This window comes from Arthrobacter cavernae (assembly GCF_017368795.1).
GTDB classification, from domain to species: Bacteria; Actinomycetota; Actinomycetes; order Actinomycetales; family Micrococcaceae; genus Arthrobacter; species Arthrobacter cavernae.
Window position 1 is genome coordinate 1 of record NZ_JAFNLL010000021.1, and the last position, 57,159, is coordinate 57,159.

At 66.2% G+C, this 57,159-nt stretch carries 53 protein-coding genes (1 of these 53 only partly in view); 36 read left to right on the forward strand and 17 right to left on the reverse strand.

Annotated elements, in window-relative coordinates:
- Positions 1–17: 17 nt before the first annotated feature.
- Positions 18–1,448, reverse strand: a complete 1,431-nt coding sequence (locus J1902_RS09840; RefSeq protein ID WP_307794418.1) for an MFS transporter — start codon at positions 1,446–1,448, stop codon at positions 18–20.
- 93 nt (positions 1,449–1,541) lie between these two features.
- Between J1902_RS09840 and J1902_RS09845 the strand changes: the two genes are divergently transcribed.
- From J1902_RS09845 to dmpG, 7 genes are all read left to right on the forward strand, one after another.
- Positions 1,542–2,240, forward strand: coding sequence for an IclR family transcriptional regulator (locus J1902_RS09845; protein WP_207616079.1), 699 nt, complete (start codon positions 1,542–1,544; stop codon positions 2,238–2,240).
- Positions 2,241–2,370: 130 nt separating this feature from the next.
- Entirely contained in the window at positions 2,371–3,240 is an 870-nt protein-coding gene (locus J1902_RS09850) for an alpha/beta fold hydrolase (protein WP_207616080.1), read from the forward strand.
- Positions 3,241–3,270: 30 nt separating this feature from the next.
- Positions 3,271–5,001: a bifunctional 3-(3-hydroxy-phenyl)propionate/3-hydroxycinnamic acid hydroxylase gene (locus J1902_RS09855; RefSeq protein WP_207616081.1), complete on the forward strand. Its 1,731-nt coding sequence runs from the start codon at positions 3,271–3,273 to the stop codon at positions 4,999–5,001.
- Positions 4,970–5,908, forward strand: a complete 939-nt coding sequence (locus tag J1902_RS09860; RefSeq protein WP_207616082.1) for a 3-carboxyethylcatechol 2,3-dioxygenase — start codon at positions 4,970–4,972, stop codon at positions 5,906–5,908. The genes J1902_RS09855 and J1902_RS09860 overlap by 32 nt, the downstream gene beginning before the upstream one ends.
- Entirely contained in the window at positions 5,908–6,711 is an 804-nt protein-coding gene (locus J1902_RS09865) for a 2-keto-4-pentenoate hydratase (RefSeq protein ID WP_242701835.1), read from the forward strand. Before J1902_RS09860 ends, J1902_RS09865 begins: the two co-directional genes overlap by 1 nt.
- A 34-nt stretch (positions 6,712–6,745) precedes the next feature.
- Complete coding sequence (locus J1902_RS09870) at positions 6,746–7,681, forward strand: acetaldehyde dehydrogenase (acetylating) (RefSeq protein ID WP_207616083.1); 936 nt, start codon at positions 6,746–6,748, stop codon at positions 7,679–7,681.
- A 2-nt stretch (positions 7,682–7,683) separates the two neighbouring features.
- Positions 7,684–8,715, forward strand: coding sequence for a 4-hydroxy-2-oxovalerate aldolase (gene dmpG / locus J1902_RS09875; protein WP_242701836.1), 1,032 nt, complete (start codon positions 7,684–7,686; stop codon positions 8,713–8,715).
- 172 nt (positions 8,716–8,887) lie between these two features.
- Here the strand turns inward: dmpG and J1902_RS09880 are convergent, their stop codons facing one another.
- Genes J1902_RS09880 through J1902_RS09890 form a run of 3 tightly spaced genes read right to left on the reverse strand, consistent with a single transcriptional unit; the run spans position 8,888 to position 14,765 of the window.
- Positions 8,888–12,358 carry an ATP-binding protein gene (locus J1902_RS09880; protein ID WP_207616085.1) on the reverse strand — a complete coding sequence of 1,157 codons (3,471 nt, stop codon included), beginning with the start codon at positions 12,356–12,358 and terminating at the stop codon, positions 8,888–8,890.
- The gene (locus tag J1902_RS09885) at positions 12,355–13,290 is read right to left on the reverse strand and encodes a DUF4194 domain-containing protein (protein WP_242701837.1); all 936 of its coding nucleotides are present in this window, start codon (positions 13,288–13,290) and stop codon (positions 12,355–12,357) included. The genes J1902_RS09880 and J1902_RS09885 overlap by 4 nt, the downstream gene beginning before the upstream one ends.
- Positions 13,291–13,292: 2 nt before the next feature.
- Positions 13,293–14,765 (reverse strand): DUF3375 family protein, encoded by a 1,473-nt coding sequence (locus tag J1902_RS09890; protein ID WP_207616086.1) that lies wholly within the window; start codon positions 14,763–14,765, stop codon positions 13,293–13,295.
- A 234-nt stretch (positions 14,766–14,999) separates the two neighbouring features.
- Here J1902_RS09890 and J1902_RS09895 point away from each other — a divergent pair, with 234 nt between their 5' ends.
- The 12 genes from J1902_RS09895 to J1902_RS09950 all read left to right on the forward strand — a co-directional run bounded on the left by J1902_RS09895 (position 15,000) and on the right by J1902_RS09950 (position 27,148).
- A complete protein-coding gene (locus J1902_RS09895; RefSeq protein ID WP_207616087.1) occupies positions 15,000–15,302 on the forward strand; it encodes a hypothetical protein in 303 nt (100 codons plus the stop codon).
- Positions 15,303–15,565: 263 nt separating this feature from the next.
- Positions 15,566–16,156 carry a TerD family protein gene (locus tag J1902_RS09900; protein ID WP_207616088.1) on the forward strand — a complete coding sequence of 197 codons (591 nt, stop codon included), beginning with the start codon at positions 15,566–15,568 and terminating at the stop codon, positions 16,154–16,156.
- 34 nt (positions 16,157–16,190) lie between these two features.
- Positions 16,191–16,772 (forward strand): TerD family protein, encoded by a 582-nt coding sequence (locus tag J1902_RS09905; protein ID WP_207616089.1) that lies wholly within the window; start codon positions 16,191–16,193, stop codon positions 16,770–16,772.
- A gap of 30 nt (positions 16,773–16,802) precedes the next feature.
- Positions 16,803–17,999: a toxic anion resistance protein gene (locus J1902_RS09910; protein WP_207616090.1), complete on the forward strand. Its 1,197-nt coding sequence runs from the start codon at positions 16,803–16,805 to the stop codon at positions 17,997–17,999.
- Between the two features lie 34 nt (positions 18,000–18,033).
- Positions 18,034–18,543, forward strand: a complete 510-nt coding sequence (locus J1902_RS09915; RefSeq protein WP_207616091.1) for a hypothetical protein — start codon at positions 18,034–18,036, stop codon at positions 18,541–18,543.
- The gene (locus J1902_RS09920; RefSeq protein WP_207616092.1) at positions 18,544–19,095 is read left to right on the forward strand and encodes a TerD family protein; all 552 of its coding nucleotides are present in this window, start codon (positions 18,544–18,546) and stop codon (positions 19,093–19,095) included. It abuts the gene before it with no gap.
- A gap of 1 nt (position 19,096) precedes the next feature.
- The gene (locus J1902_RS09925) at positions 19,097–19,867 is read left to right on the forward strand and encodes a hypothetical protein (protein ID WP_207616093.1); all 771 of its coding nucleotides are present in this window, start codon (positions 19,097–19,099) and stop codon (positions 19,865–19,867) included.
- A gap of 32 nt (positions 19,868–19,899) precedes the next feature.
- Positions 19,900–21,081 (forward strand): HpcH/HpaI aldolase/citrate lyase family protein, encoded by a 1,182-nt coding sequence (locus tag J1902_RS09930; protein ID WP_207616094.1) that lies wholly within the window; start codon positions 19,900–19,902, stop codon positions 21,079–21,081.
- Entirely contained in the window at positions 21,078–23,705 is a 2,628-nt protein-coding gene (locus J1902_RS09935) for a phosphoribosyltransferase domain-containing protein (RefSeq protein WP_207616095.1), read from the forward strand. Before J1902_RS09930 ends, J1902_RS09935 begins: the two co-directional genes overlap by 4 nt.
- The gene (locus J1902_RS09940; RefSeq protein WP_207616096.1) at positions 23,702–24,562 is read left to right on the forward strand and encodes an HAD family hydrolase; all 861 of its coding nucleotides are present in this window, start codon (positions 23,702–23,704) and stop codon (positions 24,560–24,562) included. The genes J1902_RS09935 and J1902_RS09940 overlap by 4 nt, the downstream gene beginning before the upstream one ends.
- 80 nt (positions 24,563–24,642) lie before the next feature.
- Positions 24,643–26,616, forward strand: coding sequence for an acyl-CoA dehydrogenase family protein (locus J1902_RS09945; protein ID WP_207616097.1), 1,974 nt, complete (start codon positions 24,643–24,645; stop codon positions 26,614–26,616).
- A 100-nt stretch (positions 26,617–26,716) separates the two neighbouring features.
- Positions 26,717–27,148: an ester cyclase gene (locus J1902_RS09950; RefSeq protein WP_207616098.1), complete on the forward strand. Its 432-nt coding sequence runs from the start codon at positions 26,717–26,719 to the stop codon at positions 27,146–27,148.
- Positions 27,149–27,200: 52 nt separating this feature from the next.
- Here J1902_RS09950 and J1902_RS09955 read toward each other — a convergent pair whose 3' ends face one another.
- Entirely contained in the window at positions 27,201–27,605 is a 405-nt protein-coding gene (locus J1902_RS09955) for a YchJ family protein (protein ID WP_207616099.1), read from the reverse strand.
- A 173-nt stretch (positions 27,606–27,778) separates the two neighbouring features.
- On the opposite strand from J1902_RS09955, the gene J1902_RS09960 reads away from it, so the two are divergent.
- On the forward strand, positions 27,779–28,438 hold the full coding sequence (locus J1902_RS09960; protein WP_207616100.1) for a hypothetical protein: 660 nt from the start codon (positions 27,779–27,781) through the stop codon (positions 28,436–28,438).
- 33 nt (positions 28,439–28,471) lie between these two features.
- Here J1902_RS09960 and J1902_RS09965 read toward each other — a convergent pair whose 3' ends face one another.
- Positions 28,472–28,963, reverse strand: a complete 492-nt coding sequence (locus J1902_RS09965; protein WP_207616101.1) for a flavin reductase family protein — start codon at positions 28,961–28,963, stop codon at positions 28,472–28,474.
- A 277-nt stretch (positions 28,964–29,240) separates the two neighbouring features.
- On the opposite strand from J1902_RS09965, the gene J1902_RS09970 reads away from it, so the two are divergent.
- From J1902_RS09970 to J1902_RS09980, 3 genes are all read left to right on the forward strand, one after another.
- The gene (locus J1902_RS09970) at positions 29,241–30,278 is read left to right on the forward strand and encodes an aldo/keto reductase (RefSeq protein WP_207616102.1); all 1,038 of its coding nucleotides are present in this window, start codon (positions 29,241–29,243) and stop codon (positions 30,276–30,278) included.
- 172 nt (positions 30,279–30,450) lie between these two features.
- Positions 30,451–31,572 (forward strand): sulfite oxidase, encoded by a 1,122-nt coding sequence (locus J1902_RS09975; protein WP_207616103.1) that lies wholly within the window; start codon positions 30,451–30,453, stop codon positions 31,570–31,572.
- 51 nt (positions 31,573–31,623) lie between these two features.
- Positions 31,624–32,004, forward strand: a complete 381-nt coding sequence (locus J1902_RS09980; protein WP_207616104.1) for an RNA-binding S4 domain-containing protein — start codon at positions 31,624–31,626, stop codon at positions 32,002–32,004.
- A gap of 3 nt (positions 32,005–32,007) precedes the next feature.
- On the opposite strand, the gene J1902_RS09985 is transcribed toward J1902_RS09980, so the two are convergent.
- Complete coding sequence (locus J1902_RS09985; protein ID WP_207616105.1) at positions 32,008–32,643, reverse strand: dihydrofolate reductase family protein; 636 nt, start codon at positions 32,641–32,643, stop codon at positions 32,008–32,010.
- Between the two features lie 201 nt (positions 32,644–32,844).
- Between J1902_RS09985 and J1902_RS09990 the strand changes: the two genes are divergently transcribed.
- The 3 genes from J1902_RS09990 to J1902_RS10000 all read left to right on the forward strand — a co-directional run bounded on the left by J1902_RS09990 (position 32,845) and on the right by J1902_RS10000 (position 35,177).
- Complete coding sequence (locus J1902_RS09990; RefSeq protein ID WP_207616106.1) at positions 32,845–33,501, forward strand: DUF6318 family protein; 657 nt, start codon at positions 32,845–32,847, stop codon at positions 33,499–33,501.
- Positions 33,502–33,575: 74 nt separating this feature from the next.
- Positions 33,576–34,448: a PKD domain-containing protein gene (locus J1902_RS09995; protein WP_207616107.1), complete on the forward strand. Its 873-nt coding sequence runs from the start codon at positions 33,576–33,578 to the stop codon at positions 34,446–34,448.
- Between the two features lie 111 nt (positions 34,449–34,559).
- Positions 34,560–35,177 carry a uracil-DNA glycosylase family protein gene (locus J1902_RS10000; protein ID WP_207616108.1) on the forward strand — a complete coding sequence of 206 codons (618 nt, stop codon included), beginning with the start codon at positions 34,560–34,562 and terminating at the stop codon, positions 35,175–35,177.
- A 45-nt stretch (positions 35,178–35,222) separates the two neighbouring features.
- Here the strand turns inward: J1902_RS10000 and J1902_RS10005 are convergent, their stop codons facing one another.
- Positions 35,223–35,684, reverse strand: coding sequence for a DUF3817 domain-containing protein (locus J1902_RS10005; RefSeq protein ID WP_207616109.1), 462 nt, complete (start codon positions 35,682–35,684; stop codon positions 35,223–35,225).
- A gap of 95 nt (positions 35,685–35,779) precedes the next feature.
- On the opposite strand from J1902_RS10005, the gene J1902_RS10010 reads away from it, so the two are divergent.
- The 4 genes from J1902_RS10010 to J1902_RS10025 all read left to right on the forward strand — a co-directional run bounded on the left by J1902_RS10010 (position 35,780) and on the right by J1902_RS10025 (position 39,949).
- On the forward strand, positions 35,780–36,004 hold the full coding sequence (locus J1902_RS10010; protein ID WP_207616110.1) for a helix-turn-helix domain-containing protein: 225 nt from the start codon (positions 35,780–35,782) through the stop codon (positions 36,002–36,004).
- Positions 36,005–36,363: 359 nt separating this feature from the next.
- Positions 36,364–37,860 carry a type I restriction-modification system subunit M gene (locus J1902_RS10015; protein WP_207616111.1) on the forward strand — a complete coding sequence of 499 codons (1,497 nt, stop codon included), beginning with the start codon at positions 36,364–36,366 and terminating at the stop codon, positions 37,858–37,860.
- Positions 37,857–39,014, forward strand: coding sequence for a restriction endonuclease subunit S (locus J1902_RS10020; protein WP_207616112.1), 1,158 nt, complete (start codon positions 37,857–37,859; stop codon positions 39,012–39,014). Before J1902_RS10015 ends, J1902_RS10020 begins: the two co-directional genes overlap by 4 nt.
- Complete coding sequence (locus J1902_RS10025) at positions 39,011–39,949, forward strand: restriction endonuclease (protein WP_307794419.1); 939 nt, start codon at positions 39,011–39,013, stop codon at positions 39,947–39,949. The genes J1902_RS10020 and J1902_RS10025 overlap by 4 nt, the downstream gene beginning before the upstream one ends.
- Before the next feature lie 676 nt (positions 39,950–40,625).
- On the opposite strand, the gene J1902_RS10030 is transcribed toward J1902_RS10025, so the two are convergent.
- From J1902_RS10030 to J1902_RS10050, 5 genes are all read right to left on the reverse strand, one after another.
- On the reverse strand, positions 40,626–41,906 hold the full coding sequence (locus J1902_RS10030; RefSeq protein ID WP_207616113.1) for an MFS transporter: 1,281 nt from the start codon (positions 41,904–41,906) through the stop codon (positions 40,626–40,628).
- A 40-nt stretch (positions 41,907–41,946) separates the two neighbouring features.
- A complete protein-coding gene (locus J1902_RS10035; protein WP_207616114.1) occupies positions 41,947–42,294 on the reverse strand; it encodes a hypothetical protein in 348 nt (115 codons plus the stop codon).
- Entirely contained in the window at positions 42,291–43,925 is a 1,635-nt protein-coding gene (locus tag J1902_RS10040) for a radical SAM protein (RefSeq protein ID WP_207616115.1), read from the reverse strand. Before J1902_RS10040 ends, J1902_RS10035 begins: the two co-directional genes overlap by 4 nt.
- A 1-nt stretch (position 43,926) precedes the next feature.
- Positions 43,927–44,145 carry a hypothetical protein gene (locus J1902_RS10045; RefSeq protein WP_242701839.1) on the reverse strand — a complete coding sequence of 73 codons (219 nt, stop codon included), beginning with the start codon at positions 44,143–44,145 and terminating at the stop codon, positions 43,927–43,929.
- 107 nt (positions 44,146–44,252) lie between these two features.
- Positions 44,253–45,011, reverse strand: coding sequence for a prolipoprotein diacylglyceryl transferase (locus tag J1902_RS10050; RefSeq protein WP_207616117.1), 759 nt, complete (start codon positions 45,009–45,011; stop codon positions 44,253–44,255).
- 188 nt (positions 45,012–45,199) lie between these two features.
- Between J1902_RS10050 and J1902_RS10055 the strand changes: the two genes are divergently transcribed.
- Positions 45,200–48,616 carry a DEAD/DEAH box helicase family protein gene (locus tag J1902_RS10055; RefSeq protein WP_307794420.1) on the forward strand — a complete coding sequence of 1,139 codons (3,417 nt, stop codon included), beginning with the start codon at positions 45,200–45,202 and terminating at the stop codon, positions 48,614–48,616.
- A gap of 64 nt (positions 48,617–48,680) precedes the next feature.
- Here J1902_RS10055 and J1902_RS10060 read toward each other — a convergent pair whose 3' ends face one another.
- Together J1902_RS10060 and J1902_RS10065 are read right to left on the reverse strand one after the other, a co-directional pair.
- Positions 48,681–49,187, reverse strand: coding sequence for a hypothetical protein (locus J1902_RS10060; RefSeq protein ID WP_207616118.1), 507 nt, complete (start codon positions 49,185–49,187; stop codon positions 48,681–48,683).
- A gap of 177 nt (positions 49,188–49,364) precedes the next feature.
- Entirely contained in the window at positions 49,365–49,952 is a 588-nt protein-coding gene (locus J1902_RS10065) for a hypothetical protein (protein WP_207616119.1), read from the reverse strand.
- A 246-nt stretch (positions 49,953–50,198) separates the two neighbouring features.
- On the opposite strand from J1902_RS10065, the gene J1902_RS10070 reads away from it, so the two are divergent.
- The 5 genes from J1902_RS10070 to J1902_RS10090 all read left to right on the forward strand — a co-directional run bounded on the left by J1902_RS10070 (position 50,199) and on the right by J1902_RS10090 (position 56,010).
- Positions 50,199–51,041, forward strand: a complete 843-nt coding sequence (locus tag J1902_RS10070; protein WP_307794421.1) for a FadR/GntR family transcriptional regulator — start codon at positions 50,199–50,201, stop codon at positions 51,039–51,041.
- On the forward strand, positions 51,038–52,111 hold the full coding sequence (locus J1902_RS10075; protein WP_207616120.1) for an asparaginase: 1,074 nt from the start codon (positions 51,038–51,040) through the stop codon (positions 52,109–52,111). The genes J1902_RS10070 and J1902_RS10075 overlap by 4 nt, the downstream gene beginning before the upstream one ends.
- A gap of 29 nt (positions 52,112–52,140) precedes the next feature.
- A complete protein-coding gene (gene aspA, locus J1902_RS10080; RefSeq protein ID WP_242701840.1) occupies positions 52,141–53,607 on the forward strand; it encodes an aspartate ammonia-lyase in 1,467 nt (488 codons plus the stop codon).
- A gap of 100 nt (positions 53,608–53,707) precedes the next feature.
- Positions 53,708–55,225, forward strand: a complete 1,518-nt coding sequence (locus J1902_RS10085; protein ID WP_207616121.1) for an amino acid permease — start codon at positions 53,708–53,710, stop codon at positions 55,223–55,225.
- A gap of 113 nt (positions 55,226–55,338) precedes the next feature.
- Complete coding sequence (locus J1902_RS10090; RefSeq protein WP_207616122.1) at positions 55,339–56,010, forward strand: FadR/GntR family transcriptional regulator; 672 nt, start codon at positions 55,339–55,341, stop codon at positions 56,008–56,010.
- A gap of 121 nt (positions 56,011–56,131) precedes the next feature.
- On the opposite strand, the gene J1902_RS10095 is transcribed toward J1902_RS10090, so the two are convergent.
- Positions 56,132–56,986 carry an amidohydrolase family protein gene (locus tag J1902_RS10095; RefSeq protein WP_207616123.1) on the reverse strand — a complete coding sequence of 285 codons (855 nt, stop codon included), beginning with the start codon at positions 56,984–56,986 and terminating at the stop codon, positions 56,132–56,134.
- Positions 56,979–57,159 carry the final stretch of an aldo/keto reductase gene (locus J1902_RS10100; protein WP_207616124.1) on the reverse strand. Its footprint extends 791 nt past the window's final position, so 181 of the gene's 972 nt are visible here — the last part of the coding sequence; its start codon lies off the right edge, out of view; the stop codon is at positions 56,979–56,981. The genes J1902_RS10095 and J1902_RS10100 overlap by 8 nt, the downstream gene beginning before the upstream one ends.

The following is a 57,159-nucleotide window of genomic DNA, read 5'->3' on the forward strand; positions in this document are numbered from 1 at the left end:
AGTTCCGCGCCCCGGGGTTACTGTATGTGGGCCGCGGCCCGCGCAGGGACGGTCGGCTCCTTGCCGAGTTCGCTTCGGAACGATTCTCGGGTCAGGTAGATGGCCACCGCGCTGATGACGCAGACGGCGCTGACCATGAGGGAGACGAATACCGGGTCTTTGCCGCCACCGAGAGCCAGAAGGCCGGCGGCGCTGAGCGGGGCCAGCCCGGCACCCAGCGTGGCGGCAAGCTGGTACCCGAGGGATGCACCGGTGTATCGGGCGCCGGTGCCGAACATTTCGCTGATGAAGGCCGACATCGGACCGTACATCGATGCCTGGATCAAGGGGTTGCCGATGAGGAACGCGAGCAGCACGAGAATCAAGTTGCCGGAGCCCAGCATCTGGAATATCGGATAGGCCAGCAAGGCACCGGCGATTGCGCCCCCGATCATAACGGGCCTGCGCCCGATCCGGTCGGAAAGAATGGCGAAGGCGGGAATTGTCACGATGTGCAGGCCCGTGGCACAGGCATGCACCAGCAACACGGCGGTCCTGTCCGCGCCGGACTGTACAGCCAGAGTGATCGCGAACGTAGCCAGGAGCCCTTGGAGCAGGAAGGCAGCCGAGCCTCCCAGCGTCGCCAGGGCAACGTTCTTGGGATAACGGCGGAGCACCACTACCAGAGGCGACCCGGTCTTCTCTTTCGATGCTGCCGATGCTTTCTCCGCCGCAAAGAGCGGGCTTTCGGAGACGCGGAGGCGAACGAACAAACCGACCAGCAAGAGGACCGCGCTGAACAGGAAGGGAACGCGCCATCCCCAGTTGAGGAAATCTTCCTTGGGCAACGTGGAAAACGCGGTCATGCTCAAGGTGGCCAGCAAGGCTCCGGACGGTCCGCCCATGTTTGCCACGCTGGCGGCAAGACCACGGTTCTTGGCCGAAGCGTGCTCCAGAGACATCAGGGCTGCACCGCCCCATTCACCGCCTACCGCAACGCCCTGGATGAGCCTGAGCACCACCAGCAGGATCGGGGCCATGCTGCCGATCTGGTCATAGGTGGGAAGCAGGCCGATGAGGGTGCTTGCCCCGCCCATGAGTGTCATGGTGATGACCAGCATCGATTTCCGACCCAGCTTGTCACCAAAATGGCCGAAAATGATGCCGCCCAGGGGTCTGGAGAAGTAACCGGCTGCAAGCGTTCCGAACGAGGCGATGGTGCCGACGACGGGGTCCATGTTGGCGAAGAAGATATGGGCAAACACGAGACTCGCCGCGATGCCATAGAGCAGGAAATCGTAGAACTCGACAACGCTGCCCAGGTAGCTGGAAAACAGTACGCGCCGCATGTGCGATTTGTCGGCAGCCGCTGGCTGCATTGAGGTAGTGGTCATTGGGATCCGCTCTCGATTCTGACTGACGGGCACATCATTGCGCCGGGTTCGCGGGGAAGCTTTGTGGTCGTGCATTTATCGCACGTGCATAATCACTATTAGCTCCAATGGTGATTCACGTCACCGGGCGTTGTCAATACGCCCCGGCCCGGTCATTAGGATTGCGGTGTGACTACAGAGCAATCCTCACCGGCGTCCCGCACAGCGGGCTCGCAGACCCTGGCGCGCGGTCTTAACGCGCTGAAGGCCATCGCCGCGTCACGCGACGGCCTGGCGATCAACGACGTCGCAGAGGTGCTGGGAGTCCACCGCACCATCGCCTACCGGATTCTCAACACACTCAGCGACGCCGGCATGATCCGGCGCAGCGACGACAACCGCTACCGCGGCGCGGCAGGACTGCTGCAACTGACCTCGGCCGCCCATGACGCCCTACGCGCAGCGGCCATTCCAGTACTGACCGACATCGCCGGCGAGCTGGGATCCACGGTGTCCCTTCTGATCAGGGAGGGCGGCGAAGCTGTCGCCCTGGCCGTGGTGGAGCCGCGCGGGCTTTCCTACCACATCTCCTTCGCCGAAGGCAGCCGGCACCCGCTCCACCGCGGCGCCGCCGGCCTGGCAATCCAGGCGAGCTATCCGCCGTCATCCACGGAAACCGACGCCGTGCGCACCACGCGCCAGAACGGCTATGCCATCACGTTCGGCGAGGTGGAACCCAACATGTACGGCCTCGCCGCCCCCATCAAGGGCGCCGGCCCGGACACCGCCGCGTGCATCAACCTGATCACCACCCGCAAGGAACTTGCCGAGTCCTCCGTGCCTGCCATCATTGCCGCAGCGGAGCGCATTTCGGGCCGCCTGGCCTGAGGTCCAGGCCCATGATCGACGCCACCTTCCCTTGACACCACCAGCTCCGGCGTGCTGTGATTCATGCCATTAGTAGTGCAAATATCGCTTTTCTAGGTGCGATAAATACACAGCCCAAAGGAGTCCTCCCATGACAGAGCGCCCGTACACCAGCGTCTGGTCCGACCTTGCCCAGAGCGAATTCAGCCAGGGCTATATCCAGGCCGGCCCCTACCGGACCCGCTACCTGCACGCCGGAAACCCCTCCAAGCCCACACTGATCGCCATGCACGGCATCACCGGCCACGCCGAAGCGTATGTCCGCAACCTGCAACCCTTGTCCGAGCACTTCGACGTGTGGGCAATCGACTTCATCGGCCACGGTTACAGCGACAAGCCCGAACACGCACTGGAAATCAAGCACTACATCGAGCAGCTACTCGGTTTCATGGACACGATCGGCGTCGAGAAGGCGTACCTCACGGGCGAATCCCTGGGCGGCTGGGTCACGGCACAGTTCGCCATCGACTACCCGGAGAAGGTGGAGCGCATCCTCCTGAACACCATGGGCGGCACCATGGCCAACCCTGTTGTCATGGAACGCCTCTACACACTGTCCATGGCGGCCGCCAAGGACCCGTCCTGGAATCGCGTCAAGACCCGCCTCGAATGGCTCATGGCCGATCCGGCCATGGTCACCGATGACCTCATCCGCACCCGCCAGGCCATCTTCGAACAGCCGGACTGGCTCCAGGCCTGCGAAGCAAACATGGCCCTCCAGGACCCTGAGACGCGCAAGCGCAACATGCTCACGGACGAGGCCCTGGCCCAGATCAAGGCTCCCGCCCTGGTGCTGTGGACCACCAAGGACCCCTCCGGCCCGGTCGACGAAGGACGCCGGATCGCCGGCCTCATCCCCAACGGTGAACTGGCCATCATGGAAAACTGCGGCCACTGGCCCCAGTACGAGGACCCGGCCACGTTCAACAAGATCTTCCTGGACTTCATGCTGGCCCGCTAGGACCAGCCGCAACGACGCGAAAGCACCAAAATGACAAGCAACAACTTCGATATTGAAACCGATGTCCTGGTGGTGGGCGCCGGTCCGGTAGGGCTCATGCTCACCAACCTGCTCGGCATGTACGGCCAGGACGTCACCCTCGTGGAACAGCTGCCGGAGTTGATCGACTACCCGCGAGGGGTCGGTATCGACGACGAGTCCCTCCGCTCGGTCCAGACGATCGGCCTGACGGACACTGTCCTCCCGCACACCACCGCCCAGCACATCATGCGGCTGGTCAACGGCCGCGGCAAGGTCATCATGACCAACGAGCCCAAGGCCGACGAATTCGGCTGGCCCCGCAAGAGCGGCTTCGTCCAGCCCCTGGTGGACCGGGCATTGTTCGACGGACTGGACCGCTTCGCGAGCGTCTCGGCGCACTTCGGCCACACGGTGGTGGACGCGACGGAAACCGCCGACGCCGTGATCGCCACCGTTGAGTACGACGACGGCAGCGGCACCCCCGCGCTCAAACGGATCAAGGCCAAGTACCTCGTCGGCTGCGAAGGCGGCAAGTCCCCCACCCGCAAGAGGCTCGGCACCAGCTTCGAAGGCCAGTCGCCCTCGACCCGCTGGCTCGTGGTCGACGTCGAGAACGACCCCCTGGGCACCCCGAACGTCTTCCTCGGCGCGGATCCGAAGCGGCCCTACGTCTCCATCGGCCTGGCACACGCCATCCGGCGCTGGGAATTCATGATCTTCGACCACGAAACGGACGAGCAGGTCACCGACAAGAAGTTCATCCACAAGCTGCTCGAGGACCACGTCACCAACCCGGCCGGGCTGGAAGTCATCCGGGAACGCGTCTTCACACACCACGGCAGGATCGCCGGCACCTTCCGCAAGGGCCGGCAGATTGTTGCCGGCGACGCCGCACACCTGATGCCGGTCTGGATGGGGCAGGGCTGGAACTCCGGAGTCCGCGATGCGACCAACCTCGCGTGGAAACTGGCCACCGTCCTGCGCGGGCAGGCCGGCGAGGAGCTGCTGGACACCTACGACCAGGAACGCCGCGACCACGCCAAGGCCATGATCGACCTCTCACTGACCCTGGGAGCCGTCATCAAACCCACGAATCCGGTGGTGGTGGGCGCCCGCGACGCGGCAGCCGCAGCCCTGAACCTGTTCCCGCAGGTGAAGTCCTACTTCTCGGAGATGCGGTTCAAACCGATGCCGCGCTACACCAAGGGCGTGGTGGTGGACCCCACATCCGCGGCCCCGGGCACCGCCAGGGCACGGCTTACCAGCAAACTGATACCGGTCCTGACGGCCAACAACCACAATTCGGCCGTGGGCGTGCAATTCATCCAGCCGCGTGTTAACACCAAGAACGCCCAAGGCATCCGTCTCGACGACGCCATCGGCAAATGGTGGACAGTGCTGGCCTGGGGCAACGATCCCAAGGGCATGTTCAGCTCCGAGGAAGTGGCCCGGCTGGAAACACTCGGTGCCACGTTCGTCGCCGTCGTTCCGGAAACCCAGCGCAACTGGGCCGAGGAGCGCTACGGCCGCGACGTGATCGTCGTGGGCGACGCCGAGGGCCGCCTCAAGAGGTGGTTCGATGACCGCCCAACGCCGGTGCTCTTCATCCGCCCGGACCGCTTCGTGGCCGGCGCCTGCCTGGCCCAGGACGCCCCGCGCACCCTCTCAGCCATCCTCACCGCAATGTCTTTCAAGGAAGGAGCCAGCCATGACGCTCGCACTCGTCTGCATGTCGCATAGTCCGCTTCTGGAGGTCACCGCACCGCCGGAAGAAATCCAGGACGACGTCGACGCCGCCTTCGCGGTGGCCCGAAAGTTCGTGGAAGACTTCGACCCGGACCTGGTGGTGTCCTTCGCGCCGGACCACTACAACGGCTTCTTCTACGAGCTCATGCCTCCGTTCTGCATCGGCTACGAAGCCCTGTCCGTGGGCGACTACGGATCCGAGGAAGGACCGTTGAACGTCCCCACGCATATCGCCAAGGACCTCGCCCAGGCGGTCATCGACGCCGACCTCGACGCCGCGATCTCGCTGAAGATGGAAATCGACCACGGCGCCGTGCAGCCCCTTGAGGTCCTCTTCGGCTCCATTGCGGCCAAACCGGTCGTGCCGATCTTCGTCAACTCCGTGGCCCCGCCGTTCGCATCGATGCGCCGCGTCCGGCAGCTAGGCACCGCCGTCGGGAACTACCTCAAGACGCTGGACCAGAAGGTCCTCATCATCGGCTCCGGCGGGCTGTCCCACGACCCGCCCGTGCCGCAGATCGCCACCGCCACAACGGAGCAGAAGGCCATGCTGCTCAACGGCCGGCACCCCACCGCTGCGGCAAGGAACGCCCGCCAACAGCGCGTCATCGATACCGCCGCAGCGTTCGCGAAGGGCGAGGCGAACATCATGGACCTCAACCCTGAATGGGACCGCGAATTCCTCGCCATCATCGCCTCCGGGGACCTGGAGAAGCTGGACACCTGGACGGCCACGGAGATGGCCGCCGCGGCCGGCAACTCCGCCCACGAGGTCCGCAACTGGGTGGCCGCCTACAACGCACTGGCAGCTGCAGGCGACTACAGGGTCACCTCAGAGTACTACCGCCCTATTCCCGAATTCATCGCCGGTTTCGGCGTGACCACAGCGATGGTGAAGTGATGAGCACACAGATCGAAACCGCCCGTACCGAGCTGAAGGACCAGCTGGCCACGGAACTGCTGGAGGCCACCGGCTCCCTGGCTCCCGTGGCCCCCTTGCGGGACCGGCTGGAGGGAATGGACCTCGCGGACGCCTACTACGTCCAGACGGTTCAGCTGGATCACCACCTTGCGTCCGGCCGCGTGCTGGCGGGCCGGAAAGTCGGCCTGACGTCCTTGGCCATGCAGCAGCAGCTGGGCGTTGATTCGCCCGACTTCGGCTTCTTCTTCGAGGACATGGTGCACGGCGACGGCGCGGACATCCCGGCGTCAGCGTTCATTTCACCCAAGGTCGAACCGGAATTCGGCTTCGTCCTGAAGTCCCGGCTGCAGGGACCGGGCGTCACCCTGGAACAGGCAGCGGCCGCGATCGGCGCCGTCTACCCGGCGATCGAGATCATCGATTCCCGCGTGGCCGACTGGGACATCCGGCTCGTGGACACCGTGGCGGACAACGCCTCCTGCGGTGCCATCGCCGTCGGCTCCACCGCGCTCGACGTCGATCCCTCCGCACTGCTGGACGTCTCCTGCTCCCTGGTGATCGATGGCGAGACACTTGGAACCGGGACTGGCGCCGATGTCATGGACAACCCCGTGGCCCCGCTCGCCTGGCTCGCGAACGTCCTGGGCGAACAAGGCGTGGCGCTGGAAGCCGGCCAGCTGATCCTCCCCGGCTCCTTCACCAAGGCCGAGCCCGTGACGGCGGGAAGCACCGCGACAGCGGACTTCGGCGCACTGGGCGCCCTGACCATCAACTTCATCTGATCCCCTCCAGGGTCAACACCAAAAAGGACACCCCATGGCCAAGAAAACCGCCGCGATCGTCGGCTCCGGCAACATCGGCACCGACCTGATGTTCAAAATCATGCGCCGCAGCACCAACGTCGAAGTCAAGTACATGATCGGCGTCGACCCCGCCTCCGACGGCCTGGCCCGCGCCGCCCGCCTCGGCATCACCGCCTCCGCCGAGGGCGTCGACTGGCTGCTGGCCCAGGACGAACTCCCGGACTTCGTGTTCGAATGCACCTCGGCCAAGGCCCACGAAGCCAACGCCCCCAAGTACAAGGCCGCCGGCATCCACGCGATCGACCTGACGCCGGCCGCCGTCGGGCCCTACCTGTGCCCTGTGGTGAACCTGGACGCACTGGAAGACGTCCTGAACGTCAACATGATCACCTGCGCCGGACAGGCCACCACCCCGATCGTCGCCGCGATCTCCTCCGTGGTCCCCGTGGACTACGCCGAGATCGTCGCCTCCATCGCCTCCAAATCCGCCGGCCCCGGCACCCGCGCCAACGTCGACGAGTTCACCGAAACCACCTCCCGGGCCCTGGAAGAAGTCGGCGGGGCCAAGCGCGGCAAGGCCATTATCATCATCAACCCGGTCGAACCGCCCATGATCATGCGCAACACGATCTACGCCGCGATCCCCGCCGAAGCGGCCGAACCCGGCGAACTGCAGGACAGGATCGTTGCGGCGATCGACGCGGCCGTGGCCAACATCCAGGACTACGTCCCCGGCTACTCCCTGCGCGTCGAGCCCCAGTTCGATTCCGCACGCGAAGACTGGGACGGCAACGGCCGCGTAGGCGTCTGGGTCCAGGTCAAGGGCGCTGCAGACTACCTGCCCGAATACGCCGGGAACCTGGACATCATCACCGCCGCGGCCACCCGGACAGCTGACCTGCTGGCCGAACGCATGGACGCCAACACTTCGACCCCCGTAGGAGCATGACCATGAGCACCCACACCGAGCTGAGCGTCCGGCTGACCGACACCACGCTGCGTGACGGCTCCCACGCCATGAGCCACAAATTCACCGAAGAGCACGTCCGCTCCGTGGTCCGCGCCCTGGACGACGCCAAAGTCGAAATCATCGAAGTCACCCACGGCGACGGGCTCGGCGGCTCCTCCTTCAACTACGGCTTCTCCCTCACCCCCGAGCTGGACCTCGTCCGCGCTGCCGTCGACGAAGCCAGGAACGCCAAGATCGCTGTACTGATGCTCCCCGGACTGGGCACCATCCACGATCTCAACCAGGCGCACGAGGCCGGTGCGTCCGTGGCCCGCATCGCCACCCACAGCACCGAAGCCGACGTCTCCATCCAGCACTTCCAGCACGCACGGAAGCTGGGCATGGAAACCGTTGGGTTCCTGATGCTCTCCCACCGCGCAACCCCGGAGAAACTCGCCGAACAGGCCCGCATCATGGCTGACGCCGGCTGCCAGTGCGTCTACGTCGTCGACTCCGCCGGCGCCCTCATCCTGGATGACGTCTCCGACCGGGTTTCCGCCCTCGTCGCGGAACTCGGCAACGACGCCCAAGTCGGTTTCCACGGCCACCAGAACCTCAGCTTCGGCGTCGCGAACTCCGTCTACGCCGCCCGTGCCGGGGCCAAACAGATCGACGGAACCCTCCTGGCCCTCGGAGCCGGAGCAGGCAACTCCCCCACCGAGGTCCTCGCCGCCGCCTTCGAACGCATCGGCATCCATACCGGCGTCGACGTCCACGGCGTCATGGCAGCGGCCGAGGATGTCGTCAAACCCATCATCACGCGCATGCCCATCATGGACCGCGCCTCCATCATGCAGGGATACGCCGGCGTCTACTCCTCCTTCCTCATCCACGCCGAACGCGCCGCAGAACGCTACGGCGTGCCCGCCTGGCAGATCCTCGAGGAAATCGGCAAAGCCGGCTACGTGGGCGGCCAGGAAGACATGATCGTGGACGTGGCAGTCCAGCTCGCTTCAGGGGCCCGTGTGGCCTGACGCGCACCGTCTGCCAGCTGTGGGCCCGCTCCGCTTCCCGGCGAACGGCCAGGCCGCAAAAACACCAACGCTCTCTCACCTTTGGCCCAAAAATCACCAACGCTCTCTCACTTTCTTGACGCAAGTGAGAGAGCGTTGGGGAAAAAGGCACCAAAGGTGAGAGAGCGTCGGCCTACCGCAGGACGATATCCACGGGGTTCGCCTCGGAACGCCATTCGCCCGGGACGCCGGCGCCCGGCGCGATCACCGGGGCCGTGAGCACGCCGGAGCGGTTGGTCCGCTTGTCGCGCAGGATCTCGGTAACGGAGCCTAGGTGCCGGGAGAGGTCGATGACGTTCTCCGGGGCGGCCAGGAGCAGCTGGAAGCCGAACTCGTGCAGCGCCTTGATGCCGGCGCCGGCGAATTCCTCGGAGGCCAGGACGAAGGCCTCGTCCATCATGACGGTCCCGTAGCTGGTGAAGCCCTGCTCGGCGATGCCCAGCTGGTAGCTCAGCGCCGCGGCCATGATGAACGCCGTGAAGCGCTGCCGCTCGCCGCCGGACATGGAGCCGGTGTCGGCGTGCATGAAGACGTCGGTCTTCTTGCCGCCGCCCTTCTTGCCCGACGCCGGTCCCGCCACGGAGCGGTGTTCCTTGCACTGGATGAACAGGTGCCCGCGCACGTCCAGCACCTCGGCGCGCCAGCGCCGGTCCTCCGGGGCGTGCGAGCCGAGCCGCTTGACCAGGGTCTCCAGCGACTTGTAGCGCGCGGTGAGTTCGGCGTCGTCGTCCGCTTCCGTCGTCGACGCCGCGCCGGTGGCACGCGAGGGCCGCGTGTGCCGCGCCTTCAGGGCGTTGTGGATGGCATCCTTGAACTGCTTGGCCGTGGCCGGCAGCGTCTGCTTGATGTCCAGTTCCAGGAAGCTTCCCTCGTGGAAGTTGACCTCGGACAGGATGCCGTTCAGGGGCAGGATGCGGCTGGTGATGGAGCGGCGTTCCTCGTCCAGCAGGTGCAGGAGCGTGCTGAACGATTCGTGCGTGCGCTGGTTGAAGAACAGCCGGAATTCGGCTTCCTGCGCGGGCAGGCCGTCGCTGACGATGGCGTGGTAGCGGGCCTCGAACTCCCCTGCCGCGCCGATCGAGGTGCCGTGGTCGGCGCTGATGGCCGTGCCCCAGTCGCGGACGAAGCCCTCGAACAGGCGGGTGAGCCGTTCCGCCGTCGCCTGCCCCCGTGACTCCGCCGCGTGCAGCTCGTTGAGCAGCGCGCTGCGGACCTCCACGGCCAGCGTGTCGAGCTCGTGCAGCTCGGCGAGCTCGGCGAAGCCGGCGAAGTACGGTTCCAGCGCGGCGACGGTGGTGCCCGACGGCGGTGCTTGCTCCAGGCGGAGCCGCGCCGCTTCCAGCAGGGTGTCCGCGGTGGTCATCTGCTGGTCCAGGGCCTTGTATTCGCTCTGCAGCACGGCCGCGGCGCCCGTGGAGGACTGGTGCTTTTCCCGCACGGCCTCGATGTTGGCACGCAAGGGCTCGAGGTCTGCCTGGGCGGCGAGGGCATCGGCGAGGCGCTGCTCGATCCTGCCCAGTTCCTCGGCAGCAACGTCGGCGGAGACCTGCTCCCACGGGCGTTCGTCCTCGGCCACGCGGCGCAGGGCCTCCAGCTGGCGGGCCATGCCCTGGTGCGAATCCTCGCGGCTTTGGGCCAGTTCCGCGGCCTTGACGAGCTCGTTCTCCAGCTCGCCCACCCGGGCAGCCACGAGTTCCAGCTTGGAGGCGTTGTCGAAGCCGAGGACGTAGTCCTGGCGGCCGGTGAAGCGGTCGTCCTTCTCCACGGTGTGCCGGTTGCGCTTGACCACGCCGCCCAGGCTCAGGCCCTTGTCCAGCGTGGCGAGCTCGTCCGGGTTTTCCACACAGGGGTAGGCGAAATCAAGGGCGATCCGCTCGCGGATCCACTCGCCGGCGTCGGCGTTCACGCCCGAGGTGAGGATGCTCAGCTTGCCCAGCAGCTCGCCGTCGGACACGTCCTCCACAGCCAGCGCCCCGCCGGCCAGCGGCTTGGACACGTCCACCGCGCGCAGCGAGCCGCGGACGGTGTTGTCGTTGAGGTAGCGGGTGACCGCCGCGAAGTGCTCGCCGGGGACCAGCAAAGTGGTGGCGAGATTCCGCAGGGCACGCTCGGCGGCCGGTCGCCACTGCTCCTCCCCCTCGGCCAGGTCGATCAGCTCGCCGCCGAACGGCATCCGGTCCTCCGGGATGCCGGTGGCGGCCGCGATGGCGGCACGGTTTTCAATGCTCGACGGCGGCAGCAGGGACTTGCGCGTCTTGAGCGACACCAGTTCCTGCCCGGCAGCAGCCAGCTCGCGCTTCAGCGTCGCGTGGGAGTCGAAGGCCTCGAAGCGGAGTTCCTTCAGGGCCTCCGTGTCGCCCTGGAGCTCGGCGGAGCGGGCCCCGGCCTGCTCCTGGGCCTGTTCCCAGCCGCCCGCGGACCATTCGAGGTCCAGCCCGGCGTCGGCCAGGGCCTTCCGCGCCGAATCCTCCACCTGCTGGCGGAGCTTCAGGCCGACCCGGGCGTTCTCAAGCGACTGTTCAATCGCGGAAATCGCGTTGCCGCCGCGGTTGTTGTAGTCCGATTCGAGCCCGCGCAGATCCTTGGCCAGGGCGTCGCGGACCGTCCGTTCGGCGGCAAGTTCCTGGGCTTTCGCCTGGGCCAGCTCCTTGAACCGGGCCAGCGTCTTGGCATGCACGGTGACAGCAAGCTGCTGCTTGTAGGCGTCGAACTCCCCGCCGGCCAGCTCGCGGAGGCGATTGGCGTCCAGCAACGCCTGGGCGTAATCCTTGTTCAGCGCCGGCACCGGTGCGAGCTGGTCGCGCTGCTGCCGCACGTCCTCCAGGCGCTGCCGGATGGACATGAGGTTGCTGAACTCCTCCACAACGTCATCCGCCGCGGCGAGCGTGGCCGGGGCGTCCAGCACTTGGTCGCGGAAGAAGGTGTTGACGCTGCCGCCCAGGCCTTTGCCGGCCTGGATGACGCGCAGCAGGGGCAGTGCCTGGTCCGAGTTGATGCCCAGGAGCCGGCGGAACCGCTCCGCGAACGACTTGTGGACATCGAACACCTGGGCGTCCGGGAAGATCGTTTCCAGGGAGCCGCGGGTGAAGCGCTTCTGCGCGATGCCCTCGATCGCCGCCAGATCCAGCGGCTTGCCGTCGATCAGGTAGAAGCGGCCGATGCTGGACTCCGTGCCGTTCTTGGGCAGGTCGAACAGGGCGGAAACCGTCACCTTGGTGCCGGCGGCGTTGTCGAACGTCAGCGCGACGGCGGACCAGGTGGCGCCGGGGCGCTGGAAGGCACTGGCCGAGCCCTCGCCCACGGCCTTGTCGCCCACCTTGCCGCGCATGTATGTGAACGTGGTCCTCTTGTCCTCCACAGCCCCGCCGGCGCGCTGTCCGGCGGCCTCGTTGGAGCGCGGCCGGGCATCGAAGACGCGCAGCATGGCATCAAACAGCGTGGACTTCCCGACGCCGGAATTACCCGTCAGGAGGGTGCCGTTGCGGTCCACGTGCATGGTGTGGGCGCCATGGAACGTGCCCCAGTTGACCACCTGGACCAGCGCCAGGCGCATCTGGCCAGGGTTCGTCAGCTCGCCGATCGGGAGCATGGTTGCGATGCTCACTTGGCTGCCTCCACTGTCGCGTTGGGGGACGACGACGGCGATGCCGCCCCCGCCCCTTCGCCGGCCGGCCCTGTTGCAAGCAACAGGCCGTCCGGCTCCGACAGGCCCGATGCCACTCCCGGGGCGGCATCGCCGTCGGCGTCGTTGGGTGCCTCTCCGTCACCCTCGGTGCCCTCGCTCTCCCCGTCGCCGTCATCGTCCGAGTCCGCGAGCTCAAGCAGCGGCTCCGTGCCGGTTTCGTCGGCTGCCACTGCTACCAGGGCTTCGATTTGGGCGGGGATGTCGCCGATGTTTTCGAAGGGGAGGGCCAGGGGGAGGGCGTTGGAGATCGTGTAGGTGTCGTCCAGGGAGGTGGCCAGGAGGAGTTGGCGGGCCTGGAGTTTGGTGATGGTGCGGGTGACCACGTCGGCGTCGCGGAGGGCGTCCTGTTGGCCGGCGGGCTGGTAGTGCGCCACGAGGTCGGCGATTTCCTCGCGCGTGATGGTGGGGTCCGTGTTCGCCGTGACGTGGCGGTCCAGCAGGAGGCGGAGGCGCAGCAGCACGATGGTTTCGACCCGGCTCAGGGCACGTTGCTGGCGCAGGATGCTGGAACGGCTGCTGCCGCCGATGGCATCCGGATCCACCGGGCGGAGCACCGCGATCTTGCGTTCGTGGTCCAGTTGCAGGGTCAGGAACAGTTCGGAGAGCCGGCTGCGCAGGATGAGCTGGCTGTCCAGGAGCGTGGTCCACAGTTTCTCGTCGCGGCCGCCGTCCACATACGGGCCCTTGAGCAGCTTCACGAGGGCCTGGCGGACCTTCATCGGGAGGACTCCGGTGTCCCCGGGGAACAGCGCTGCGCCGTCAATAAAAGTGTCGCGGGGCGTGACCCGGAAGGGATCCGCAGGCGGGACCGCCGCCTCCGGAGCCGCCGTCGTCGTTATTTCTTCAGTCATGGTCAATCCCTATCCAGCGTGACGACGGGCAGGTACGCGGTGCGTGTGCTGCCATCGATTTGTTCGAAGTCGAGGTGTTCCCAGGCGGCCCGGTCAAAGGCGGCGCCGGTGTGCAGGGCCAGGGACAGCAGGGTCCGCACGGAGTTGATGTGGCGCTCTTCGGCGGGCAGGTTCTCCCAGGCCTCGCCCAGGGTGGCGGAACCCGCCATGGCGGCGCGGACGACGTCGGGCCTTGCCTTTGCGGTGCGCTGCGAGCGCACGCGGTCCGAGTCGTTGAAGGCGATGGGGTCGGCGAGCCTAGGCGGGGTGGCGAACTCGTCCGGGTCGAAGAGCTTGACCATGGAGAGCGATTCGAAACCGGCGTTGAACAGGACCGGGCCGGGGACCAGGCCGGGGCGGTCGCGTTCGTAGGGCATGGAGCGGATGGCCTGCTCGGCCTCGCCGAGGACCCTGCGCAGGCTGACGGACTGGCGGACGTCGTCGCTCTGGATGTAGGTGTTCAGGCTCTCGGAGAGCTTGCCGTAGATGCGCTGGATGTGGCCGTGCTGCGTGCGCAGCTCGGCCACGAGGTTTTTGAGGGTTTCGCGGTCCTCGAGGCTGAGGTCGTCGGCGAACTGCCGGCTCAGGACCTCGCCGATGGCCGAGCGGAAGCGCAGTTGCTGCTGCGGATCCTCAAGGAACGCCGTGAACGAGCGGAAGGTGCGGCCTTCCGGGCTCTGGCGCAGCCGCTTGTCGGCCTCCAGGACCTGGGCCATGGTGGCGCCCTTGCTGAGCGATTCCTCGATGATCTGGTTCCGGAGTTCGCCCACCAGTTCCTCGATGCGGTCGCGCATTTTCTTGTAGTCCGCGGGCAGGCTCGCGGCGAGGTCCAGGATGTTCCCGGCGGCCTCCACGGCTTCCTCGTCGTCCAGCAGGCCGTCGAATTCGCCCGAGCTGATGTCCTCGATCAGCTGCTGGCGCTCCCCGATTTCGTCCTCGAGCGCTTCCAGGCGGGCGCTCTGGTCCGGGTTGGTCTCGTTGGCGAGCTTCTCGACGTCGCCCAGCAGCGTGCCCAGGCGGGAACCGTTCAGGGTGGAGCGTTCGCTCGAGAGGCTGTCCAGGAAAGCGAGCACGCGGGCCGCGGCCTCGGTGACTTCGTACACGATCTGGCCCGACTGGTTGCGCCGCGTCAGGAACTGCCGCCGGGTCCACTCATCGGCGTACCGCTTTCCAGATTGCTGTCCGTTCGCCTGCCCGTTCTGTTGCTCTCCCGCGCCGGGTTCCTCGCGGCGGAGCTGCTCAAGGAAGGCGTCGACGTCGGCGTGGAACTCTTCGAGCGGAAGCTGCGGACGGGTGCGGGTGAAGGATGCCTGCAGCACCGCAATGACCCACGGCGCCGAGCGCGTCAGGGCCCAGGCCGGGCCCTTGGTGAGTAGTTCGAGATCGCGGAGCCGGGCGCTGATGGCATCGGCTGACGACAATGCTGAACGGGACACGTACTCTCCTTCAGCTGCCACGGAACCAGCGGACAGCGGAAACTGCCCCGTACAAGGTTAACGCAGACTGCCGTGGCCATTCCGTGACCTACCTCCGCGTAGGGTTTCGATCCCGTGTCAACAAGGTCACGACGCGTTTTCACGCTGGCCGCGCCGCCACCGCGGCCCTAATGTCCTTGTTAACGACGTTGCCCTCTGCCACGTCGGCCTGGGCAATGTTGCGAAAGGGGAGCCATGCAGCTTGACTTTACGGCGCTGGAAACAGCCACGTACGTACTTTTCGGAACGCTGGTATTTGCACTGATTCTGGTCCTGTTCATCACCGCGGCCGCGCTGGCCACGATTGTCCTGATAGGCGCCGGCGGCCTGGTCTGGTACCTCATCAAGGCTGTGCTCGACGCACTGGTCCACGGCATCAATTTCGCGTGGGACCGCATGGTCCACCACGCCGGGCAGGTCGAGCTGACGGGCGAACTCCAGCCGCAGATGTCCCCTGGCACCGGTAGCTACCCGCGGGTGACATTGCGCGACAGCTGAAGGGTTCCCACCCGGCACCACAACACATCGTCCTGCGGGCATGTGCATAGGATGCTGCCCAGAAGCCCCGTGGTTCCTTCCGGGGCATAGTTCGCCGTCCTGCCGTGCCGTTGCCGGTGGACTTCCGCCTTGGCGCGCCACAAACCCTCATTCCCTGCGCCGTTCCGGGGCTTGCCGGCGTCCGGGCATCGGCAACTCCACAGCAAACACCCGTATCCTAGTGCGGACGAAGCAAGCACTAACTACGGAAAGCGAGCACCATCATGGGTTTGAGTCTGCAAAAGGGCCAGTCACTGTCTTTGACCAAGCAGAACGGTGAATCACTGACCAACGTCCGCATGGGCCTCGGCTGGGACTCTGCCGTTCCTGCCAAGAAGGGCTTCTTCGGCGGCACCAAGACCGTGGAGATCGACCTCGACGCTTCCGCCATCCTGTTCGACGGCAACAAGCAGCCGCTTGACGTGGTTTTCTTCAACCAGCTCGCCAGCAAGGACGGATCCGTCCGCCACACCGGTGACAACCTCAGTGGTGCCGGCGACGGCGACGACGAAACCCTCATGGTCAACCTGGCTGGCGTCTCCCCGGCCGTCGAGCACATCGTCTTCGTCATCACCAGCTACACGCAGCAGACCTTCGACATGGTCCAGAACGCTTTCTGCCGCGTCATCGATGACTCCGTGCCCGGCAGCCCCGAAGTGGCCCGGTACAAGCTGGCCGAGTCCGGCCGCACCACGGGCATGATCATGGCCAAGCTGTCCCGCAGCGGCGGGGCATGGACGTTCCAGGCCATCGGAACGCCGGCCAATGGCCGGACCCCCGGAGACGTCGCCGGCGCAGCCGCGGCCACCCTCTAGCCACGACCGAACCACGAACTGAAGGAGCATAACAATGGCTGGACTGACACTTACCAAGGGCAGCAACCTTTCACTGACCAAGACCGATCCCGGGCTGCGGAAAGTCCTCGTCGGACTGGGCTGGGACCCGCGCACCACCAGCGGCGACGCCTTCGACCTCGACGCTTCGGCATTGCTGCTGGGCGCCGACGGCAAGGTCCGGTCATCCGCTGACTTCATCTTCTACAACCAGCCGACGGCGGCCGACGGCTCCGTGGCCCACAAGGGCGACAACCGTTCCGGTGATGGTTCCGGAGACGACGAAGTGGTCGCGGTGGACCTGTCCGGCGTGGCAGCCGACGTCGAGCGCATCGTTTTCGTGGTGTCCATCGACCAGGCCGAGGCCCGCCGCCAGAACTTCGGCCAGGTCCGCGCCGCATACTGCCGGATCATCAACCAGGAGACCGACGCCGAGGTGGTCCGCTACGACCTCAGCGAAGACGCCGCTCCGGAAACCTGCATGATCTTCTCGGAGCTCTACCGCCACAACGGCGAGTGGAAGTTCAAGGCCGTAGGCCAGGGCTACGCCACCGGGCTGGCCGGCGTCGCCGGCGACTTCGGTGTCCAGCTCGGCTAAGACCGCGAACATCGAGAGAAAGACCCATCCATGAGCATGCAACTCACCCCTCCGGAAGCCTCTGAGGCAGCGCCCCTTCTTCTCGAAGCACCCGCCCCCCTGGATATCGTCAAGGAAGATGACGCACCGGGCATGGTTCCGGTACCTGCGGAGCGCCAGCAGGAGATCAATGCCCAGGCCCGGGCCTATGTCAACGAGGTTGCGGGAATGAACCCGCACAGCCCCGAGTACACCAGCAAGATCGACGGGATCAACCAGCTTGCAGGCCAGCAGCTGGTGGCGTCATCAAACACCTCCAGCCGCCTGCTGGAACGGTCCTCGACCTCCCTGGCGGGAGCAAAGAAGTCCGGCAGCAGCGCGCAGGTGCAGGTCGCCGGGACCCTGGGCGAGCTGCGCTCCACCGTGGAGGACCTGACGCCCAACGAGGCTGACCTGAGCGTCGGACGGAAGATCCTGGGCATCATTCCGGGCGGGAACAAGCTGGCCAAGTACTTCCAGAAGTACGAGTCCGCGCAGACCCAGCTCGACAAGATCATCAAGTCCCTGATGTCCGGCCAGGACGAACTCCTCAAGGACAACGCCTCCTTGGCGCAGGAGAAGACCCAGCTGTGGGAAACCATGCAGGGGCTAAGCGAGTACGCCGTCTTTGCAAAGGCCTTGGACGCCGCCACCGTGGACAAGATCAGCGACATGAAGCTGGCGGGGCAAATCGAGGAAGCCAACAAGCTGGACTCGGACGTGCTCTTCCCCATACGCCAGCGTCATCAGGACATCCTGACCCAGCTGGCAGTGTCAGTTCAGGGCTACCTGGCGATCGACCTGATCCGGAAGAACAACACGGAACTGATCAAGGGTGTCGAGCGCGCCCGGACCACCACGATCTCGGCCCTGCGCACGGCAGTGATCGTGGCCCAGGCCCTGGCCAACCAGAAAATGGTGCTGGACCAGATCGATGCCATCAACACCACAACCAACAACATGATCCTCAAGACCAGCGAGATGCTGAAGGACCAGACCGGCCGCATCCACCAGCAGGCTGCCTCGTCCGGAGTCAGTGTGGAAACCCTGCAAAAGGCCTTCGACAACGTCTTCCAGACCATGGACGCGATCGATACGTTCCGTTCGCAGGCCAACAGGAACATGGAAGGCACCGTCCACGCCCTCGAGGCCGGGCTGGAGCGTGCCAGGCCATATCTGGACCGTGTGCGCCAGCAGGAGGGCAATTAGCACCGGCTAGCCTTGGGCAATAGGCTTAAGCGCTATGGTCGCTAAATTCCTCGGTTCACTGTTCGGCAACAGTACTGGTCAACAGTCCGTTGCCGAACAGTTGCCTTCCGGATCCCCCGCAGAGGACGAGCTGAAGGCCACCGCCGCCGCCCTCGAGGAACTGCGCAGAAATGTCCGCAGCAGCGGCGCCCAACTGCCCACCGTGGTCTACTCCCGGTTCCGGCAACTCGACGACATCCTCGGCGCCCTGATCGGCTACATCGAGGAATCCACGGCCTCCACCGAGCAGCGGGTCCTCCTGGACGCGATCATTACCGACTACCTGCCGTCTCCCCTGCGCACGTACCTGATGCTCCCGGCCGCCTCCCGCCTGGATGATTCCCGGGACACCGCGGTGCTGCTGGAACAGCTGGGCATGCTTGAATCAACCGCCAGGAACCTGGACAACCAGGTCCGCACCGGCGCCATCACCGAACTCGCAGTCCACGGCAGGTTCCTCCGGGACAAATTCGACCTTGGCAGTCTTCATCTGGAAGGAAGCTAAATGGCTTCAATGGTTGCCGGCAGCAATGCGGCCCTTACGGCAGAGAACCCCGGGCTGAGCAAGGTCCTGCTCGGGCTGGGCTGGGATGTTGTTCCGAGCCACGGCCCGCAGTCCGAGCTGGTCCCCATGGCCATCATGTGCGGACAGGACGGCCGGGCCCTGTCCGAGGAGCACCTGGTGTTCTTCAACCAGATTTCCAGTCCGGAAGGCAGCCTGGAGTTCGCCGGGACCGAAGACCAGGAACAGATCGACGTCGATCTGCCCCGGGTCCCCGAAGCGGTGCACAAGATCTCCATCCTCGTCTACGTCGACCCCGAGGTCCGCGGACCGGGCACGTTCGGTGCCGTGAAGAACGCCTACATCCGTGTGGCCAACGAGCAAAACCTTGAACTGCTGCGCTTTGACATCCCCAAAGGCGACGGAGACTCGATCAGCGCCATGCTGTTCGGCGAGCTCTACCGCCACGGCGACGGCTGGAAATTCCGTGCCCTCGGCCAGGGCTACGGGAACGGCCTGGCCGGCGTGGCCGCAGATTTCAGGCTGAAGCTCTGAGATGGTGCTGAACCGGAACACCCCGCGCACGGACATCACCTACCTCACGCGGCGCCGGAAACCCGCCCAGGCGGGGCCACCGGCGCAGTCCGCGCCCACCCAAGCCGCGCCTTCCCCGGCCAGCCCTGCAGCTGCAGGCACCGGTCTGGACCTACGCGGCGGCCTGGACCTGGGCCGGAGCCCCGCCCACAGCCCGGACGCCCACAGCCCGGCCGGCACCGCCCCTGCTCCGCCGCCGGCCCGCACTGACATTTCGGCGCAGGCGTTCCCCGCACCGGCCTTCGGCAGCGTCCGGCAGCTGTCCGAAACCGACCCCGTCGTCCGGCTCAATGCCCGCCAATCCGGCATCGGAACCCTCCTCGTGGGCGCGGCGCGGTCCGTCACCTGGGAAGACAACAACCTCATCACCGGCGCCTGCACGGCCCGCGGGGACACGGCAGGAACCGCCGTCCGCACGTCCGGAAACCGGCCCCTTGCAGGATTCAGCGAGCAGTCCGCCGCCGTCAGCCTGCGCCATGTGCGCCAGCTCCGGCGCGCCCTGTTCATCGCCGGGGAATCCCCGCTGACCATCGGAATCTTCGACGGAACCGCGGCGGCCGCCTCACCCCGGAACCAAATCGGCGAAAGAACCGTGTTGTATGTGTCCCGGATCGGCTCCGTGCTGGAAATGCGGGTCGAGTTCGTTCCGGCACACAGCACCGATGAAGACATCTGGGCTGCGTTCGGCTTCACCATGACCATTCCGTTGGACCAGCGGGCCATCCTGCACTGATCCGGAGCCGGCCGCACATCATTTAGGGGAAAATGCAGCACTTCAGCGCTCTTGACGATGCCACGCGGGAAAAACTGTTCCACCTGCAGCCCGAGCAACTCCACCGTTCCTCGGACCCGGGGCTGCTCGCGGTGGCGTTGGGGGCCACCCTCTATTCCCCTGCCACCCGGGCCGGCCTCGCCAAAGGTGTCCTGAAGCAGGCCGGGTCCGGTTGCGTCAGCACCGTGATCTGCCTCGAAGACGCCATCCCGGACGAGGACGTGCCGGCTGCGGAACAAAACCTCCTGGACGCCCTGGCGGAGCTGAACGCCCTGGGCGATGCCGGCGAACTTCCCTTGATTTTCATCCGCTGCCGTACCGCCGAACAGCTCCTCGACGTCGGACGCCGGGCCGGCGCGGATCTCGCCGTCGTCTCCGGATTCGTCCTGCCGAAATTTGAGAACGAAACCGGCCGCGGACGCGCCTTCTTGGAGGCCCTCCAACTGCTCAACCAGGAGACCGGACGCACCGGCGGCCCGGATGCGGTGGCCTTGCGGGCCATGCCCATCATCGAGGACCCGGCAACCACGCACCTGGAATCCAGGATCCGGGTCCTGGGCGACAACCTGGCCCTGATCAACCAGTTCCGCGAGCTGGTGCTGTGCGTCCGGATCGGCACCACGGACATGTCCAGCGCCTTCGGCCTGCGTCGGTCACGGGACCTGACCATCTACCACGTCAAGGTGGTGGCCAACATCATCGGCGACGTGGTGAACATCTTCGGCCGCCCGGAGGACGGCTGGGTGATTTCCGGTCCGGTGTGGGAGCACTTCACCAACACCGAGCGGGTGCTCCGGCCTCAGCTGCGGGCCACGCCCTTTGAAGCGGCCAATGAGACCGAACTCCGCCAGCGCCTCCTGACGGACAACCTGGACGGCCTGATCCGCGAGATCGAGCTGGACCTGGCCAACGGCCTGCTCGGCAAGACGGTGATCCACCCGAGCCACGTGCCGGTGGTGCATTCCATGTGCGTCGTGAGCCATGAGGAATACCTCGATGCGCTGGACATCGTCGGCGGCCGCGGCGGCGTCATGGCCTCCTCCCACGGGAACAAGATGAACGAACTCAAGCCGCACCGGGCCTGGGCCGAACGCACCCTGTTGCGCGCCCGCGCCTTCGGCGTGGCGAATCCCGGCGTCAGCTTTGTGGATCTGCTGGAAGCGAGCATGAAATGACCACGTCCGGAATTGTCCTGCCCTGGAGCGGCGCCTATGTGGGCGGCACCCTGGGCGTTCGATTGTCCACCAGCACGGAGGACAGCCTGCTGCCGGTGGAAGCCCTGGTGGGGCTGGCCCTGCGGCGGAACCCCAAGCGCGCGCACCTGCTGGTGTCGCGGGTGCTGGCCAAGCACGTGCCGACGGAACCGGGGATCGCGACGGCGGCAGGCTGGCTTCTGGCGCTGCTGGTCCGTGCCGAGCTGCAAGACGGCGGCCCTGGAACGGTGCCGCTGCGCCCGGTCATCGAGGACGCAGCGGCCAGGCTCGGCGCCCTCCTGGCCGACGGGCACGCCGCGGACTCCCCCGCGGGTTCCGGGGACACCGCCGACGCCGGCCGGCCGCGCCCGGCCAGGCTGGCCGCCGTCGCCGACCTCTGTGACCTGCTGGCAGGGCACCGCACGGAACTTCCCGACGTCGCGACCATCGGCTATGCCGAAACAGCCACCGGCCTGGGGCATCTCGTGGCCGGGATGCTGGGCAGCTACTACATCCACTCCACGCGGCATGCCGCCACCGGGGCGGACGCGGTGCGGGCCTACGGAGCCTTCGAGGAAGCCCACTCGCACGCGAGCTCGCATCTGCTCCTCCCCACCAGCCATGCCAGCCTGAACCAGGCCGGCACCGTGGTCTTGGTGGACGACGAACTGAGCACGGGCGCCACCATCATCAGCACCATCAGGGAACTGCACCGCAGCGCACCCCACGGCCGGTACATCGTGGCTTCCCTCGTGGATCTGCGCTCAGCGGAGGACCGGAAGAAATTCGATGCCCTGGCCGCCGGGCTCGGCTGCCAGATCAGTGTTGTCGCCCTCGCGCACGGAAGCGTGGAGCTCCCCGAAGGACTGCCCGCCGCAGCCGCGGAACTGATCGGCGGACTGCCGGTTCCTCACAACCCGGGCCAGGCCCCGGGCCGGATCCGGGTCACCGATCTGGCCGGGGCGGTGCCTCCCCTGCGGAGCGCACGCTTCGGCGTTGCCGGGCACGCCGACCCGGACCTGGCTGCCGGCGTGGCCGCGGCCCTGGCCGCGGGCATTGCCCCGCACGAACGGGTCCTGGTGCTGGCCACCGAAGAGTTCATGGCCGTGCCGCTGGCCGCTGCCGTCAGGCTGCAGGAACTCCGGCCGGACGCCGAGGTGCTGTATTCCACCAGCACGCGCTCGCCGATCGCCGCACTGGACGAGCCCGGCTACGCCATCCGGTCCATGGTGGCTTTCACCAGCCACGACGCCACGGTGGACGGGCCGGGGCCACGCTTCGCGTACAACATTGCGCACCCCGGAGGCCGCTTCGGCACCGTGCTGCTCATGGCCGAACCGGGCACTCGCGAGGCCGCACTCACCGGGCCCGGCAGCATCGCCGACGCCGTGGCCGGGACAGGCGCGGACGTGCACCTGGTGCTGCTTCCCCGAGAGGCCCCCTTCCCTGTTCCGCTGGCGGGCCCAGGGTTCAGCTCCTACGCGCCGCAGGATGTCAGCTGGCTGCTCAAGGACCTGAGCTTCGCCAGCCTGGAAGCGCCGGACACCGAACGCGAGGCCAGCATCCAGTCCGGCAGGGCCAGCTATGCCGAGTCCCTGCCGGTGGAGTACGAGCCCACCCCCGAGTACCAGGCGCTGTTCCGGGCGGCCCTGGACCGTTCCGCCACGCGTCTGGCGCGCGACATTGGCGTGGTCACGGAGCAGGTGTTGAAGCTGCGCGGCGGCGCCCCGGTGCTGGTTTCCCTGGCCCGCGCCGGGACCCCGGTGGGCATCCTGATGAAACGCTGGGCCCGGGCAATGCACGGCCTGGAACTGCCGCACTACACCATGAGCATCGTGCGCGGGCTCGGCATGGACCGGACCGCGCTGAGGTACCTCGCCGCGCACCACCGGCCCGAACAGATCATGTTCGTGGACGGCTGGACGGGCAAGGGCGCGATCGCCCGCGAACTCGCTGCCGCCGTCGGACGTTTCGAACAAAGCGCCGGCGCGGCGTTCTCTCCGGAACTCGCCGTACTCGCGGATCCGGGACACTGCGTGCGGATTTTCGGCACCAGGGAGGACTACCTGATCCCGTCGGCCTGCCTGAATTCGACGGTGTCCGGGCTGGTTTCACGGACGGTTTTCAACACCGAGCTGATCCGGCCCGGCGATTTCCACGGCGCCAAGTTCTATTCCGGGCTGAGCGGAAACGATGTCTCCCGGGCCTTCCTGGCGGCTGTCGAGGAACAGTTTGCTGCCGTCCGGGACGAGGTTCTCGCTGCCGGGGCGAGCTTCCCGGCGGACGGCCGGGCCCTGCCCGACGCCGACTGGTCCGGCTGGGCAGCGGTGGAGGACATCAGCCGCCGCTTCGGCATCAACAACATGAACCTCGTGAAGCCAGGCGTCGGCGAGACCACCCGGGTGCTGCTGCGCCGGATCCCCTGGAAGGTTTTGGTGCGCCCGGATGCTGCGGAGGACGTGGCCCACATCCTGCTCCTGGCCGCCCAGCGCGGCGTGGAGGTCCTGGAGGTTCCGGAGCTGCCGTACAGCTGCGTCGGGCTGATCCATCCCCTTGACATCCCCGGAGCGGCCGGGGCAGACGGAAAGACTGTGACAGACGTATGAGCACTCCGAACGACGCCGCACCCGTGATGGTGGCCTGCGATCTTGACCGCACGCTGATCTACTCGGCCAAGTCCGTGCTGCTCAGGGGCGAGGACCACGCAGCGCCCCGGATGGTGGTTTCCGAGGTTTACGACGCCGCCCCGCTGTCCTACATGACGCGGGCGGCCGAGGACCTGCTGGTGGAGCTCGTGGACCGGGCAGTCTTTGTGCCGGTGACCACCCGCACTCACGCCCAGTTCTCCCGGGTCCAGCTTCCCGGCTCCGGCACAGGCTACGCCGTGAGCACCAACGGGGCAGTGCTGATGCAGGACGGCGAACCCGACCAGGACTGGTCCGATCACATCCGCCGCTCGGTGCAGAGCGATTCCGCACCGCTGGGTGAGGTCCTGGACCGCCTGACGGGCCCGCGCGCCGTGCCGGAGGTGCTGCGCGTGCGCACCGCCGAGGACCTGTTTGTGTACTCCATGGTGAATCGGCAGGAGCTCTCGGCCGCCTACGTCGCGGACCTCACGGGCTGGTGCCGCGAGCGCGGCTGGACCACGTCCCTGCAGGGCCGGAAACTCTACTGCGTGCCCGCCCCGGTGACCAAGGAGGCCGCTGTTGCCGAAGTCCGGCGGCGGAGCGGCGCCGGACTTCTGGTCGCGGCAGGCGACTCCCTGCTGGACGCAGGCCTTCTCGATTTGGCGGATCTCGCCATCCGGCCTGCCCATGGGGAGCTGGAGAGCATTGGCTTCCTGCGGGACAATCTGACAGTGACGTCTGCCGCAGGGGTGATGGCAGGCGAGGAGATCCTGCGCTTCGCCATGGATGCGGTTGACGGCGTCCGTCCTCTGGCACCGCTAGCTACCCGCGGGTAGCATTGAGGGATGGCTGAAGGGTTCCCACCCGAGGCGGACCCTGGGCCCGAACCGGCACGTCCGGTTAGAGGAGTTCACCCATGACTTCCGCCCCTGAACGACAAGCCACCGACCACACGGCCACCGGCGTCGATGCCACCGCTGCGGAGGCCCGCGCCCTTGCCGAGGCCGCCCGCGAAACCGAGTGGAACCGTCCCAGCTTCGCCAAGGGCCTGTACCTGGGCGACTTCGATCTGGGGCTGATCCACCCGTGGCCGCAGGCCAGGGCGGACGACGTCGAGCGGGGCGAGGCGTTCATGGCCCGGCTCACGGAGTACTGCAGGACCATGTCAGGCCGGGTGATCGAACGCGATGCGCTGATCCCGGATGAATACCTCAAGGGGCTGGCCGAGCTGGGCACCTTCGGCATGAAGATCCCCCGTGAGTACGGCGGCCTGGGCCTGTCGTTTGTCTACTACGGCCGGGCGCTGGCGCTGCTCGCTTCCGTGCACCCGAGCCTGGGGGCGCTGTTGTCAGCGCACCTGTCCATCGGCGTCCCGGAGCCCGTCAAGATTTTCGGCACCCCCGAACAGAAGCAGGAGTACCTGCCGCGCTGCGCCGCCGGCGCCATCACGGCGTTCCTGCTCACGGAGCCAGACGCCGGCAGTGACCCCGCCCGGATGGGCAGCACCGCGGTTCCCACGGACGACGGCGAGTCCTACGTTTTGGACGGCGTGAAACTTTGGACCACTAACGGGGTGATCGCCGAGCTGGTGGTGGTGATGGCCGTGGTTCCCGCCCGCACCGGCCCGGACGGCACCGTTCACAAGGGCGGGATCAGCACCTTTGTGGTGGAGATGGATTCCCCCGGCATCACCGTGGAGAACCGCAATGCCTTCATGGGCCTGCGCGGCATCGAGAACGGGGTCACCCGCTTCCACCAAGTCAAAGTGCCAGCGGCGAACCGGCTGGGCCGGGAGGGCCAGGGCCTCAAGATCGCCCTCACCACGGTCAACACCGGGCGGCTCTCCCTCCCGGGACTGTGCGTGGCAACCGGGCGCTGGAGCCTGAAGATCGCCCGCGAATGGTCCAACGCCCGCACCCAGTGGGGCCGGCCGGTGGGCAAGCATGAGGCCGTGGGCAAGAAGATCGCCTTCATCGCCGCCAGTGCCTTCGCCCTGGATGCCGTGTTCGAACTCTCCGCCGAGCTGGCCGACGCCGGGCAGAAGGACGTCCGGATCGAGGCGGCCCTGGCCAAGCTGTGGTCCACTGAGATCAGCTGCCGGATTGCGGACGAGCTGGTGCAGATCCGCGGCGGACGCGGCTTCGAAACCGCGGATTCCCTGGAGGCCCGTGGCGAGCGCGCCGTCCCTGCAGAGCAGCAGCTGCGGGATCTCCGGATCAACCGGATCTTCGAGGGCTCGAGCGAAATCATGAAGCTCCTGATCGCCCGCGAGGCCGTGGACGCACACCTCGCGGCAGCGGGCGACCTCGCATCAGTGGACGCGAGCCTGCAGGACAAGGCGCGGGCCGCCGTCGGGGCCTCCGGCTTCTACGCGAAATGGCTGCCGAAACTCGTTGCCGGGGCGGGCATGGACCCGCGCTCATACGGCGAGTTCGGGCGGCTGGGCAAGCATCTGCGGTTCGTGGAGCGCGCCTCTCGCCGGCTGGCCCGGCAGACGTTCTACGGCATGGGACGCTGGCAGGGGAAGCTCGAGTACAAGCAGGCATTCCTGGGCAGGATCGTGGACATCGGCGCGGAGCTGTTCGCCATGGCGGCATGCTGCTCGCGGGCCGAGATGCTGCTGCGGACCCAGCCGGAACACGGCGCGTCGGCGTATGAACTCGCGGAGGCGTTCTGTGAGCAGGCCCGCGTGCGGGTGGACGAATACTTCGATCAGCTGTGGAGGAACACCGACGACGGCGACCACGACTTGTCGTCCAAGGTCCTCGCCGGCGACTACGCCTGGCTCGAGGCCGGCGTCCTTGACCAGTCCGAAGGCACCGGACCGTGGATCGCGGATGCGTCCCCGGGTGCTTCGGCGAGGGAGAACCTGCACCGCAAGTACCGCTGACGGAAGGTCTTCCCGGCCCATTGCCACTCCCGTACCGCGGTCCTAAACTCGACGAAGAGCTCCGGCTCTCCGGTCCGGGGCCATCCCTGAGGAGGATCCGATGTCCAGTGAAGAACTTCAGCGGCTCGATGAGCAAGGCATGGCGGCCTGGGACCAACACAACCCCGATGACTTCGTTGATTTGTTCGCGGAGGACTTCACGTTCTCAGATGTAACCCGGCCCGAGGCACTGCGTTCGAAGGACGAAGTCCGGCAGTACATGGAGTCATGGTTCACCGCGTTTCCCGACATGCGGATCCTGAGCATCAACCGGGTAGTCGGCGACGATGCCGTGGCCGGGGAAGTCGAATTCACCGGCACGAACACCGGCCCACTCGTCGTGGGGGGCATGGAAATGCCGGCCACGGGCAAGAGCGTCACAAGCACCGGCGCGTACTTCTTCTCGGTCCGGGACGGCAAGATCGCCTCGTTCAGCGCACGCCCCGATGGCGCCGGGTTGATGGAGCAGCTGGGCCTGCTTCCCGGGGCATAGGGCGCAGGCAGTCCGCCATCAGGCAGTCCGCGATCCGGCCGGCTCAGGCGAGCTACTGGACCTCGCCGTCCAGGTAGTACCAGCGCTTGGCTTCCCGCACGAAGCGGCTGATTTCGCGTTGGATGCCGCGCTGGCCGTCCGCCCTGAAATGCGCGGCGAACTCAACGGTCCCCTTGTCATCGAGCGGCCCGCCGGACGATGTTGCGAGGATGTCCAGGCGGCGCCATTCCGTGTCCGGATCCAAGTCGAGCGAGGCCGGGCGGGTGCTGGCGTGCCAGGTGCGCAGGAGGTAGCCGGCGTCGAGCACCACAAACGCGGCGTACCGCGAACGCATGAGCTGCCCGGCCGTCGGCGCCTCGGCGTCGCCGCGGTGGAAGCGGCCGCAACATTCCTCGTAATGCTCGCCGGAGAGGCACGGGCACATGCCGTTGCGGAGTCTGGAGAGGTCAGGCGTCATGGGGATCCCCATCTGTGGGCTGCGGGTGAGAGCTGGTTGCTGGTGAGAGCCAGGCAACAAATTTTGTCATATGAGATAACAGCTTCGAAACAACCTCGGCGGATCGCGAATTGGCACGTGATTCTATCAGCCTTCGATCGTAGGCTGGGTAAAACGAGCATCAGGGGGGCTACGTGGAGGATCCGGCAACGCTCATCCTCAATCTGACTTTTCTTGGCACCGTGGGCCTGGCGGGCCTCATGTTCCTGCTCTTGGGGTTCCTGGCGGTGATCACCCTGGTGATCGCCGGGATTGCCCGGCTGGTATCGATCGTCCTGCTGGCGATGGTCGGGGTCTTCCCCAAGCGCGACACAGTGCCGATCATGCACCTGCCGCCTGAACGCCCCACGCAGGTCCCGGAACCGCACGCTGTTCCCGTCGCGGAGTCCCCGACGGCGGACGAGCCGCTTCCCGCCGCTCACGCGGCCACCGTCGTATCCGTGCCGCAGCGCCAGCACTTCTTCACCTCACAAGGCAAACACCACCCGTTTGTCGCTGCCCTGACGCACGAGCCGCCGGTCCTGAACGAAAAGTGGGCAGCCGCCGTCGCGCAGGCTGATGAACGTGCCGCCGCCCGCGCGAAAGCAGCCGAACTCCCCAAGATCGTGGTTTCTGTCCGCGAGGTGCCGGCGGGCATCGACGGCGATGCGGAGACCGCGCCCCGGGAGAAGGCATCCCAAAGCATCTCCCCCAACGGCAAGACCCCCCAAAGCGGGGCCACCAAGGCCTCCCCGCCGGAGCCCGTTCACGGCGGGTCGCTCACGCCCGCCTCCGGAGCCCGGCCGCGCGCCTAGAATCCAGGGCGTCGCGAGCCCGGGACGAACGGTTCACGCCGCCAGTTGCCGGAACGCCGCCCCGTGGTAGACCAGCGGCTTGGAGCCGTGGTTGATGGCCGTGGACTTCACTTCGAGCACCACGATTGCGTGGTCACCCGCCGGGGTCTCGGAGACGATCTCGCATTCGAACCCCAGCACCGCGCCGTCGATCAGCACCGCGCCTGTATCGCTCACGGAGGTGTCCAGACCGGCAAAGCGGTCGCCCCGCTTGGAGGACAGTTGCAGGCAGGCGGCCTCCTGCCCCTCGGCCAGCACCGAGATGCCCAGGCGCGGGGCCTGGCGCAGCTTCGGCCAGGTTGTGGAGGAGTTCTGCACGGCGAACATGACCAGCGGCGGGTCGAGCGAGACGCCCACGGTGAAGGAGGAGGCCACCAGGGCTTCCGGGACGAAGTCCACCATGGCGCTGAAGGCCGCAACACCTGAGGGGAATTGCGAGAACGCGGCCTTGATCGATGCGGATCCGTCCACTATTGCCTGTGTCATGTCAGCTTCCTTTCCTGGGTTTGGTGCGCGGGTCCTTTCCACTAATTCACCTGCCGGCCGGAAGGACAATGTTTGTTGATCCGGAAGACGTTTGTGTACCCCCGTGTCAAGATCCGGGCCTCCGCTGCGCCGGAAATCCGCCCCAGCGTTACCCCCCGAGACGAAAAGTGAAGAACTCCTACCGGTTCCGCGTGCGGGTGCCGCGATCTGTGTAGCCTCGTCTCCATCCATTGCAGGCCCCTGACCACCACCGCGACCACAACAAAGGAAGCTGCAGATGAGCCTCAGCGAGCTACGAACCCTCGGACGCACGGGCGCCCTGATCAGCCCCCTGACCTTGGGCACCCTGAACTTCGGCACCGGCGCGGCACCTACGGGTCCGGACGAGAGCATCCGCATCATCCACGCCGCGCTGGACGCGGGCATCACCAGCATCGACACCGCGGACATCTACTCGCAGGGCGAGGCTGAAACCGTGGTGGGCCTGGCGGTCCGGGGCAGGCGCGACGACGTTTTCCTCGCCACCAAGTTCCACGGCCAAATGGGGCCCAACCCGGCGCACGCCGGCAACTCGCGGCGGTGGATCGTGCGCGCGGTGGAGGACAGCCTGCGCCGCCTGCAGACGGACAGGATCGACCTCTACCAGGCCCACCGCCCGGACTACACCACCGATCTGCTGGAGACCATCACGGCGCTGAACGACCTCATCCGCCAAGGCAAGATCCTCTATTACGGCACCTCGGTCTTCACCCCGGCGCAACTGGTGGAGGCACAGTGGATCGCCAACACGAACCACCTGGTCCCGCCCGTCGTGGACCAGGTCCCCTACTCGCTTCTGGTGCGCGCCAACGAACGCGACGTCTTCCCGATCACGCAACAGTACGGCGTCGGGCTCCTCAGCTATGGACCGCTCGACGGCGGCTGGCTGGCAGGCGGGTACCGTGTCGGTGCAGGGCAGCCCGAGAGCTCGCGGGCCGACGCGGTGCCGGGCCGTTTCGATGTCACCGCACCCTTCAACCAGGGCAAGCTCCACGCCGCGGATGCCCTCGCCCAGCTGGCCGCACGGCACGGGCTCACGCTGATCCAGCTCGCCGTCGGCTTCGCCCTGAGCCACCCGGCGGTGAGCAGCGTGGTGATCGGGCCCCGCACGGAGGAGCAGCTCACCGACTACCTCAAGGCGGCCGACGTGGTCCTCAGCGACGCCATCCTGGACGAGATCGACCAGATCGTGGCCCCGGCCGTCAACTTCCTGGAGCGCGATGCCGGCGCCGTGGTGCCGCACCTGGAGTACCCGGAACTCCGACGCCGGCAGTAGCCTTCCTGGCTTGATCGTTGCGAGGCCCGCTTTTACGTCCTTTGGGCGGGGTGAAGCACGTAGAGCGGGCCTCACAACAGTCTCTTGACGACAGCGGGGGCGGCGGCGCAATCTTTAGCTAAGTGCTGCGGCTGCCCGCAGCGTTTCGTCCCCAGTAGAACGCCGCAACGCTATGTCCAGGTACCAGCTGAAGCACCGACATCGTTCCACCGCCGCGACGCAAGCATCGCCTCACGCCGGCGGGCCCAGCAGCGGGCCCCTGACCTCCGAAGAGCTGCAACTGGCCGGACGGAACCACTCGATGCCGCTCGAGGCCCTGCGCGAGGACATCACCCCGGCGGGCCTGCACTACATCCTGACGCACTTCGACATCCCGCACATCGATGCGGAGACGTGGAGCCTGCGGATCGGCGGGGCCGTGTCCCGGGAGATCGAGCTGAGCCTGGACGACATCATGGCCCGGCCGGCCGTGACCACGCCTGTGACCTTGGAGTGCGCAGGCAACGGCCGCTCGCTGCTGAAGCCTCGTCCGCTCAGCACCCCTTGGGTGCTTGGAGCCGTTGGCACCGCATCATGGACCGGAACCCCGTTGGCACCCATCCTGGCCAGCTCCGGGCTGGCGGATGACGCCGTCGAGCTCGTCTTCACCGGTGCCGACTACGGCATCCAGGGCGGCACGGAAGAACCGTTCGCGCGGAGCCTGACGGTCGCCGAGGCGATGCGTCCCGAGGTCATGCTGGTGTACGGGATGAACGGCTCGCCGCTCCCGCCGCAGCACGGCTTCCCGCTGCGGCTGCTGGTCCCGGGCTGGTACGGGATGGCGAGCGTCAAGTGGCTGGCGTCCATCGAGGCGGTGACCGGCCGCTTCGAGGGCTTCCAGCAGGCCGTGGCGTACCACTACCTGCAGGGGCCGGAGGGGCCGGGGCTTCCCGTCACGCGCATCCGGGTCCGCTCGCTCATGGTGCCGCCGGGCATTCCGGACTTCTTCACGCGCAAGCGGGTGGTCGAGGCCGGGCCGGTGATGCTCCGCGGCCGGGCGTGGTCCGGGCACGGCGAGATTGAACGTGTGGAGGTGGGGATCGACGGCGAGTGGATGCCCGCCAATCTGGACCCGCCGGCCGGCGACTTCGCTTGGAGCGGGTGGTCGATGGTTTGGCTCGCCACACCCGGCGAGCACGAACTGCGCTGCCGGGCGATGGATTCCTCGGGCGCGCTGCAGCAGACGACGCAGGTGTGGAACTACCAGGGCATGGGCAACAACATGGCGCAGCTAGTGCATGTGACGGTGCGGTAGGGCTGGCGCGGCCGGTGCTGGCGGCGCCGGCGGCTATACTCGTTCGCAACCATGACAAGCCTGCCTGCCTCCCCCGCGACCGTCCGCATCGATGCCTGGTTGTGGGCAATCCGCGTCTACAAAACGAGGTCTGTGTCCACGGCCGCCTGCCGCGCGGGGCATGTGCGGATCAACGGCAACCCGGCCAAGGCCTCGCAGACGGTGATCGTCGGAGACACCATCCGTGTCCGCGAACCCGGCTACGAACGCATCCTTGAAGTCCGCCGGCTGATTGCCAAGCGCGTCGGCGCCGAGGCGGCCTCGCACTGTTTCACGGACCACACCCCGCCCCGCCCAATAGCACCGGCGCTCGGCCTACCGCAGCGCGACCGCGGTGCCGGCCGTCCCACCAAGAAGGACCGCCGGGACATGCAGCGGCTCAAGGGGCAGTAGCTCTCATTCCCGCACGCCTTCCTTGCCGTCGCGCACTTCGAAGTCGCCGGCGGCGAACGGTTTGGGCTGCAGGACCATGTGCACGGCGCCGGCCGAGGTGGTCTCGCTCCTGACGAGAGTAAACGCGGACGGCACCGCGCCGCCGTCGAACAGTCTCTTGCCCTGGCCGACCACCACAGGAAAGTAGAGCAGCCGGTACTCGTCCACCAGGCCGGCGTCGTGGAGGGCGCGGGCGAGCTGGTAGCTGCCGTGCACCTGCAGTTCACGGCCGGATTCGGCCTTCAGCTCCGCGATCGCCTCGAGGAAATCCTGGGACAGGACCGTGGTGTTGTTCCAGGTGGGGTCCGTGAGGGTGGAGGAAACGACGTATTTGGGCAGCCCGTTGAGGGCAGTGGCGACCGCGTTGTCCGGCTCGGTGACTTGCTCCCAGTAGGCCTGCATCATCTCGAAAGTGGTGCGTCCAAGCAGGATGGCGTCGGCCTCGTCGAACCAGGAGTCGACGATCCTGCCCATGTCGTCGTCCGCGCTCGGGACCAGCCAGCCGCCGCGCTCGAAGCCGCCGCTGGTGTCCTCGTCCTTGCCCCCTGGGCCCTGCATGACGCCGTCGAGGCTGAGGAAGGTGTTCACAGTAAGTTTCATGGTGCTCCTCCGATGATCGCTGTGGCTCAGGTTCCCAGCTAAAGCCTGTCCCGGTGGCCGAGGGGTGTCAACGGCTGATTTGACCATGTGGACAAGGCCCAGGGGGTTATCCACATAGGCTTCACATGACATCCGCCGGTCCCGCGGCCCGGGCTAGACTGGCCGACGATACGCCGCAACCAGCTTCCGGGAGCCTGACGCATGAGCCGCATTTCCTCCGCCCGCTTTTCGCCGCTTGCCCGCACACGAATCGCCGTGCTGGCGCTTGCTGCTGCAGCAGCCCTGGTCCTGAGCGGCTGCCAGGGCGGCAGCACGCCTGCCACTACGGATTCGACGACGGCGTCCCCCACCACCAGCGCGACGCCCACGCCGTCTGCCACTCCGACCGCCGCGTACAAGCCGGCGGATGCGAAGGGCAAGGCGCAGAACGTGCCGGTTCCCGTTATGCCTGAGTTGGCAAAGGAAAACACGAAGGAGGGGCTGGAGGCGTTTGTTGGGTACTACTTCCAAAGCCTGAGCTATGCCTACGAAACCGGAGACACACAACTCGTTTCTGCGGCCACTTCTGGTACCTGCACATTCTGCTCAACCCTCACGGACTCCGTCACGTCCAACACCAAAGATGGTCGTTGGATGGTTGGCGGAAAGCTGACCACTCCAGTCGTTGAGTCGCTTTGGACGGGAGAGCCGGGAAGCCAGCAAGCGAAGGTCCAAGTCCTGCAGACGGCAATCGAGTACTTCGATGCAGACGGGAGCGTCGGGCAACCCTCATCCCCTGCCATCAACGACGCCGCCGCCGTGATTGCGCGGTACGAGAATAATTCTTGGATTGTCTCCGACATGGGTTTGATCCGGTGATGTTTCGTGGGCCCCGCCGGCTGGCCCTGCTCATAGCGGCAGCCATAACTCTGTGTTTGACCACAACACCGGCCATGGCATCCGACCAGAACCGGACCTCATCATCGTTTGGTCAGCACAGTATGAATCTCATAGCGTTCACGGTGGATGGTGAATCCGGAAAGCTTGTTCCAAAACTTGGCGTAAATGTCGACGAGGACCCGAACCAATACATGTACGACCTCCAGTGCCGCGTCGAAGAGGACGCAATAGGGATGGCCTGTCTGCCTGGCGAACTACAGTGCCCGCCGAAGGAGCCAGGCGGAGAAGAGGGCATTCCGATCGTCTGGAAGTACGCGCCCAAGGCCCTTCAGAATCCCACGTGGACGCAGTGGCGGCCTGTGAACGGCCAACCCGTCTGTCTCTACGACGCAGAGCCGCAAAACGTGCTTGCGAACATCGCCGCGCGGATCCTCAGCGATTTCCGCCAACTGCCGGTGAACGCAGGGGAACTCAGCGCCCAGCCCTTCCCCCACACGCTCCGGGGCGGGCCGACAAACTTCTTTGCCAACGCCACGGAACAGACCTTCGACGTCTCCATCCTCGGCCAAAGCGTGCATCTGGTGGCCACCCCGGCGAGCTACACCTTCAACTTCGGAGACGGCACCAGCCTCGGGCCCACGCCCATTTCCGGAGGCCCCATCCCCGAGCAGGAATGGTTGTCGGAAGCCACCCGGACCAGCCACGTGTATGAGCAAACAGGGGACTTCCCGGCCACCGTCACCAGTAGCTTCACCGGCACGTACTCAGTCAACGGCGGGCCCGCGCTTCCCATCAACGGAACCCTGGACCTGGCAACCGCGCCCAGGACCATCCAGGTGTGGACGACCGAGACCGCGCTCGTAGCCGAAAACTGCCTGAACGATCCGACGTCGTGGGCTTGTCCTCGTTGGAGTACCCCAAGGTAAGTCCCTTCGCTTCCCAAGCACGCACAAGAAAGTTGGTGAACGTGCAGGGCTGGCTCGCGTAAAGTGACAAGAGACGCCGATTCTCGACGCCGTACAGCTGTGGGAGAGAACGTGACACTTGACTGGGACGAAAAGAGGGCTCTGCTTCAGGAGCCCAACATTGCTGCCGTGACGCAGCTTTGCGACGAATTGATGGCCAAGAAACCGGGGTCTTCCGTGCCCTACATCGATCCGGTGCACGACGAAGACGAATGCCGGATCGTCACCCTCCAAGTGAGCCCGGGGCGCGGTACCGCGTCCGGTTTCGTCTCACATTTGAACGACGACGACGCCGCGCGCCGCGCGCAGCAGATCTACGACGCCGCGGAACTGGACGTCCGCTACGTCATGCCGTGGAACTCGTACCCCTGGGTGCGCGATCCCGAACTGCCGCCGGCGCTGAGCGCCCAGGAGAAGACGGACGGTCTCAGGCCGCTGCGCCAGTTCCTCAAGATCAACCGCAGAGTGTCCGCCATCGTCGCGCACGGCACCGAAGCCGCCGCATTCCTGGCCCTCTACGAGAAGACCTACCACTCTCCCCTGCGCCAGCACGGCATCAAGGTCTACAAGGCCAGTGCACTTGGAGGCCGGGCCTTTGCCCTGTCCGAGGCCAAGCAACTGGAGCTCCTGGCCAAGAACATCGAGACCTACCGGGACGCCATGCAGCGGGCGGGGATCCAGCACCTTTAGCTCATGGCGAGGCTTGCCCGGTTTGCGCCGGGCCTCCGCAGCGGCTCAGTCGAACCAGGTGTCCGGCGGGCCCATGAACAGCAGGAAGCTGAACACGGCCGCCACGCCGGCAATGGCGATGACCACGGCCAGAACGGGGTTGCCCAGCACCCAGGCCTGGGCCTTCTCAAGTACACCCCTCGGAGGCTCCCCGCCCTTGGCAAGCCGCCATCCGCCGTCGAGCAGTCCCTTGCGGTCCAGCGACATTTCCACCGGAACGGTGGCATAAGGGATCACGGTGGCCACGAGCGCGAGCGCGCCGGTCCGGGCAGGCCATTTCTGGTTGATCCAGGTGAAGCACGCGACCGCCCCGTAGCAAAGGAACACGAAACCGTGCACGCCGCCGCCGATGCGGACACCGAGGTCGGTGGTCTGCGTGACGTACTTCAGGAACAGGCCGATCAGCAGAAGTGTCCACGTGACGGCCTCGGCAAAGGCGAACGTGCGGAACAGGGTACGGGGCGACATAAATGTCCTCAGTTGGAAACGGGAGTCCCCTCCAAAATACCGCGGATCGGGCACGCGGGCCGCCCCTGTCGCCGTACGGCGACCAAGAGGACAGGATGCGGTCGGTACGCGAGGCCGGGCCACTCGTACGCGAACTGCGCGAGGCAAAGGGCTGGTCACAAGTGGAACTCGCCAGACGCGCCAATGTATCGCGCACATTTATCATCGACCTGGAGAACGGTAAGGCCACTGTCGAAACCGCGAAATTCATGGACGTCTTCCAGGCACTGGGCTTCGAGATCGCCGTCCGCAACATGGATTCCGGGGCCGTGCGCTGGTGACCGGCTGGCACCTCCACGTCTACATGGACGGAACCTCTGCCAGGCACCGGCCGCACCGGCCAATCCCTAATATCCGGGATACACCGGACCGCGTTGCTACGCCCGGCGGAAGGACGTGGCGACCCTGCTCATGCCCGCTTCAATGCTTGGCGCCGCTTCGACGGCGGCGCCAAGCCCTCAGGTTTCCGGACCCGATGAGGTCATGTAAAGGCTCTTTGCATGACCCATGGAACGTGTAAAGAATCCAGTCGATTTTTTACACGTCCCATCGGTGGGGACACACGGGACAATGAGGGAACCCCGCCCAAGACAGTGCCCTGCAGCCCTCGTTGTCACACCCGCCCACTAAACTCACATGGGTGATCACAGGTGAAATCAAGTCCCAAGTAGACAAGGTCTGGAATACGTTCTGGAGCGGCGGCATCTCCAACCCCTTGGAAGTCATCGAACAGATCACGTATCTGCTCTTCCTGAAGCGCCTCGATGAGCGCCACACCTTGGAAGAGAAGCGCTCCAACATGCTGGGCCAGCCCATTCAGAACCCGGTGTTCCCGGAGGGCCTGGATCCGCAGGGCCGCTCCTACACCGATCTGCGCTGGTCCCGGTTCAAGGACTTTGAGCAGGGCGAGATGTTCACGGTTTTCAACCAGAGCGTCTTCCCGTTCCTGCGCAACGAGCTCCCGAAGCTCGCCAATGGCGAGGACTCCACGTACAGCCACCACATGAAGGACGCGCAGTTCAAGATCCCCAACGCGGGCGTCCTGAAGCAGGTGGTGGACATCGTGGACGGCATCAACATGGACGGCCGGGACACCAAGGGCGATCTCTACGAGTACATGCTCTCCAAGCTCGCGTCGGCGGGCACCAACGGACAGTTCCGCACTCCCCGCCACATAATCGACCTCATGGTGGCCATGGTCGATCCGAAACCGCCGGAGGCCATCTGCGACCCCGCTTCGGGCACCTGCGGATTCCTGGTCCAGGCCGGCGAGCACCTCCGTGCGCAGAATGAGAACCTGCTCACCAACGCGGAGAGCAGCAAGTTCTTCCACCACGGGCAGTTCCACGGCTTCGACTTCGACAACACCATGCTCCGCATCGGCTCCATGAACATGCTGCTGCACGGTGTGGAGAACCCGGACATTTCCTACCGCGATTCACTGGCGGATCTCCACGCCGAAGAAGAGGAGAAGTACCACGTCATCCTGGCCAACCCGCCGTTCGCCGGCAGCCTGGACTACGACAACGTGGCCAAGGACCTCCTGAGCGTGGTCAAGACAAAGAAGACCGAGCTCCTGTTCCTGGCGCTCTTCATCAAGCTGCTCAAGCCAGGCGGCCGCGCAGCAGTAATCGTCCCGGACGGAGTGCTCTTCGGGTCCACGGGCGCGCACAAGTCCCTCCGGAAGATGCTCGTCGAGGACCACAAGCTCGACGCCGTCGTGAAGCTGCCCTCCGGCGTCTTCAAGCCGTACGCCGGGGTTTCCACGGCCATCCTGTTCTTCACCAAGACCAACTCGGGCGGCACGGACAACGTCTGGTTCTACGATGTGAAGTCCGACGGCTTCAGCCTCGACGACAAGCGCACCCCGCTCGGAACGTCCGACCTCGCCGATGTCCTGACTCGCTGGAATCAGCGCACGACGGCGGAGCTTGAGCGGGCGCGGACGGACCAGTCGTTCTGTGTGCCGCTCTCAGAGATTGCGGCCAACGACTATGACCTGTCCCTGAACCGGTACAAGGAAATCGAGTACGAAGAGATCGACCACGCGGCACCGGAGGAGATTCTGGTTGCCTTGGATGGGCTCGAAGACGAGATTGCACGGGGGATGGCTGAGCTGCGGGGGCTGCTGAAGTGAAAATTGCCAGATTGGGCGATGTATGCGACTTCACTAGCGGCGGCACCCCCAGCAAGTCGAACGACGCATACTTCCAAGGCGATATTCCATGGATCACCGGAGCAGACATTGTTGGTCCCGTCGCATACGACGCCCGCAGCTTCATCACCCCTGAAGCCGTTGCCTCGTCGGCAACCAGCGTTGCACCCGCCGGTACCGTGCTCCTCGTTACCCGAACATCTGTTGGCAAAGTGGCTGTCGCCGGACGTGATATCGCATTCAGTCAAGACATCACCGCACTGAACCCCAAGGCAGGAGCCGCAGATTCTGCCTATGTCAGGCACATGCTACGGGTCCACCAGCCAAGCTTGGAGCGCCAAGCTCGCGGCGCGACGATCAAGGGCGTAACCAGGCGCGACGTAACGTCACTTGTAATCCCACTCCCACCACTCGACGAACAGCGACGGATCGCGGCGATCCTGGACAAGGCCGACGAACTCCGTAGCAAGCGTCGCCAAGCCCTCGCCCACCTCGACACCCTCACGCAGTCGATCTTCCACTCCACGTTCGGCGCTTACTTGGAAGCCTCAAACTCGACGGTAAGTCAGACAGGGACAGTTCAGCTGGGCCGGCAACGTGCCCCGAAGTATCAGACTGGTAAATACACGCGCCCCTACATGCGCGTGGCAAACGTCAAGTTGAACGCGCTGGATCTTGACGACGTTCTGGAGATGGACTTCAACGAGAGTGACTTTGAGTCATATCGCCTCAACCATGGCGATATCTTGCTGAATGAGGGGCAGAGCACGGAGCTAGTAGGGCGCCCAGCCATTTGGCGAAATGAAATCGAAGACTGCTGTTTCCAGAACACGCTGGTGCGGTATGTGGCGGACCCACAACAGATTGTCCCTGAGTTTGCCCTGGCCACTTTCCTCTACTACTTCGATCGTGGTGAATTTGCCAGGATAAGCAGCAAAACCTCAAGCATTGCCCATCTCGGGGCGGCACGCTTTGCGCGCATGCCGATGCCGACGCCCCCGCTGGAACTCCAGCAGACCTTCGCGAGCCGCATCGCCGCCGTCGAGCGCTTGAAAGAAAACCACCGCAAGCACCTTGCCGAGCTGGACGCCCTTTTTGCATCCCTCCAGCACCGCGCATTCAAAGGAGAACTGTGACCATCGAGACCCCCGAAGACGATGGAATTCCCAAATGGCACGGATTCTTGGTGCCACTTCTGCAGGTCTTATCAGACGGCGAAGCCCGCACACGATCTGACTTGGCGAGGCTCGCCATGGACGCAGTCGGCTTGAGTGAAGAACAGCGCGCCGTCGCGTTGAACTCAGGCGGGCGGAAGGCGAAAGGTCGCGTCGGCTGGGCAATTTCCCACCTCATCGCGGCTAAAGCCCTGACCCGCCCAAGTAGCGCACTCTATGCCATCACTGAGGCCGGGAAGCAGCTCCTGACTCAGTTTCCCGATGGTATGGCCCAGGCACAGCTTAAGGAAGTTGACGCCTACAGAGAGCACCGCGCTGCAGTTCGTGCTGCCAGAAAAGGCGGATCCGCTGAGATCGCGCGCGAAGAGGCGGATGACGACTCCGACCCAACCCAGCAAATAGAAGAAGGCATCGAAAGGATCAATGCGGAGTTGGGCTTTGAGCTCCTCACCCGCCTCCGCGAAGGCCACCCGGACTTTTTCGAGGACGCGGTGGTGAAGCTGCTGCTCAAGATGGGCTACGGCGGCGCGGAGCAGCGCGGCCGCCGAATCGGCGGCTCGGGTGACGGTGGCGTGGACGGCGTGATCGACCAGGACGCACTGGGACTCGACCGGATCTACGTTCAGGCCAAGCGCTATGCGGAGGGCAGCAACGTCGGCCGCGAAACCATCCAAGCCTTTGTAGGTGCGCTGCATGGCGTCGGGGCAACCCGCGGAGTATTCATTACCACCAGCGCCTTCACCTCCGGGGCCAAACAGTATGCCGAGAGCGTCCCCTCGCGGATCATCCTGATCGACGCCGCTCGCCTGGTCAGCCTCATGATCAAGTACCGCGTGGGCGTCCAGGTGAAACAGAGCTATGACGTAGTGGAGTTGGACGAGGACTTCTTTGAGTAGGCATGAACCAGGCCAACGAGTACGTCGACCTCACGAAGTGGACACCAGCAGAGGATGAGCCCGCCGGCGAGAACGAAAAGACGTGGTTTATTGCGCCCGACGAAAGTCGTTGGATCTTCAAACGCAACCGCCCCAAGAGAAGCCCCAACGAACATGCCTCTGAGCTGATAGCAAGCAGACTGGCAAAGCGGCAAGGATCTTGGCGCTGGGTGGGGAGACGACTTCGATCGTCCGGGTCACCCCCCCAGGGTCGATCGTTATTGGCGCTTTCCAGCCCCCGTAGTTCTCCTCAGCGAGGCCCAGAACTGGAACGCGGTTCGGCGCCTATCGTCGACATGCGTTCTTTGCGTTATCCGGCCAGATTCTGCAGCTCCATGTGCACCTGGCGGCGTTCCAGTGCGCTTCTTCGGGCCGGCGATAGTGTCGGTGCATTCCAACGTACTGTTCGCTCGTAGACATGCCGCGCAGACCTCCTTGCGGGCAGCCTTCACAGCCAGCTCGGTGCACTCGGCGTCTCGTCCATGGCCTTGGAATCAACCCGCCGGACCGCTTTGACGGCGTGTTCGACGAGCGGGCGTCGGGGCGGAGAGCACCCGCATGGAATCTGCGGGGGCCTGGACCGGGATGGCCGGGCGCTTCACCACGGACGGTGAGGAGCGGATGAGGGCGTTCGGCCTCACGCGACGGAGCGGATGCGGGTGACGAATATGGCACCCAGGAGTCCGATGACGGCGGCGGCGACGTAGAGGGAGACGTAGCCGCCCCAGAAGGCGACGAATGGATACGCGATGAGCGGGGCGAGCACCTGTGGAAGGGAGGCGGCGATGTTGATCACGCCGAGGTCCTTGCCGCGGTCGGCCGCCTTGGGGAGCACTTGGGTGTTGAGCGCGAAGTCGACGGCGAGGTACGTCCCGAACCCGACCCCGAGGATGCACGCGCCCGCAATGGCTCCGGCCCAGACGGGGAAGAAGCCGAGCGTGAGCGACGCCGCGGCGATGATTACCGAGGACCCGATCACGAGCGGTTTGCGCTTGCCCATGCGGTCCGAGATCTTCCCGCCGATGACGCTTGTGACGATCACGAAGACCGCGTACAGGCCCGTGAGGATGAGCACTCCGGTGGCCGGGTCGATCCCCTGGGTCTCCTTGAGGCGTACGGCGTCCTGGAGGAAGAACAGGAGATAGAGCGTGAGCATGTTGTTGCCGACGTTGACCAGCAGCCGCGTAATCCAGGCCCAGCCAAAGTCCGGGTAGCGGACCGGGTTGACCCAGAACGATGCGAGGAAGCGGCCGAGCGAGAACGGCGGGATCGCGGTGCGCGGGAGGGGATCGTCTGCCGCCGTCGTGAGGTAGAGGACGAGGCCGAGGACGAGCGCGGCGCCGCAGATCACGTACCCGAGCGCGAAGCTGCCGGAGACGAGGGCGCCAATCACCGCGCCGAGGAGGACCCCGACCGTCTGGCCCATCGCGGCGAGCCCGCCGACGCTGGCGCGCTGTTCGACCGGGGCGCGGTCCGGGATGGCGGCCGTGATCGCGGCGTAGGCACCGTTGGTCCCGAGCTGGACGAAACACCAGAGTGCCGTCGCCGTGGCGACGTTCGGTGCGCCGGCGAGGGCCACGAGCGCGACGGTGCCGAGCAGCGCGCCGATGAGCACCCACGGCCGACGACGGCCGAAACGGCTCCACGTGCGGTCGGAGAACGCGCCGAAGAGCGGGTTGGCCACGAGGGCGACTGCCGCGCCCGCGCCCGTGACGAGCGCGAAGATGGCTTCCTTCTGACCGGGATCGAACGCCTGGGCCTGAAGCCCCAGGAGCACCTGGATGGGGCCGAAGAACGCGGTGTAGATGCCGACATTGACGAGCACGAGGCCTGTGATCCACAGTGCTCCGACCCGCCGGACGGGCTCGGCAAGCGCAGGCTGGGGGGTGTCTTCCTGGCGCGAGGCCTCTGCGGTCATTTCGGGGCTCCTTGTTCGGTTCTTTCACTTGCCGTAGGGGTCAGAAGCCGCCCAGGCGCGCCGCCAGCGCGTACGTCCCCCAGAGCCCGGCGCACACGAGGACGCCGAGGTAGGCCAGCACCAGCCTGGTGTCGCGGAGGTAGCACTTCGACTTGGTCAGGCCCGCCCGGCGGGCCTTCAGGTAGCCGAAGAACCCGACGACGGCGAACACCAGCAGGGCGATCGGTCCGGCCAGCCATCCCAGGAGGGCGATGGTGGCGAAGACGCACAGGCGCAGCGGATCGAAGGGCGGCGGGTCCTGCTCCGGCTTGGTGGCGTCGTGCGCACGGACCAGTTGCGACGGCGAGGAGCCCTCGGCGATGCGTCGGGCGTCGGAGTCGGCGCTCATGAGGCTCCTTGGGCGATGCTCGCTTCTTGGGTGCTGCGCACCGTGGGCAGGGGCAGGCCGGTCGCGGTGCTGATCCGTTGTCTGGCCAGCGCAGGCCACGCCTGGACGGCGCAGAAGGGAGCGCATTGGTGCTTGCCGGCGTCGCTCTTGGTTCCCACGTGGACACAGCATTGCCTGAGCCGCTCTTCGAGCATCGTCGAGATGTCCATGAACGGCTTGACCGTGATGCGGGTGACGCGTTCGCCCAGGAGCCTGCGCAGGCGCTGGTGCTGGCCCGGGAGTGCGCCGGCCGCGAGGGTGGTGAGCGTGCCGATGCCGAGGTCGCATTGGGTGCAGATGTTCTTCCAGAGGTCCACCGTCCGTGGGTGCGAGAGGGATGACTGTTCGCTGAGCAGGTCGAGCAGTGAGGACTTCATGATCGAGCGCAGGTTCAGCGGGATGGCGCTGTCGGCGATGCGGTTGGCGATGCTGCCAGGGTCGATCTCCAGCCAGGCGAGCAGCTGGTCGTGCCCGATCAGGGCGGTCAGGGACCGCCAGACACCCGAATCGTCCTTTAGCATGTAGCCCACGGACGCGCAGTGCGGGTGCGAGCAGGGCAGCGCCGTGAGGTCGTGCCACGAGACCACCCCGCCGGTTTGTTCCGCGAGGCGCGCCAGCACACCGGTATGGGTCAGCCGGTCCAGGGGGTCGATCCCGTGCCCGCGCCCGGAGCCGAACACCGGTTGCAGTGCGACTCCGCCGACGAACGGGGTTTCCAGAGCACGCATGACGACGGCGCCGATCTCGCCGTCGTTGACGCCGAGGGTCGCCGTCATCGTCAGTGTGGTGAAGACGCCTGCCTCGGACAGGCGAGAGATCGCTGCGTCCTTGAACCGGGTCAGGTCGCCGCCGCGATGATGGATCGACGTCTCCTTGGAGGGGCCGTCGTACTGGAGGTATACCTCCACCCGTTCGCGGTGTTTTACCAGCAGTGCGAGCAGCTCGTCGTCGCTCGCGATGAGCATGCCGTTGCTGTTCACCATGATCCGGACGATCGGGCGTGCGACGAGCTCGTCGAGGAGTTCGGCGAGGTAGGGATAGAGCGTGGGCTCGCCGCCGGAGAGCATCAGCACGTCGATGCGCCCGTTCTCGCGGGCCAGGCGGGCGTCGACGTTCGCGAGGACCTCGTCCAGTGGTGCGACCCCTTGCAGCTGCGGGCCTGAGGCTGTGAAGCATGTCGGACAGCGCAGATTGCAGTGCTCGATCACGTCCTGCAGGAGGATGCAGGTGTGCTGCGTCTGCATCGCGGGAAGGCCGTAGGCGTACGCTTCGGGCACCGGGCGGTAGTTGTCCGCCTCGTCAGGGATGTGCTCTTTGGTCGGTGCCTGCCACTTCTCCAGATAGCGCAGGATTTCGGGTGATTCGTCGTACAGGGTTCGCACAAGGCCGTGGTCGGGGCAGCCGCGTTCCAGCCATACGCGGCCGTCCCGCACGAGGAGAGCTCCGGAGAGACGCCGTACCTGCGCGAGCGGTGGGTTCGTCTCGTGGCAGCGGGGGCAGAACGCCGTGACGTACCGGTGTATCCGGTCACCGCGCAGGGGCTGGCCTGGGCCGAGCGGCGCCCGGCGGGACGCCGAGGGGGAAGGGTTCATGTCAGCCTCCTGGTGATCCAAATTGAGCAAAATACGAAACGCAGATTCCGGCGCCGATGAGTATCCAGACCCCGATCGCAATCAACAATCCCGCGCCGAAACGCGAGGTACGAGGCCTCACCGCGAGCACGATGGCCCCGACCAGATACACAAGCGCCGCGACCAAGATGCCCGGCCCGAAGAGGTTCCCGCCGACCAGGAACAGCAGGAAGAGCCCCACGACTCCCACCCCTATCCCGAGGAGTATGGAGCCGCCTGGGCGCCGCGGTGGTCCGTGAGGTTCCGGCGCCGACGGTGGGGGCTGGGGGATGTCTGGGGGTTTCTCGCTCAAGCCACTGTTCCCTTCCACTCCACAGAGACGGGTCCCGCGAACACTCGCTGCACCCGCCAGACCAGCAAGGGAAGAACCGCCAACAGGAACCATTGGGGCCGGCTCATTCCCAGCCAGAGCACCTCGTTGCCACGCACGAACTCCACGCCGAACCGGAACATTGCGTAGGCGGCGACATAACAGATGAAGAGGTCACCGGAGTGAGGGAGGCGATCCCGAAAGCGCCACATGAGGGCAAACGCAGCCGCATGGAAAACGATCTCGTACGCGAATGACGGGTGGAGCCCGACGTCGGCGGGGCCGCCGAGCAGCGCCGCCTGGGCCGGTGTGAGTATGATCCCCCAGCCTCCACCGGTCGAGGTGCCGGGGAGCTCGGTGACAAGGCAGCCGATGCGCCCGATGCTCATCGCCAGCGCGACCGAAGGTGCGAAGAGATCACCGGTGGACTCGCGGTAGCCGGTGAGCCGCTTTCCCAGATGGACGCCCAGCCAGGCGCCGACCAGACCGGCCAGGATGCTGCGGTCGCCATAGCTCCACCAGTCCTCCAGGGAAGCCTGCCGCGTGAAGTCCCAGGTGAGCAACCGCGACCCGATGGCGCCGAAGGCGATGGCGAACCCGGCGATCGTCCATAAGCGAGGGTCGGTGAGGCCACGGCGACGCTTCTCATAGGAGTAGAACAGCAGAGCGATCGAGACGCCCAGGCCCATGAACAAGCCGTGCACCAGCCCATCACCCGCGAACGGCAGCCCGATCATGAGCAGAGTGTAGTACCCCGGGTTCCTCGGGAATAGGTGACGCCCGCTTCGGGCGCTTCGTGCGCACGGAAAACTGGGTTGGTCTCCCGGGTTACTCGTGGCCAGGCGTGGACGGACCGCCATTGTGCCGTCCACAAAGGTGAAATGTCTCCCTCCCGTGATTGACTGTTCCCAACACATCGGGGCAAGTGATCGGAGACATCTGCGTGGGGGCAGGCAACAGCAATTTCGGGTTCATGCTGGCCGATTGGCCGGACCTGGCACAGCATGCCAGGCGCGCCGAACAGTTCGCCCGGATCGATCCGCGTGCCTCCATGTTCTATGCCCGGTACACCGCCGAGCGCCTCGTTGAGTGGCTCTACAAAGTCGAGCCCGGGCTCGTCCTTCCCTACAAGGACGACCTCAACGCCCTCCTCAACGAACCAGCCTTCAAGAACCTCGTCGGCGGCCCCATCGGCAGCAAACTCACCATAATCCGCAAAGCCGGAAACAACGCCGTCCACAACACGGTCAACCCCACCATCCAAGGGGCGGAGCTCGTCCTCAAAGAACTCCACCACGTCTGCTACTGGCTCGCCCGGAACTACGCCAAAAATGGCAGCCAGCTGCCGCCGTCGTTGGCGTTCGACGCCGGCCACCTCGCCCCGGTCTCCAAGGCACCCGTCCAGCAGCAATCACCGGAGCAGCTCCAGAAACTGGAAGCAGAGCTCAAAGCCAAGGACGACGCCCTCGCGCAAGCCGCCGCAGCAAACGCGGATCTCGCAGCACAGCTGCAGCAGCTCCAAACCGAGATCGCCGCGGCCAAGAAACAGAACCAGTCCGTCCCGGACCACCACGACTACGACGAAGCACTGACCCGCAGGCACCTCATCGACCTGGACCTCCACGAGGCCGGCTGGCCGCTCGCGAACCCGGAAGACCGCGAATTCAGGGTGGACACCATGCCCACCGCCGGTGGAACGCTGAGCGGCACGGGCTACGTGGACTACGTGCTGTGGGGAGCCGACGGACTGCCGCTGGCCGTGGTCGAAGCCAAACGGACCACCACGGACCCGCACGTCGGCAAGCAGCAGGCCAAGCTCTACGCCGACTGCCTGGAACGCAGGTACGGCCGGCGGCCCGTCATCTACTACACCTCCGGCTACGAAACCTGGATCTGGGACGACTCCATGTATCCCGAGCGCGCGGTCCAGGGATTCCACACCCGGGACCAGCTGCAGCTGATCGTCAACCGCAGGCAGACCCGCAAGCCCCTTGCCCAGCAGCAGATCGACAACGCGATCGTCGAACGGCCCTACCAGCACAACGCCATCCGCGCAGTCACCGAGGCCTACGAGGACCACCACGAGCGCAAGGCCCTGGTGGTCATGGCTACGGGCACCGGCAAGACGCGCACCGTCGTCGCGCTCGCCAAACTGCTGCAGGAAGCCAACTGGGCCAAACGCGTCCTCTTCCTGGCCGACCGCGTTGCCCTGGTCAAACAGGCGGCCAACGCGTTCAAGACCCACCTGCCCGGCTCCGGCCCCGTCGTCCTCGGCTCCGGCGAGGAAGCGGACAGTCGCATCCATGTGGCCACCTACCCTGCCATGATGAACCTCATCAACCAGACCGAGGGCAAGCTGGGCCAGCGCCGCTTCGGGATCGGCCACTACGACCTCATCGTCATCGACGAGGCCCACCGCTCCGTCTACCAGAAGTACGGAGCCATCTTCGACTACTTCGACTCGCTCCTGATCGGGCTCACCGCCACTCCGCAGTCCGAGGTGGACCGCAACACCTACAGCCTGTTCGGCATCGAAGACAACGTCCCCACCTTTGCGTACGAGCTCAACGAAGCAATCGAGGCCGGCTACCTCGTCCCGCCCCGGATCGTGCCGGTTCCCCTCAAATTCCCCTACGAGGGCATCGCCTACGACGACCTCTCCGACGAGGAAAAGGAGCAGTGGGACGAGCTCGACTGGAACGAGGACGGCGAGATCCCGGAGTCCGTGGATCCCGCGGTGGTGAATTCCTGGCTCTTCAACAAGGACACCGTGGACAAGGCCCTCGAGGTGCTGATGACCCGCGGCCACAGGGTGGCGGGCGGAGACCGGCTGGGCAAGACCATCATCTTCGCCAAGAACAACCAGCACGCCGACTTCATCGCCGAACGCTTCGACCACAACTACCCGCATTTCAAGGGTCATTTCGCCCGCGTGGTCACCTACCAGGTCAACTACGCGCAGTCCCTGATCGAGGAGTTCTCGCGCGGGGACGGCGAGCCGCATATCGCCATCTCCGTGGACATGCTCGATACCGGCGTGGACGTGCCCGAGGCCGTGAACCTGGTCTTCTTCAAGATGGTGCGGTCCAAGACCAAGTTCTGGCAGATGGTGGGCCGCGGCACGCGGCTTTGCGCCGACCTCTTCGGCCCCGGCGAGGACAAGAAGGACTTCTTCATCTTCGACCTCTGCCGTAACGCCGAGTACTTCAATGCCGGCATGCCCGGAAACGAAGGCTCCCTCGGCAAGTCCCTCGCGGAAAGCACCTTCGCCACCCGCGTCCAGCTCTTGCGTACGACGGCGGACCTCGCCTGGGACTCCCGGCTCCCGTTTGTCGTGGAGTTGCGCGAGTCGCTGCAGCACACGGTTGGCCGGCTGCCGCAAGACAACTTCCTGGTGAAGCCTGCGCGCAGGTGGGTGGACAGGTTTTCCGAGGCTTCGGCCTGGGATTCGCTCAAGGTTGAGGACTTCGACGCCTTGGAAACGGACATCGCCCGGCTGGCGTCCATCGGCGCGTTGCCGGACACCGAGGAAGCGAAGCGCTTCGACTACCTCATGCTGCAGACCGAGCTCGCCTCCCTGCAAGGAAAACCGCTTGGCCCGTTCCGCAAGAAGGTCCAGGCGGTAGCCGCCGCGCTGCAGGATCAGCCGAATGTGCCGGCGATCGCAGCGCAGCTGACTCTGATCGAGACGATCCTGGATGATGCCGAGTGGGAGTCCGTGTCTGCCGAATGGCTGGAAGGGATCCGCCTTCGCTTGCGGGAGCTGGTCCACCTCATTGAGAAGCGCAGGCGCAACGTCGTCTACACAAACTTTCAGGACGAACTCGGCGAGTTGGAGGAGATTGAGCTCAGCGGGGCATCAAACGGTCACGTGGATCTGGTCCGGTATCGCGAGAAGATCCGCCTCTACCTCAGCCAGCATCAGGACCACGCAAGCATCCAGCGCCTGCGCCGGAACAAGCAGCTGACCGCATTGGATCTCGCTGAGCTGGAGCGGATACTGCTGGAAAGCGGCCTCGGTTCCCTGGAAGACCTGAACCGGGCCGCCGGCGAAGGGCTGGGCCTCTACGTCCGCTCGCTCGTCGGTTTGGACCGCGAGGCCGTGGAGGAAGCCCTCGCGGATTTCGTCGCCGGAACCACCCTGACGTCCCAGCAACTCGACTTCCTCCAGGTCCTGACGACGCATCTGGTGGAGAACGGCAAAGTGGCCCCCGCTGCACTCTTCGATTCGCCGTACAACGAGCTTGCCCCGTCCGGCCCGGACGTTCTCTTCGGCGACGACAGAGTGGTGAAGCTGTTCAGCATCCTGCGTTCCATCGAGGACCACGCCCGGGCTGGATAGCACGGGCGGCCGGGCCTCACGACGGCGGGTGGCGGGCGCCGTCGTCGTCGTTAGTTCCTGGTTCTTAATTCTTGGCGCGGGCCCGGACCAGATTGGCGTACGGCAGCCGGCCATAGCTGTCGACGAAGTCGGCGTGGTAGCCCGCTTCCGCCTTGTTGACCTCGGCCGCCGGGAATTCCTTCCAGGCGATGGCCAGCTCCATGGCGTCCCGGAGTTGCCAGATCAGCCGGGCATCCCAGACGACTGTAGGCCGGCCGCGGCCATAGTCCATGAACTCCTGGATCTGCTTGCGGAGCCCACGGTTTCCCTGGCTGCCGGCACTGGCCTTGCCCAGGTAAAGGACCCTGGCTTCGGGAACCCACTCGGCCTCCAGGGCATCCTTCTTGAGCGACGGGTCCTTCTTCCTGAAGGTGCCTGCGGTGCTCTTGGCGAGGAAGACCGGCTCGAAGCCTTCGGGCTGCAGGATGGCGAAAATGCCAGGGCCTTGGGGGACGCGCATGATTTCGAGCTCGTCGAAGACCCTGAACCCGGTGAAGCCGTCCTGGAGGAGCGTCTTTTTGGTGATTGGCATGGTGCTCCTACTTTAGGGGGTCAGGACCACAGGCTCAGTCTGACGTCGCGCCGGACAAGGAGCCGTGTGAAGATGCTAGGCGGTATCACTACGGCAACTGACGCCCGGGCGCATTAATCCTGCAGATCAGGCGGGGTCTGGGGCTCCGAAGCCACCGGACCTGCTGGATTGTTCACGTTAGCCGGCGTCGAAGCCCGGCAGGGACTGTAGGTTCCTGATCCGTGATGCGCCGCATTCAACGGCCACTCGAGCGATGTCGATGGACGCACCGCCCCTGCTCTTGGGCCGGCCCACGGCAATGTGCGGCGTCCAGCGCGGGGATCTGAATCCAAGGGCAGGTGAGCTCAGAATGAAGTCGTCGATGTTGTCCACGAGCAGTTCGTCGAGGAGCTCGTGGAGCGCCACAACAAGCGAGACCTGGTATTCGCGCACATGCTGGGGAACCTCGACTTCCAGGCCGCTCACGCTGCCACGGCCAAGGACGATCAATCTGTCAGCGGTGCCGGAAAAGCCCTCCAGCACGGGCAACCCCTGAAGCCAGGAAACCATCCTGCGGCTTGCCGACTCGGCGCTGGTGATTCCTTTGGTCCAGGCCGCGACGTCCTGGGCAAAGTCTTCGAGAAGGCCAAGGTGGAGCAGGGTCATGTGCAATCCCCGGGGCCGGCGCAGCGCATCCACGTAGCGGCCAAAGCCCTCATAGTCCGCGGGCCCGGATCCGATGCTGAGCACGGGAACCTCCACCGTGATGCGTGGAAGCGTCTGCATCGGGCCTCCCTGTCAGCGCCGGGCGATGGTTCTGCCTGCAATTATCCTCTGAGGGCCCAGGAACCCGTCGGATTCTGCTCAATCATTCACGCCGCGCGGTTCCGCAGCCCCGGGAATACGCTGGCCGGGAGCCAGTGTGCCGGATTGATCGAGCAGAATCCGACGCCGGCCAGGCCGCACCCCATGCCCCGCAACAAACCCGCACCCCTTTTGACACGCCCCTGTGACCCGTGCCATATTCATTACGTGAACCTGTCAGACAGCCGGACAGCCGGACAGGCCGACACCGGACAGCCCGCCTCCAGCCAGAAAGCTGCGGCAGGCCAGCGCCCCGCCACAAGCGGCGCCGTCCCCCGGCCTGCTCAAGGCGCAGTCTCCCGCCCAGCCACCTCGCGCCCCGCGCCCCGCCCCCTCACCGAGCCCCGGCCCCTCACCCGAGTCAGCGCTGCCGAAGCTGTATTCAGCGCCATCCGCCACGACATCGAGTCCGGGGCGTTCGGGATCGGTGCCAAGCTCAGCTCCGAAGCCACGCTGGCAACCCAGTACGGCGTGAGCCGCTCCGTCATCCGTGAGGCGCTCCGCTCCTGCAACACCCTCGGCCTGACGGTCACCAAGACGGGCAAGGGCACGTTCGTTGTATCCAACCATGTGGCCAACGACCTCACGCTCGGCCAGTACAGCGCACGGGACCTCAACGAGGCGCGCCCGCACATCGAGGTTCCGGCAGCGGGCCTCGCCGCGCAGCGCCGCACCGAGGAAGACCTGGAACACCTCAAGGACCTCGTCCAGGCCATGCTCACCGAAACCGACCCCGAGGCCTGGGTGAGCCTGGACGCAAACTTCCACTCCGCCGTCGCGCGTGCCAGCGGCAACAGGGTCTTCGCGAGCGTCGTCTCCGAAATCCGCGAGGCCCTGGCCCACCAGTCCGAAACCCTGAACATGGTGGCGGACCGGCAGCACCTCTCGGACGAGGAACACCTCGCGGTCCTGGACGCCATCGAAGCCGGCGACGCCGACGCCGCCAGCCACGCCATGGCCGAGCACCTGAACGCAGTGGCCGCAGCCCTGGACTCCATCCTCAGCAAATGACCCCAGCGAAGGACACCATGCCCGCCCCCGAAGCACCGGCAGGCGCAGCCCCCGCCGCACCAAAGGCCGCACCAAGCATAGCCCCGGACACCCACACCCCGCGCCACGTCCCCCTGGTGGAACAGACCCGCGACGGCCTCGTGGAAAGCGTCCACTACGGCTCGCTGATCGCCACCGGTCCCGGCGGCGAAACGCTCATCACGGGCGGCGATCCCGACGCCGTCTTCTACCCCCGCTCCTCGCTCAAGCCGCTGCAGGCCGTGGCCATGGTCCGCGCCGGCCTCGAGCTGCCGGATGACCTTATGGCCCTCACCGCGGCCAGCCACTCGGGTGCCGCGATGCACCGCGAGGGCGCCGCCCGCATCCTGGCGCTTCACGGCCTCGACGAAACAGCCCTCGAAAACAGCACCGACCTCCCGTACGGAACCAGCGAGCGCGAGGACTGGCTCCGCCACGGCGGAATCCCCACCCAGCTCGCCCAGAACTGCTCCGGCAAGCACGCCTCCATGGCCGCCGTCTGCGTGATCAACGGCTGGCCGGTCCGGGGCTACCTGCACCCCGAGCACCCGCTCCAACTCCTCGTGAGGGACACCATCACCGAACTCACCGGCGAGGACGCTGCCGCCGTCAGCACCGACGGCTGCGGCACGCCCCTCTTCGCCCACAGCCTGCACGGCATGGCCCGCGCCTACGGCCGGCTCGCCAGCGCGGCGGCCGCCGGCGAAGAGGGGCAGGTCGCCAACGCCATGCGCCGCTACCCGGAGATGGTGGCCGGCGAGGGCCGCGACGTCACCGCCCTCATGCGCGCCGTCCCGGGCCTGCTCGCCAAGGACGGCTTCGAGGGCCTCCAGCTGATCGGCCTCCAGGACGGCACCGGAATCGCCGTCAAGATCTCCGACGGCGGCGACCGCGCCCGCCTGCCCGTCACCGTCCACGTGCTGGAGGCACTCGGCGTAGACCCCGGCACCCTGGCCACGCTGGAAACCTCGCCGGTGCTGGGCGGCGGCCACCCGGTGGGCGTGCTCCGTGCCGCCGACTTCCTGCCTATCGGCTACCTTTCAGCCAACTAACGCACCGCAACCCCTAACAAAGGACAGCAATGTCAGCTGACGATCAGTTGCGCCCATTCCGCTCCGAGCACGACCTCCTCGGCGACCGCGACGTCCCCGCGGACGCCTACTGGGGCGTCCACACGCTGCGCGCCATCGAGAACTTCCCCATCACGGGCCAGCCGCTGGCCAGCAACGCCAACCTCATCAAGGGCCTGGCCGCGGTGAAGCTCGCCGCCGCGCGCACCAACCGCGAGCTCGGCCTGCTGGACGAAGAGCGCGCCAAAGCCATTGAGCAGGCCTGCCAGGACATCCTGGACGGGAAGCTCCATGACCAGTTCATGGTGGACGTCATCCAGGGCGGCGCGGGCACCAGCTCGAACATGAACGCCAACGAGGTCATCGCCAACCGCGCCCTGGAGATCCTGGGCCACCCCAAGGGCGACTACGCCAGGCTGAACCCGAATGACCACGTCAACCTCAGCCAGTCCACCAACGACGTCTACCCGACGGCGGTCAAACTCGGCACCATCTTCGGTATCAAGCAGCTGCTCTCCGCACTCAAGGAACTCGAAGTCGCTTTCGCGGACAAGGGCACCGAATTCCGCAGCGTGGTGAAGATGGGCCGCACCCAGCTGCAGGACGCCGTGCCCATGACCCTGGGCCAGGAATTCGGCGGCTACGCTGTGACCGTCGGGGAGGACCGGGCCCGCCTGGCCGAATCCCAGATGCTGATCCACGAGATCAACCTCGGCGCCACGGCGATCGGCACCGGACTGAACGCTCCCGCCGGCTACGCCGAGGCCGCCTGCCGGCACCTGGCCGAGATCACCGGCCTGCCGCTGGTCACCGCCGTCGACCTCATCGAGGCCACCCAGGACGTGGGCGCGTTCGTCCACCTCTCCGGCGTGCTGAAGCGCGTGGCCGTGAAGCTGTCCAAGATTTGCAACGACCTCCGCCTGCTGTCCTCCGGGCCGCGCGCGGGACTGGGCGAGATCAACCTCCCGGCAGTGCAGTCGGGATCGTCCATCATGCCGGGCAAGATCAACCCGGTGATCCCGGAAGTGGTCAGCCAGGTGGCCTATGAGGTCATCGGCAACGACGTCACCGTCACCATGGCGGCCGAGGCGGGCCAGCTCCAACTGAACGCCTTCGAGCCGATCATCGTGCACAGCCTGCACAAGAGCATCTCCCACCTGGAAGCTGCCTGCCGTACCCTCACGGATCGCTGCGTCCGGGGCATCACCGCAAACACCGAACACCTCCGGCTCACCGTGGAACAGTCAATCGGCCTGGTCACGGCACTGAACCCGCACATCGGCTATGCCTCCGCCACCGCCATCGCGCAGGAGGCCCTCGCCACCGGCAAGGGCGTGGCGGAACTCGTCCTGGAACACGGTCTGCTGACCGCTGACCAGCTCGAGAAACTGCTCAGCCCCGAACGCCTCGCGAACTTCCCCAACCGCGCCCTAACCTCGCAAGCTCGGTCAGGGAACCCGGCGGTCGTGGGCCCATAGCCCGACGACGGCGGCCGCACGCCGCCGTCGGACACTCACCGGAGCTGATCCCCCCAACAGCTCAAGCAGGACCCCCAACAGGACACCCCTAAGGACTCCAATGACCAACGCACCCATTACGGACCACACGGTCCCCGCCCAGGCGCACGCCTCCGAACGGGCCCTTCATGCAGAGGACAAGGGCTATCACAAGAGCCTGAAGCCGCGCCAGATCCAGATGATCGCGATCGGCGGCGCCATCGGCACCGGCCTGTTCCTCGGCGCCGGCGGCCGCCTCAACGCCGCGGGCCCGTCCCTTGTCATCGCGTACGCGGTCTGCGGCTTCTTTGCCTTCCTGATCCTGCGCGCACTGGGCGAACTGGTTCTGCACCGCCCGTCGTCGGGCTCGTTCGTCTCCTACGCCCGCGAGTTCTTCGGCGAGAAGGCGGCGTTCGTCTCCGGCTGGTTCTACTGGATCAACTGGGCCACCACCACCATCGTGGACATCACCGCCGCGGCCCTGTACATGAACTTCTTCGGCAACTACATCCCCTGGATGGCGGCTGTTCCGCAGTGGGCCTGGGCCCTGATCGCCCTGGTGGTGGTCCTGTGCCTGAACCTGGTCTCGGTCAAGGTGTTCGGCGAGATGGAGTTCTGGTTCGCGCTGATCAAGGTGGCCGCCCTGGTCGCATTCCTGGTCATCGGCACCTACTTCGTCATCTTCGGCACCCCGGTTGAGGGCCAGCAGGTCGGCTTCAGCCTCATCACGGACCACGGCGGCATCTTCCCCAACGGTTTCCTGCCCATGATCATCCTCATGCAGGGCGTGCTGTTCGCCTACGCCTCGATCGAGCTCGTAGGCACCGCAGCCGGCGAAACCGAGAACCCCGAAAAGATCATGCCCAAGGCCATCAACTCCGTGGTCTTCCGCATCGGGGTCTTCTACGTCGGCTCCGTCATCCTGCTGGCCCTGCTCCTGCCGTACACCTCGTACGAGAAGGGCGTCAGCCCGTTCGTGACGTTCTTCGGCTCCATCGGCATCCAGGGCGTGGACGTCATCATGAACCTCGTGGTCCTCACCGCCGCCCTGTCCTCGCTGAACGCAGGCCTGTACTCCACCGGCCGCATCCTGCGCTCCATGTCCGTGGCCGGATCGGCCCCGAAGTTCGCCCAGCGCATGAACAAGGCAGGCGTCCCCTACGGCGGCATCGCGATCACCGCCGGCGTCTCGCTGCTCGGCGTCCCGCTGAACTACCTGGTCCCGGCGCAGGCCTTCGAGATCGTCCTCAACGTCGCCTCCGTGGGCATCATCGTCACGTGGGCCACGATCGTCCTGTGCCAGATGCAGCTCAAGCGCTGGGCGGACAAGGGCTGGCTGAAGCGCCCGTCCTTCCGGATGTTCGGCGCCCCGTACACCGGCTACCTTTCGCTGCTCTTCCTCGTGGGTGTGCTGGTGATGGTGTTCATCGACTCCCCGCTCACGTTGCTGGTCACCCTGGTGGCCTGCGCGCTCATGGTGGGCGGCTGGTACGCCTGCCGCAAGCAGATCCACGAGCTCGCCGCGGCCCGCGACGGCTTCACCGGCAGCTCCCCGGTGATCGCCAACCGTCCGGTGTCCGGAGCCGAGGACAGGATCTAACGCTCCAGTAAAGTGCCCGACGGCGGCGCCCGGATTCCGTGACAGCGGAACCATGGGTGCCGCCGTCGGGCGTTAAACGCAAACATCCGATGATTGATGGCTAAGATTGCTTCATGGCTGTGACGGATGAAGCGATCGGCAAGATCAAGGACATGTTGATCTGCGGCGAACTCAAGGCGGGCGACCGGCTCCCCCCGGAGAAGGAACTGAGCGAACGGCTCGGGCTGTCCCGCAGTTCCCTGCGCGAGGCCGTCAAGGCGCTCGAACTCATCCGGGTGCTGGACGTCCGCCGCGGCGACGGCACCTATGTGACCAGCCTGGACGCGCGGCTCCTCAACGAGGCCGTGGCCTTCGTGGTGGACCTGCACCAGGACCGCTCCATCCTGGAACTCTTTGAGGTCCGACGAATCCTGGAACCGGCCACGGCGCACATCGCCGCAGGCAAGATGACGCCCGAGGACATCCAGGCCCTGCGCGCCACGATGCTGGGCATCGACGAGAACACCGACGTCGAGGAACTCGTGGCCCACGACCTCCAGTTCCACAACATCATCACCAACGCCGCCGGCAACGACTACCTCGGCGGCCTCCTCGAAGCCCTCTCCAGCAGCACCGTCCGGGCCCGCATCTGGCGCGGCCTGACCCAGGAGAAGGCCGTGGCCCATACCCTCGCGGAGCACAAGGCCATTGCCGACGCCCTGGAACGCGGCGACGCCGAGCTGGTCCGGGCCCTCGTCACGGTCCACATCAGCGGCGTCGAGGCCTGGCTGCGGCAGGCGCTGTAGGCCGCGTGCCGCCCAGGCCGCCCCGGAAACTGCACCTGCTGAGGACCGGCGCACCAACTGCACCGGGTGCCGAGTTCATTACTGGGCGCGGAAATGCCCGGCTGCCGGTATTCTCCACGGGTCAGAGCCCGTAGCTCCGTCGTGCCGTGCCTTCGAGGACGGCCTGCCGTCCGGCAGGGTCCAGTTCGCCGGCCAGTTCCAGCAGCACTGCGAGGGTGCGGCCGTAGGGGGCGCCCAGGGTGCTGACCGGCCAGTCGCCGCCGATCATGAGCCGCTCCGGGCCGAAGGCCTCCAGCGCCTCGTCCCACAGCGGCCGCAGGGCCTCCGCCGTGTACGGGACGCCTGGCAGGTGCAGCCCGGACAGCTTGGCCACCGTGTTGGGCAGCCCGGCCAGGGCCCGGAAATCGCGGCGCCAGGCGGCCATGGAATCCGAATCCGCCAGTGCAAGGTCCGCCAGCGGCGGCTTGCCGAGGTGGTCCAGCACCACTGTCAGCTCCGGCAGCTCCCGGGCCAGCTGGACGGTCCGGCCAAGGTGCCTCGGAAAGGCGTCCGGAACGTCGAAGGCCAGGCCATGCCCTGCCAGCAGGCCGAGGGATTCCCGGACCTCCGGCAGTTCCAGGAAGTCGTCCCGGGGATCGTCGTGGACCAGGTGCCGGACGCCGCGGAATTTGGGGTTCCGCACCAGACGCTGCAGCTCTTCCGCCGCCTCCGCGGGCTTGTCGAGCGGGATCCAGCCCACGACGCCGAGGATCCAGCGGTTCCGGTTCGCGGCGGCGAGCATGGCGTCCGTGTCCGCCGTGGTGTCGTCCGCCTGGACGAGCACCGCACCGCCGACGCCGGCCGCTAGCAGGGTCTCCCGGGCCTCGGCCTCGCCGTAGCTGCGGAACAGCCCGCCGTGTTGCGGGCCCAGCCAGGCGTACGCGCCCGCGGCCGATCCGCCGTCGAGGTCCCAGAGGTGGAGGTGCGCGTCAAGCACGCCGCACCGCCGCCAGGGCCGCCCAGAGTTCCTCGGGGACGTCCTCGGCCATCCGGGCCGCATTCCCGGCCGCCTGCTCCGGGCGGCTGGCCCCCACTGTCACGTTGACGACGGCGGGATGGCGCAGGCTGAACTGGAGGGCCGCCGTCGGGAGCTCCACACCGAAGTCCCGG

Coding starts and splice junctions, on each gene's coding strand:
- J1902_RS09840 (WP_307794418.1), bottom strand. CDS start 1,448: ATGCACGACCACAAAGCTTCCCCGCGAACCCGGCGCAATGATGTGCCC.
- J1902_RS09850 (WP_207616080.1), top strand. CDS start 2,371: ATGACAGAGCGCCCGTACACCAGCGTCTGGTCCGACCTTGCCCAGAGC.
- J1902_RS09855 (WP_207616081.1), top strand. CDS start 3,271: ATGACAAGCAACAACTTCGATATTGAAACCGATGTCCTGGTGGTGGGC.
- J1902_RS09860 (WP_207616082.1), top strand. CDS start 4,970: ATGACGCTCGCACTCGTCTGCATGTCGCATAGTCCGCTTCTGGAGGTC.
- J1902_RS09865 (WP_242701835.1), top strand. CDS start 5,908: ATGAGCACACAGATCGAAACCGCCCGTACCGAGCTGAAGGACCAGCTG.
- J1902_RS09870 (WP_207616083.1), top strand. CDS start 6,746: ATGGCCAAGAAAACCGCCGCGATCGTCGGCTCCGGCAACATCGGCACC.
- dmpG (WP_242701836.1), top strand. CDS start 7,684: ATGAGCACCCACACCGAGCTGAGCGTCCGGCTGACCGACACCACGCTG.
- J1902_RS09885 (WP_242701837.1), bottom strand. CDS start 13,290: ATGACTGAAGAAATAACGACGACGGCGGCTCCGGAGGCGGCGGTCCCG.
- J1902_RS09895 (WP_207616087.1), top strand. CDS start 15,000: ATGCAGCTTGACTTTACGGCGCTGGAAACAGCCACGTACGTACTTTTC.
- J1902_RS09900 (WP_207616088.1), top strand. CDS start 15,566: ATGGGTTTGAGTCTGCAAAAGGGCCAGTCACTGTCTTTGACCAAGCAG.
- J1902_RS09905 (WP_207616089.1), top strand. CDS start 16,191: ATGGCTGGACTGACACTTACCAAGGGCAGCAACCTTTCACTGACCAAG.
- J1902_RS09910 (WP_207616090.1), top strand. CDS start 16,803: ATGAGCATGCAACTCACCCCTCCGGAAGCCTCTGAGGCAGCGCCCCTT.
- J1902_RS09915 (WP_207616091.1), top strand. CDS start 18,034: ATGGTCGCTAAATTCCTCGGTTCACTGTTCGGCAACAGTACTGGTCAA.
- J1902_RS09920 (WP_207616092.1), top strand. CDS start 18,544: ATGGCTTCAATGGTTGCCGGCAGCAATGCGGCCCTTACGGCAGAGAAC.
- J1902_RS09925 (WP_207616093.1), top strand. CDS start 19,097: ATGGTGCTGAACCGGAACACCCCGCGCACGGACATCACCTACCTCACG.
- J1902_RS09930 (WP_207616094.1), top strand. CDS start 19,900: ATGCAGCACTTCAGCGCTCTTGACGATGCCACGCGGGAAAAACTGTTC.
- J1902_RS09935 (WP_207616095.1), top strand. CDS start 21,078: ATGACCACGTCCGGAATTGTCCTGCCCTGGAGCGGCGCCTATGTGGGC.
- J1902_RS09940 (WP_207616096.1), top strand. CDS start 23,702: ATGAGCACTCCGAACGACGCCGCACCCGTGATGGTGGCCTGCGATCTT.
- J1902_RS09945 (WP_207616097.1), top strand. CDS start 24,643: ATGACTTCCGCCCCTGAACGACAAGCCACCGACCACACGGCCACCGGC.
- J1902_RS09950 (WP_207616098.1), top strand. CDS start 26,717: ATGTCCAGTGAAGAACTTCAGCGGCTCGATGAGCAAGGCATGGCGGCC.
- J1902_RS09955 (WP_207616099.1), bottom strand. CDS start 27,605: ATGACGCCTGACCTCTCCAGACTCCGCAACGGCATGTGCCCGTGCCTC.
- J1902_RS09965 (WP_207616101.1), bottom strand. CDS start 28,963: ATGACACAGGCAATAGTGGACGGATCCGCATCGATCAAGGCCGCGTTC.
- J1902_RS09970 (WP_207616102.1), top strand. CDS start 29,241: ATGAGCCTCAGCGAGCTACGAACCCTCGGACGCACGGGCGCCCTGATC.
- J1902_RS09975 (WP_207616103.1), top strand. CDS start 30,451: ATGTCCAGGTACCAGCTGAAGCACCGACATCGTTCCACCGCCGCGACG.
- J1902_RS09980 (WP_207616104.1), top strand. CDS start 31,624: ATGACAAGCCTGCCTGCCTCCCCCGCGACCGTCCGCATCGATGCCTGG.
- J1902_RS09985 (WP_207616105.1), bottom strand. CDS start 32,643: ATGAAACTTACTGTGAACACCTTCCTCAGCCTCGACGGCGTCATGCAG.
- J1902_RS09990 (WP_207616106.1), top strand. CDS start 32,845: ATGAGCCGCATTTCCTCCGCCCGCTTTTCGCCGCTTGCCCGCACACGA.
- J1902_RS09995 (WP_207616107.1), top strand. CDS start 33,576: ATGGCATCCGACCAGAACCGGACCTCATCATCGTTTGGTCAGCACAGT.
- J1902_RS10005 (WP_207616109.1), bottom strand. CDS start 35,684: ATGTCGCCCCGTACCCTGTTCCGCACGTTCGCCTTTGCCGAGGCCGTC.
- J1902_RS10010 (WP_207616110.1), top strand. CDS start 35,780: ATGCGGTCGGTACGCGAGGCCGGGCCACTCGTACGCGAACTGCGCGAG.
- J1902_RS10030 (WP_207616113.1), bottom strand. CDS start 41,906: ATGACCGCAGAGGCCTCGCGCCAGGAAGACACCCCCCAGCCTGCGCTT.
- J1902_RS10035 (WP_207616114.1), bottom strand. CDS start 42,294: ATGAGCGCCGACTCCGACGCCCGACGCATCGCCGAGGGCTCCTCGCCG.
- J1902_RS10040 (WP_207616115.1), bottom strand. CDS start 43,925: ATGAACCCTTCCCCCTCGGCGTCCCGCCGGGCGCCGCTCGGCCCAGGC.
- J1902_RS10050 (WP_207616117.1), bottom strand. CDS start 45,011: ATGATCGGGCTGCCGTTCGCGGGTGATGGGCTGGTGCACGGCTTGTTC.
- J1902_RS10060 (WP_207616118.1), bottom strand. CDS start 49,187: ATGCCAATCACCAAAAAGACGCTCCTCCAGGACGGCTTCACCGGGTTC.
- J1902_RS10065 (WP_207616119.1), bottom strand. CDS start 49,952: ATGCAGACGCTTCCACGCATCACGGTGGAGGTTCCCGTGCTCAGCATC.
- J1902_RS10075 (WP_207616120.1), top strand. CDS start 51,038: ATGACCCCAGCGAAGGACACCATGCCCGCCCCCGAAGCACCGGCAGGC.
- aspA (WP_242701840.1), top strand. CDS start 52,141: ATGTCAGCTGACGATCAGTTGCGCCCATTCCGCTCCGAGCACGACCTC.
- J1902_RS10085 (WP_207616121.1), top strand. CDS start 53,708: ATGACCAACGCACCCATTACGGACCACACGGTCCCCGCCCAGGCGCAC.
- J1902_RS10090 (WP_207616122.1), top strand. CDS start 55,339: ATGGCTGTGACGGATGAAGCGATCGGCAAGATCAAGGACATGTTGATC.